Source organism: Clostridium sp. HMP27, from assembly GCF_000765165.1.
Taxonomy (GTDB): Bacteria; Bacillota; Clostridia; order Clostridiales; family Clostridiaceae; genus Clostridium_AK.
The window spans coordinates 1-57,671 of the sequence record NZ_JMFY01000035.1 but is presented as its reverse complement, the minus strand read 5'-3'; the positions used below and the strand labels follow the sequence as shown (position 1 = coordinate 57,671).

The 57,671-nt window shown below is 30.7% G+C and carries 47 protein-coding genes, 1 tRNA gene and 1 riboswitch (1 of these 49 running past the window's edge); of the genes, 31 read left to right on the top strand and 17 right to left on the bottom strand.

Going from position 1 to position 57,671, the window contains the following annotated elements; translation table 11 throughout:
• The 8 genes from ric to DP68_RS15470 all read left to right on the top strand — a co-directional run.
• Window positions 1-683: the 3' portion of an iron-sulfur cluster repair di-iron protein gene (ric, locus tag DP68_RS15505; RefSeq protein ID WP_035311131.1), read on the top strand. Its footprint begins 25 nt before the window's first position; only the last 683 of its 708 coding nucleotides appear in the window; its start codon lies beyond the left edge, outside the window; it ends in the stop codon at window positions 681-683.
• 37 nt (window positions 684-720) lie between these two features.
• Window positions 721-1,491, top strand: a complete 771-nt coding sequence (locus tag DP68_RS15500; protein WP_035311129.1) for a DUF438 domain-containing protein — start codon at window positions 721-723, stop codon at window positions 1,489-1,491.
• A gap of 225 nt (window positions 1,492-1,716) precedes the next feature.
• Window positions 1,717-2,022: a hypothetical protein gene (locus DP68_RS15495; RefSeq protein WP_035311128.1), complete on the top strand. Its 306-nt coding sequence runs from the start codon at window positions 1,717-1,719 to the stop codon at window positions 2,020-2,022.
• Window positions 2,023-2,069: 47 nt separating this feature from the next.
• Window positions 2,070-3,722, top strand: a complete 1,653-nt coding sequence (locus tag DP68_RS15490) for a sigma 54-interacting transcriptional regulator (RefSeq protein WP_035311126.1) — start codon at window positions 2,070-2,072, stop codon at window positions 3,720-3,722.
• Between the two features lie 359 nt (window positions 3,723-4,081).
• Entirely contained in the window at window positions 4,082-5,656 is a 1,575-nt protein-coding gene (locus DP68_RS15485) for a BCCT family transporter (RefSeq protein ID WP_035311124.1), read from the top strand.
• A 66-nt stretch (window positions 5,657-5,722) separates the two neighbouring features.
• Window positions 5,723-7,261 (top strand): aromatic amino acid ammonia-lyase, encoded by a 1,539-nt coding sequence (locus DP68_RS15480; RefSeq protein ID WP_035311121.1) that lies wholly within the window; start codon window positions 5,723-5,725, stop codon window positions 7,259-7,261.
• A gap of 2 nt (window positions 7,262-7,263) precedes the next feature.
• On the top strand, window positions 7,264-7,506 hold the full coding sequence (locus DP68_RS15475) for a hypothetical protein (RefSeq protein WP_035311163.1): 243 nt from the start codon (window positions 7,264-7,266) through the stop codon (window positions 7,504-7,506).
• 335 nt (window positions 7,507-7,841) lie between these two features.
• Window positions 7,842-9,170, top strand: a complete 1,329-nt coding sequence (locus DP68_RS15470) for an FAD-dependent oxidoreductase (RefSeq protein WP_035311118.1) — start codon at window positions 7,842-7,844, stop codon at window positions 9,168-9,170.
• A gap of 273 nt (window positions 9,171-9,443) precedes the next feature.
• Here DP68_RS15470 and DP68_RS15465 read toward each other — a convergent pair whose 3' ends face one another.
• The 4 genes from DP68_RS15465 to DP68_RS15450 form a co-directional block, all read right to left on the bottom strand.
• Window positions 9,444-10,637 (bottom strand): DUF2812 domain-containing protein, encoded by a 1,194-nt coding sequence (locus DP68_RS15465; protein WP_291549685.1) that lies wholly within the window; start codon window positions 10,635-10,637, stop codon window positions 9,444-9,446.
• 238 nt (window positions 10,638-10,875) lie between these two features.
• On the bottom strand, window positions 10,876-11,562 hold the full coding sequence (locus DP68_RS15460; RefSeq protein ID WP_052085844.1) for a hypothetical protein: 687 nt from the start codon (window positions 11,560-11,562) through the stop codon (window positions 10,876-10,878).
• A gap of 4 nt (window positions 11,563-11,566) precedes the next feature.
• Window positions 11,567-12,310 (bottom strand): DUF5058 family protein, encoded by a 744-nt coding sequence (locus DP68_RS15455; protein ID WP_035311116.1) that lies wholly within the window; start codon window positions 12,308-12,310, stop codon window positions 11,567-11,569.
• A 12-nt stretch (window positions 12,311-12,322) separates the two neighbouring features.
• Entirely contained in the window at window positions 12,323-13,588 is a 1,266-nt protein-coding gene (locus tag DP68_RS15450; RefSeq protein WP_035311115.1) for a Zn-dependent hydrolase, read from the bottom strand.
• A 329-nt stretch (window positions 13,589-13,917) separates the two neighbouring features.
• On the opposite strand from DP68_RS15450, the gene corA reads away from it, so the two are divergent.
• The 9 genes from corA (at window position 13,918) to lepB (ending at window position 23,645) form a co-directional block, all read left to right on the top strand.
• A complete protein-coding gene (corA, locus tag DP68_RS15445) occupies window positions 13,918-14,877 on the top strand; it encodes a magnesium/cobalt transporter CorA (protein ID WP_035311113.1) in 960 nt (319 codons plus the stop codon).
• A gap of 104 nt (window positions 14,878-14,981) precedes the next feature.
• Window positions 14,982-16,112, top strand: a complete 1,131-nt coding sequence (locus DP68_RS15440; RefSeq protein WP_035311112.1) for a class I SAM-dependent RNA methyltransferase — start codon at window positions 14,982-14,984, stop codon at window positions 16,110-16,112.
• A 274-nt stretch (window positions 16,113-16,386) separates the two neighbouring features.
• Window positions 16,387-16,470, top strand: a riboswitch (cyclic di-GMP riboswitch).
• Between the two features lie 70 nt (window positions 16,471-16,540).
• Complete coding sequence (locus DP68_RS15435) at window positions 16,541-17,818, top strand: histidine kinase (protein WP_035311110.1); 1,278 nt, start codon at window positions 16,541-16,543, stop codon at window positions 17,816-17,818.
• Window positions 17,815-18,435, top strand: a complete 621-nt coding sequence (locus tag DP68_RS15430; RefSeq protein ID WP_035311107.1) for a response regulator transcription factor — start codon at window positions 17,815-17,817, stop codon at window positions 18,433-18,435. The genes DP68_RS15435 and DP68_RS15430 overlap by 4 nt, the downstream gene beginning before the upstream one ends.
• 96 nt (window positions 18,436-18,531) lie before the next feature.
• Window positions 18,532-20,205 (top strand): flagellin, encoded by a 1,674-nt coding sequence (locus tag DP68_RS19045; RefSeq protein ID WP_052085843.1) that lies wholly within the window; start codon window positions 18,532-18,534, stop codon window positions 20,203-20,205.
• Between the two features lie 200 nt (window positions 20,206-20,405).
• A complete protein-coding gene (locus DP68_RS15420; protein WP_035311105.1) occupies window positions 20,406-21,164 on the top strand; it encodes a hypothetical protein in 759 nt (252 codons plus the stop codon).
• A gap of 21 nt (window positions 21,165-21,185) precedes the next feature.
• Window positions 21,186-21,974, top strand: coding sequence for a hypothetical protein (locus tag DP68_RS15415; protein ID WP_035311104.1), 789 nt, complete (start codon window positions 21,186-21,188; stop codon window positions 21,972-21,974).
• Window positions 21,975-22,053: 79 nt separating this feature from the next.
• Complete coding sequence (locus tag DP68_RS19040) at window positions 22,054-23,085, top strand: hypothetical protein (protein WP_052085842.1); 1,032 nt, start codon at window positions 22,054-22,056, stop codon at window positions 23,083-23,085.
• Between the two features lie 11 nt (window positions 23,086-23,096).
• Window positions 23,097-23,645 carry a signal peptidase I gene (gene lepB / locus DP68_RS15405; protein WP_035311100.1) on the top strand — a complete coding sequence of 183 codons (549 nt, stop codon included), beginning with the start codon at window positions 23,097-23,099 and terminating at the stop codon, window positions 23,643-23,645.
• Between the two features lie 148 nt (window positions 23,646-23,793).
• Here lepB and DP68_RS15400 read toward each other — a convergent pair whose 3' ends face one another.
• On the bottom strand, window positions 23,794-24,252 hold the full coding sequence (locus tag DP68_RS15400) for a ferritin-like domain-containing protein (protein WP_035311098.1): 459 nt from the start codon (window positions 24,250-24,252) through the stop codon (window positions 23,794-23,796).
• 106 nt (window positions 24,253-24,358) lie between these two features.
• Window positions 24,359-25,018 carry an SIMPL domain-containing protein gene (locus DP68_RS15395; protein WP_035311097.1) on the bottom strand — a complete coding sequence of 220 codons (660 nt, stop codon included), beginning with the start codon at window positions 25,016-25,018 and terminating at the stop codon, window positions 24,359-24,361.
• Between the two features lie 125 nt (window positions 25,019-25,143).
• Between DP68_RS15395 and DP68_RS15390 the strand changes: the two genes are divergently transcribed.
• Window positions 25,144-25,611, top strand: a complete 468-nt coding sequence (locus DP68_RS15390) for a staygreen family protein (protein ID WP_035311095.1) — start codon at window positions 25,144-25,146, stop codon at window positions 25,609-25,611.
• 118 nt (window positions 25,612-25,729) lie between these two features.
• Window positions 25,730-26,719 carry a diaminopimelate dehydrogenase gene (locus DP68_RS15385; RefSeq protein WP_363330963.1) on the top strand — a complete coding sequence of 330 codons (990 nt, stop codon included), beginning with the start codon at window positions 25,730-25,732 and terminating at the stop codon, window positions 26,717-26,719.
• Window positions 26,720-26,931: 212 nt separating this feature from the next.
• Here the strand turns inward: DP68_RS15385 and folK are convergent, their stop codons facing one another.
• The 3 genes from folK to DP68_RS15370 all read right to left on the bottom strand — a co-directional run bounded on the left by folK (window position 26,932) and on the right by DP68_RS15370 (window position 29,199).
• The gene (folK, locus tag DP68_RS15380; RefSeq protein ID WP_035311092.1) at window positions 26,932-27,780 is read right to left on the bottom strand and encodes a 2-amino-4-hydroxy-6-hydroxymethyldihydropteridine diphosphokinase; all 849 of its coding nucleotides are present in this window, start codon (window positions 27,778-27,780) and stop codon (window positions 26,932-26,934) included.
• Window positions 27,781-27,838: 58 nt separating this feature from the next.
• A complete protein-coding gene (gene folP / locus DP68_RS15375) occupies window positions 27,839-28,645 on the bottom strand; it encodes a dihydropteroate synthase (protein WP_035311157.1) in 807 nt (268 codons plus the stop codon).
• A gap of 65 nt (window positions 28,646-28,710) precedes the next feature.
• Window positions 28,711-29,199: an HD domain-containing protein gene (locus DP68_RS15370; RefSeq protein WP_291549713.1), complete on the bottom strand. Its 489-nt coding sequence runs from the start codon at window positions 29,197-29,199 to the stop codon at window positions 28,711-28,713.
• Window positions 29,200-29,361: 162 nt separating this feature from the next.
• Here DP68_RS15370 and DP68_RS15365 point away from each other — a divergent pair, with 162 nt between their 5' ends.
• The 6 genes from DP68_RS15365 to clpB all read left to right on the top strand — a co-directional run bounded on the left by DP68_RS15365 (window position 29,362) and on the right by clpB (window position 39,129).
• On the top strand, window positions 29,362-30,663 hold the full coding sequence (locus DP68_RS15365) for a folylpolyglutamate synthase/dihydrofolate synthase family protein (protein WP_035311087.1): 1,302 nt from the start codon (window positions 29,362-29,364) through the stop codon (window positions 30,661-30,663).
• A gap of 146 nt (window positions 30,664-30,809) precedes the next feature.
• A complete protein-coding gene (locus DP68_RS15360; protein WP_035311086.1) occupies window positions 30,810-33,005 on the top strand; it encodes a DNA topoisomerase III in 2,196 nt (731 codons plus the stop codon).
• Between the two features lie 143 nt (window positions 33,006-33,148).
• The gene (locus DP68_RS19755) at window positions 33,149-33,313 is read left to right on the top strand and encodes a YtxH domain-containing protein (protein WP_186431236.1); all 165 of its coding nucleotides are present in this window, start codon (window positions 33,149-33,151) and stop codon (window positions 33,311-33,313) included.
• Between the two features lie 177 nt (window positions 33,314-33,490).
• Window positions 33,491-34,795: a helix-turn-helix transcriptional regulator gene (locus DP68_RS15355; RefSeq protein WP_035311084.1), complete on the top strand. Its 1,305-nt coding sequence runs from the start codon at window positions 33,491-33,493 to the stop codon at window positions 34,793-34,795.
• Window positions 34,796-34,812: 17 nt separating this feature from the next.
• On the top strand, window positions 34,813-36,069 hold the full coding sequence (locus tag DP68_RS15350) for a helix-turn-helix transcriptional regulator (RefSeq protein WP_035311082.1): 1,257 nt from the start codon (window positions 34,813-34,815) through the stop codon (window positions 36,067-36,069).
• 453 nt (window positions 36,070-36,522) lie between these two features.
• Window positions 36,523-39,129, top strand: coding sequence for an ATP-dependent chaperone ClpB (clpB, locus tag DP68_RS15345; protein ID WP_035311080.1), 2,607 nt, complete (start codon window positions 36,523-36,525; stop codon window positions 39,127-39,129).
• Window positions 39,130-39,485: 356 nt separating this feature from the next.
• Here the strand turns inward: clpB and DP68_RS15340 are convergent, their stop codons facing one another.
• Both DP68_RS15340 and DP68_RS15335 read right to left on the bottom strand, forming a co-directional pair.
• Window positions 39,486-41,606, bottom strand: coding sequence for an ATP-dependent helicase (locus DP68_RS15340; RefSeq protein ID WP_052085841.1), 2,121 nt, complete (start codon window positions 41,604-41,606; stop codon window positions 39,486-39,488).
• Window positions 41,590-42,096 (bottom strand): aromatic acid exporter family protein, encoded by a 507-nt coding sequence (locus DP68_RS15335; protein ID WP_035311079.1) that lies wholly within the window; start codon window positions 42,094-42,096, stop codon window positions 41,590-41,592. Before DP68_RS15335 ends, DP68_RS15340 begins: the two co-directional genes overlap by 17 nt.
• Before the next feature lie 210 nt (window positions 42,097-42,306).
• Between DP68_RS15335 and DP68_RS15330 the strand changes: the two genes are divergently transcribed.
• Both DP68_RS15330 and galE read left to right on the top strand, forming a co-directional pair.
• Window positions 42,307-43,329, top strand: coding sequence for a hypothetical protein (locus DP68_RS15330; RefSeq protein ID WP_035311077.1), 1,023 nt, complete (start codon window positions 42,307-42,309; stop codon window positions 43,327-43,329).
• 19 nt (window positions 43,330-43,348) lie between these two features.
• Window positions 43,349-44,347: a UDP-glucose 4-epimerase GalE gene (gene galE, locus DP68_RS15325; protein ID WP_035311075.1), complete on the top strand. Its 999-nt coding sequence runs from the start codon at window positions 43,349-43,351 to the stop codon at window positions 44,345-44,347.
• A 249-nt stretch (window positions 44,348-44,596) separates the two neighbouring features.
• Here galE and DP68_RS15320 read toward each other — a convergent pair whose 3' ends face one another.
• The 4 genes from DP68_RS15320 to DP68_RS15305 all read right to left on the bottom strand — a co-directional run bounded on the left by DP68_RS15320 (window position 44,597) and on the right by DP68_RS15305 (window position 49,974).
• Window positions 44,597-46,339, bottom strand: a complete 1,743-nt coding sequence (locus tag DP68_RS15320) for a methyl-accepting chemotaxis protein (RefSeq protein WP_035311074.1) — start codon at window positions 46,337-46,339, stop codon at window positions 44,597-44,599.
• Between the two features lie 121 nt (window positions 46,340-46,460).
• Window positions 46,461-47,195, bottom strand: a complete 735-nt coding sequence (locus DP68_RS15315) for a type 1 glutamine amidotransferase (protein ID WP_035311072.1) — start codon at window positions 47,193-47,195, stop codon at window positions 46,461-46,463.
• A gap of 25 nt (window positions 47,196-47,220) precedes the next feature.
• Window positions 47,221-48,579: a Mur ligase family protein gene (locus DP68_RS15310; RefSeq protein WP_291549660.1), complete on the bottom strand. Its 1,359-nt coding sequence runs from the start codon at window positions 48,577-48,579 to the stop codon at window positions 47,221-47,223.
• A gap of 249 nt (window positions 48,580-48,828) precedes the next feature.
• Entirely contained in the window at window positions 48,829-49,974 is a 1,146-nt protein-coding gene (locus DP68_RS15305; RefSeq protein WP_291549657.1) for a CapA family protein, read from the bottom strand.
• Window positions 49,975-50,195: 221 nt separating this feature from the next.
• Here DP68_RS15305 and DP68_RS15300 point away from each other — a divergent pair, with 221 nt between their 5' ends.
• The 4 genes from DP68_RS15300 to DP68_RS15285 all read left to right on the top strand — a co-directional run bounded on the left by DP68_RS15300 (window position 50,196) and on the right by DP68_RS15285 (window position 55,847).
• The gene (locus DP68_RS15300) at window positions 50,196-51,908 is read left to right on the top strand and encodes a tetratricopeptide repeat protein (protein WP_052085839.1); all 1,713 of its coding nucleotides are present in this window, start codon (window positions 50,196-50,198) and stop codon (window positions 51,906-51,908) included.
• Window positions 51,909-52,090: 182 nt separating this feature from the next.
• The gene (gene pckA / locus DP68_RS15295) at window positions 52,091-53,644 is read left to right on the top strand and encodes a phosphoenolpyruvate carboxykinase (ATP) (RefSeq protein ID WP_035311067.1); all 1,554 of its coding nucleotides are present in this window, start codon (window positions 52,091-52,093) and stop codon (window positions 53,642-53,644) included.
• Between the two features lie 106 nt (window positions 53,645-53,750).
• Complete coding sequence (locus DP68_RS15290; RefSeq protein WP_052085838.1) at window positions 53,751-54,872, top strand: transglutaminase domain-containing protein; 1,122 nt, start codon at window positions 53,751-53,753, stop codon at window positions 54,870-54,872.
• 165 nt (window positions 54,873-55,037) lie between these two features.
• On the top strand, window positions 55,038-55,847 hold the full coding sequence (locus DP68_RS15285) for an undecaprenyl-diphosphate phosphatase (protein ID WP_035311059.1): 810 nt from the start codon (window positions 55,038-55,040) through the stop codon (window positions 55,845-55,847).
• Window positions 55,848-55,984: 137 nt separating this feature from the next.
• Here the strand turns inward: DP68_RS15285 and DP68_RS15280 are convergent, their stop codons facing one another.
• Together DP68_RS15280 and DP68_RS15275 are read right to left on the bottom strand one after the other, a co-directional pair.
• Complete coding sequence (locus DP68_RS15280; RefSeq protein ID WP_035311057.1) at window positions 55,985-56,377, bottom strand: hypothetical protein; 393 nt, start codon at window positions 56,375-56,377, stop codon at window positions 55,985-55,987.
• 374 nt (window positions 56,378-56,751) lie between these two features.
• Window positions 56,752-56,840: transfer RNA gene (locus DP68_RS15275), tRNA-Leu, on the bottom strand.
• Window positions 56,841-57,671 lie beyond the last annotated feature (831 nt).

The following is a 57,671-nucleotide window of genomic DNA, read 5'->3' as shown; positions in this document are numbered from 1 at the left end:
AAAAACTTGGAGAAATAGTTTCTATATTTCCAGGATCAGCGGAGATATTTCAAAAGTATAAAATAGATTATTGCTGTGGAGGGCATGATAGTTTAAAAGAAGCTTTAGATGACAAGGGACTTGCACATGAAAATATAGTAAAAGAACTTAATGATGAGTATGAAGAATTTAAAAACTCCAATACAAATTATAAAGATTGGAGAAATGAAGACCCTATAGTCTTAATGAAACACATACAGCATGTTCATCATGATTACACATATAAGACTCTTAGTGAAATAGATCCGCTTATGCGTAAAATATTAAAGGTTCATTTCAAGCATAATAGTGAAGAACTTTTAAAGGTTCACAAATTATTTGGTACATTGAAAATTGAATTAGAAGAGCATTTAATAAAGGAAGAGGAAAACTTATTCCCACTTATAGAGCAGTATGAAAAAGCTAAAGATGAGGAAACTCTAAAGGCAATACGTAAGTTTATAAAGGAAACAGAAGATGAACATGACACAGCTGGAGATATATTCAAGAAATTGGAAGAGATAACGAGAGACTTTAAAGCACCAGAAGGAGCATGTACTACTTTTCAATTAGTATACACAAAAATTGATGCTTTAGAAAAGGATATCTTTACTCACATTTATTTAGAAAATAGCGTGTTATTTAACATGTATATGGATAGATAATAGTTTTAATTAATAATTTGTAATGGGAGGTATTATAATGGATAATAAAAGAATAGATGAATTAACTAATATTTTAAGAAGGTTAAATGCTGAAGGCGTAACGGAAGATTTAAGGAAAGAAGCACTTGAAATAGTTTCAAATATAAATCCACTGGAATTATCTGTGGCAGAGCAAAAGCTCGTAGAAGAAGGTATGAATCCTCACGACTTAAGACATTTATGTGATATTCATATGGAAGTTTTAAAGGATGAATTAAATAAAATCAAAACTCAAATTGACACAGGCCATGTGCTTGATACTTTGATATCTGAACATGAAAAGTTGCTTGGATTTTTAACAGAACTTGAAGAGTTGAATTCTAAAATTCAAAAGATGGAAAAGTATGATTCAGCCAGAGAAGAATTTGCTCAATTAATTAAAGTAGCAGATAATATATTAGATGCGGAAAATCATCATCAAAGAGAAGAACAAGTATTATTTAAAGAGCTAGAGGACAGAAAAATAACAGGACCAACTAGAATTATGAGAATGGAACATGATGATTTAAGAGCAAGAAAAAAACAGTTAAAAAATGTAGCGAAGTTTGTATCTGGTCTTGATTTTAAAGTGTTTAAGGAAACTTTAGATGAAGTAGCAAAATATATAATATTTAATTTAAGAGATCATATATTTAAAGAAAATTATATACTATATCCTACAGCACTAGAGTCCTTAAGAGATAAAGATTTGTGGGAAGATATGAAAAAGAGATGCGATAAAATAGGCTATTGCGGATTTACACCAAAGGAGAAATTAGTTCTTAACTGATAAATTGAAATGGAAACTAAAATAAAATGCTAGGAGTGAAGGGAGTTTTGTTATACGAAGCTTCCGGACTTCTAGCTTGTTTTGGTTATACATAGCATTTTAAATCTTTTATATTTAAGCTACAATAGTATTATACAAAAAGTTATTGAAAAAGAAGGTACATATTTTCTATTATATTATGAAGAAAGAAACACTTTAATATATAAATGAAGGGTAGCGATAAAAATGGCAAAGAAAAGTGCTAGAAATAATGATTTATTATTTAATTCAAAAACCAAGACATCTCCTAAGATATATTCTTTATTAGTGGATCTAGTAAATGAAGATAGAGAAGAATTAGCAAAAATAGTACTAAAGGTTGACTACTTACTAGAATATGCAAGTACATCTATAAAGCAAAGGGATTTTGATGAAGCAAAAGAAGCTCTAGAGAAAGCCAATGACAGAATAAACAAGTTAATTCAGGAAGGAGTAAATACAGAACATCTAGAATATTTGTATGAAGGTATAGAAAAGAAAGTAAAAAAATAAAATTTAATATGAATGGTGGATAGTTATAGTCAAAGGGGCGATGGGTTATGTGTATAATTGATTTAATAATTAGAATTGATAAGGAACTTTACATAAAAGAAGTACATTCATTTGGGGAAGGTAAAGATTTATTTGATGAGCATATCTGTCATAGTTGGATAGGACAAAAGGTTGATTATATACTTAGGGCAAGTGTTGAGCCTAATGGTGGAATAGTAGAAATTAAAAGCAATTTTTTCACATATCAATGGGTAAGTGAACAATATGGAGCTTCTTTATATTTGAGTAGGCAAGGGATGCTTTTAGAACTTTATGAAGAAGCTATAAAACATGTAGCGGAAGGAGTTCAAATTTATAATAAGAATGGATATTTTCTCCATGCAAATCCGGCAAGTGAAGCTTTAGAATATTTTAAAAAGGATGATTTTAGAGGGAAACACTTAATGGATATATATGATTTAAAAGAAGAGTATAGCACTGTTTTAACAGTATTAAGAACCCAAAAGCCTGTGGTTAATAGATGTGATAGATTTAAAATAAGGACAGGTAAAGATTTGACTACTATTAATTCAGCTTATCCATTAAAAATAAATGGAGAATTATATGGTGCAGTGGTTTTTGAAAGTGATTTATCTGTGATAAAACAAATTAAAAATAGAACATTGGATTTAGAAACTTACGTAGAAAGTGACAAGCATAAAGATAGTGAAAAATTATATACCTTTGATAATATTATATATTCATCTAAGAATATGGAGGAAATGATCCACTTTGCAAAAAAGGTTTCTTTAACTGATTCAAGTATTTTAATTGTCGGAGCCACAGGAACGGGAAAGGAACTTGTAGCACAAAGCATACATTCCTTTAGTCCTAGAAGAAAAAAGCCTTTCATTGATGTCAATTGTAGTGCTGTGCCAAGTAATTTATTTGAAAGTATGTTTTTTGGAACAGAGAAAGGTGCATTTACAGGAAGTATTGCAAAGCAGGGATTTTTTGAGATGGCAAATGGAGGTACACTATTTTTAGATGAAGTGAATTCTATTAATCCGGAAATGCAAGCAAAGCTATTAAGAGTACTTCAAGAAAAGAGATTTCAAAGAATTGGGGGAAGTCAATACATTCGCTGTAATGTTAGAATAATTGCTGCAATAAATGAAGATCCTTTTAAACTTATAGAGCAAGAAAAAATGAGAAAGGATTTTTATTATAGAATTTCCACAATCAAAATCAACGTTCCGACTTTACAGGAAAGAAAAGAAGATATAGCCATTTTAGCTAAGTACTTTTTAAATAAATTATGTAGCGATTATAGTAGGAGAGAACTGAATCTTACAGAAAAGTTTATGAGTGCATTAGGTGAGTATGAATGGCCAGGCAATATAAGAGAGCTTCAAAATGTAATTGAGTATTCATTTAATAGAGTTTCGGAAAATGCACAACTATTAGATTTTGAACACTTACCAGATTACTTGCAATTTACAGAAACCATCACTCATAGGATAGCAAGCCAATACAATAAATCAGAGGTTAAACCTGAAAGCATAGGAACCTTGGAAGAGCAAATGGAGGAAGTTGAAAGGACAATTTTGATTAATACGTTAAATTTATATTCTAGAAATATTACACGAAGTGCAAAAGCTCTAGGAATGAGTAGGCAAAGTCTTCAATATAGAATTAAAAAGTTAAATATCCTTAATTAATAGTGCAAATTATTATTGCATAGGTGCCAAATTATTTGGCACCTGTTTTATTTGGAAAATAAATAAAATTCCAATTATTTTACATTTGGTGCAAAACTATTTTGCATCAAACGGTGATATAGTTAAGTTAAATTAACTAATGTTAAAAGCATGGTTACTAAGTGTTGAATAATAAAAACTGCTAATTAAGCACTGGTAACTGGGGGGTATACAATGGACATATGTAAATGGTTACTGAGCGCTGGTTATCAATTACAGCTATTGGCATAAATATTGCTATATTATTAAGTAAGAAGAATAAATAAATTACATACTATTCTTTTCAACAAAATAATAGAAAAACATAGGGGGGATATCAAATGACAGAAGGAACAACTGTGAAGGAAACGCGTAAGAGTCAAAATTTAAAAGGAGTAAGATCAGGAGTGTTTTGGCCATCATTTATTGTAGTTGGTGGTGCAGCAATACTTGGAGTAGTAAATAACAAAGCTTTAACTACTGTTGCAATGAATACATTTACATGGTCACTTAAATCTTTTGGATGGTTATATCAAATTATTTCAATTGTGGCATTGATTCTCGCAGCTGTAATTACCTTTTCTAAATTTGGAAAAATTCGTTTTGGTGGATCAGAGGCAAAACCTAAATTTCCATTTTTGACTTGGTTTGCTATGGCGTTAACTGGTGGTATTGCTACAGGCGTTGTTACTTATGGAGCTAATGAGCCAATAATTTATTTTGGAAACATTTATGGGGAGATGGCACAAACAGGAGTGGAACCGGGAACTCCAACAGCAGCTATTTTTGCTATGGCACGTTGTTTTTATAATTGGACTTTCATTCCTTATGCAATGTATTCATTATGTGGACTTGCAGTGGCGTATATGTATTTTAATAAAAAGAAATCATTATCTGTAACTGCAACATTAATACCTTTGTTTGGTGAAAAGATAACAAAAGGAATATGGGCAAATATAATAGATACCTTATCACTTTTAGCTATAGCCTTAGGACTTGCTTCTTCATTAGGTGCTGGACTTGCATTAGTAGGTTCGGGGATTGAAATGTCCTATGGAATTAAGCAAGGACCAATTTTATGGTTAGTACTATCCCTTACAATCACAGCTACATTTACAGTTGCTTCATCTTTAGGAATAGATAAGGGAATTAAATGGTTGGCAGATTTTAACTCTAAGATATTTTATATATTATTGGTATTTTTATTTGTAGTTGGACCTACATTGTATATATGTAGAACTTCCACAGCTGGGATGGCATATTGGTTACAAAACTTCTGGCAATGGGGACTTGACCCAATCGACATGGGTGGAGAAGCGCTCGTTATGTGGTGGACATTATATGACTGGGCTATATGGATTGCTTATGCACCTTTAATGGGAATATTCTTAGCTATGATATCTTATGGAAGAACAATACGTGAGTTTATGATAATTAACTGGATACTTCCTTCAGTTTTTGGACTTGTTTGGTTTGCAGTTTGGGGATCTACTGCACTTAATTGGCAACAAAGTGGAAGATTAGATTTAATAGGCACTATTAAAGATCATGGAGCAGTAGCAGGTCTTTGGGGTTTCCTTCGAGAATTGCCGTTAGGAGTTATACTTATACCAATTGTAATGTTAACTCTTGTCATTTCCTTTGCCACTGCAGCAGATGCTATGACGACAACTATTTCAGCTTTATGTACAAAGGAATCAAGGCATGATGTAGAGCCACCAATTTGGCAGAAAATATTATGGGGAGTTTCAATTGGTACAATTTCATTTTTCATGGTAGCTTATGGAGGCGGTGCACAGGGTGTAGATGGGGTAAAATACCTTGCAGCAGCTGGTGGATTTATGGTTTTATTCATATTTGTATTACAAATAATTTCAACAATTAAAATGTTCTTTATTGATAAGGTTGAAGAATAATTAGAAAAATAAACTGGGAGAAAAGGATGTTTAATAACGTCCTTTTCATATAAGGAGGCAGTAGGAATGTACGCTAAAGATATAGATAAGGTTGTTTTAGGAGATACAATTGGAATTGAAGAGTTTATTGCAGCTGCTAGATTTGGAGCAAAGGTAGAATTTTCAGAAGATTACTATAAGAAAGTCAGAAAATCAAGAAATCTTGTGGAGAAGTGGATTGAAGAAGGACGAGTAATGTATGGTATTACCACAGGATTTGGAGCACTTTGCACTCAAGTAATATCACCTGAGGAAACAGCAAGATTACAAAAAAATATAGTATTATCTCATTCTACATCTGTTGGAGAGCCCTTATCTATTGAGGAAGTTAGGGCAACAATGCTTATGGTACTTCAAAATGTTGGACAGGGATATACTGGGGCGAGAATTGAGACCATGGAAATGTATAGGGAGTTTTTAAATCGAGGACTAACCCCTTTTGCTCCAAAGGAAGGATCAGTAGGTTATTTATCACCAGAAGCACATATGGCGCTAGTACTTATCGGAGAAGGAAAGGCATATGTAAATGGAGAACTATTAGCAGGCAGAGAAGCATTAAAAAGAGTAGGACTAGAACCTATAGAACTATCTTCTAAGGAAGGGTTAGTACTAGTTTCTGGAACCACAAGTGTTACAGCAATTGGTGCACTAGCATTATATGATATGATAAAATCCTCAAAGAATGCCGACGTTATAGGATCTATGACTTTAGAAATTCTCAAAGGAACTACTAGAGCCTTTGATGAAAGATTAATGAGCGTTAGACCTCATGAAGATCAAAAAAATACTGCTGAAAATGTAAGAAGGATACTTGGTGATTCAGAAGTGGCAAAGCATTATGAAAATTACAGGCTTCAAGATGCTCTATCTTTAAGATGTATACCACAGCTACATGGAGCAGCAAAAAAAACATTGAAAGATGCTTTAAAAACTATAGAAATAGAAATGAACTCTTGTTGTGATAATCCAATAATATGGCCTGAAGGGGAGGATGGAGAAGCTATTTCAGGATGCAACCCAGATTCTTCTTATATAGGGCTTGAAATGGATTCAGCATGTATTGCAGCAACCATGATTGCAAAGATGTCTGAGAGAAGAAATAATAGACTTGTTGATGGAAGTCTTTCTGAATATCCTTGGTTTCTTATAAAGAACCCAGGACTTAATTCAGGACTTATGATACCTCAATATACTCAAGCTGGACTTTTAAATGACATGAAAATTTTATCTCATCCATCAAGTGTTGATGGTATACCTACCTGTGGAAATCAGGAAGATTACGTAGCAATGGGATATAATGCTTCTAAAAAAGCTAGACAAATTGTAGATAAACTTGAGTTTATTTTAGCAATAGAACTTTTATCAGTATTTCAGGCGCAGCAGTTTATGGAAGGTGAATTATCAACGGGCAGTGCATCTAAGGCAGTTTTAGATGAAATAGCCAAAACTGTACCTGTAATGGAAGAAGATATATATCTTTATCCTCATATTAATACTATAAGGGATTTAATACATTCAGGGAAAATAATTGAGTTGGTAGAAGAAAAGGTAGGAAAGCTGGTGTGAATATGAAAGCAAAAATTGATTTAAATAAGATATTTTTGGCGCCACCATCTACAATGTATGAACGAATTACGTTGTTTCTTATGTTAACTATTACATTTATAATATTTTTTAGTCCCTTAAAGTTTTCATCTATGCATCCTGTAGAAGCAGCAATTACAGCAGCTATTCCATCACTTTCGATTTCTTGGGGATGGATTATACTTTTAAGATCTATATTTAGAAAGAAAGATTTTATGAAAAAATAATCTATGTTAAAAGACCTTAATTCAAAATTTATTTGAATTAAGGTCTTTTATTTTTGTTTAATGAAAGCAGTATAATTATGATTACGATATACTGATGAAATTCCGATGAATAATATCTCCTTTTAAACAAATTATATAATTTAGATGAAAAAATTAAGAAATTAAAGCTAATAAATAAAAAACGATGAATCACAAGGATAATTACTTGTATTTAATAAAAATTATTGTTTGATTATATACCAAAATAGTATATAATCAAATCAACGAGTTTTGTGAAATTAAATTAATTAATGAAATATAAATAACATTTCTATAAATGAAGGGAGAAATAAATTATGAAAATAGCGGTTATAGGATGCACACATGCTGGCACAGCAGCAATTATAAATGCTGCAAAATTATATCCAGAGGCAAAAATTACAGTTTACGAAAAAAATGATAATATTTCATTTTTATCCTGTGGAATAGCATTATATATTGGGGGAGTAGTTAAAGACCCTCAAGGATTATTTTACTCTTCACCAGAACAATTAGCTGAGCTAGGTGTAGAGACAAAAATGAAACATGAAGTATTAGAAACTGATTTAGATCAAAAGAAAATAAAAGTACGTAGCTTAGACACAAATGAAGAATTTGAAGATACTTTTGATAAACTTATAATAACTTCAGGTTCATGGCCAATAGTTCCAAGAATTGAAGGAATCCATTTGGAAAATGTATTATTATCTAAAAACTTCTATCATTCAAATACAATAATTGAAAAATCCAAGGAAGTTAAAAATATAGTAGTTGTAGGAGCAGGATATATAGGAGTTGAACTGGTAGAAGCATTTGAGATGAATGGCAAGAGTGTAACTTTAATTGATGCTGAAGACCGTATATTAAGCAAATACTTAGATAAAGAATATACAGACATAGCAGAAAAAGCATTTACAGATAAGGGAGTAAAACTTGCTCTTGGGGAAACTGTGGTTAAGTTTGAAGGGGAAAGTGGAAAAGTATCAAAAGTAGTAACTAATAAGGGAGAATATGAAACAGATTTAGTTGTACTTTGTATAGGATTTAGACCAAATACTGAATTATTTAAGGGCCAATTAGATATGCTTGGTAATGGAGCAATTATAGTTGATGAATATATGAGAACAAGTAAAGAAGATGTATTTGCAGCAGGAGATAGCTGTGCAGTTATATATAACCCTACTGGAAAGCATGCATATATTCCTCTTGCAACAAATGCAGTACGTATGGGAACATTGGTTGCTAGAAACTTAGTAAAACCAACTACTAAATACATGGGAACTCAAGGTACTTCAGGAATTAAGATTTATGATTATAATATAGCATCCACAGGACTTACTGAAAATGCGGCAAAATCAGCGGGTATAGAAGTTAAGACTGTAACTGTAGAAGATAATTATCGTCCAGAATTCATGCCAACTTATGATACAGCAAAATTAAAAGTAGTTTATGAAAAGGACTCTAAAGTAATTTTAGGGGCACAAATAATATCAAAAGCAGATTTAACTCAAGCTATGAATACAATGTCTGTATGTATTCAAAATAAAATGACTATAGATGAGCTCGCATTTGTAGATTTCTTCTTTCAGCCACATTACAATAAGCCATGGAATTTACTAAACTTAGCAGGGTTAAGTGCTGAATAGAAGATAATTAATAGTTAAAATTGAATAGTTAATAGTTATAGTGAAAAGGGTACTGTCTCATAATGCATAAAAGATGCAATATGAGAAGTACCTTCATTGTTTTATAGTCAACTTATATTTAAAAACTTAACTATTTAGTTTAATTCTAGAAAGTATTAAATAAATTGATAATTCTATTGAAAAATGAATAGGAATACTAAAGCTTTCCGTGATACATAAAAGTTGCTGAACAATCAAAATTACAGGAAGTTATCAACATGCCAAGTAATAATATTAGTAAGAAAGCAGCAGCTCCATAACTTCTTCGTCATCCACATTGTAGGGAGCTGTACAAAGATAAACGACATTATTTCTTTGAAATAGGACGGTATTAGAGTTTTTTAAGCTATAATAAATAACACCATTAAGGTCATTATGTTGAAACTGTTGGCTATGCTCTAGTTGTGCCTGAGTAAATAAGTAGTTGAAGATTACTTTAGCTAGGCTAGTTGATTTCATTTCTGTACGATTTGTAAATATATCCAAATTTTGAAATTCTTCTGCATATAAAATGTTATTACCTAGAATAGAGTTATTTTCTCTGATAGCATTTATTGAACCTGGGACTGATATAAAATCTGAAAGATGTGCAACTGCTAAATTATTTGAGTGTGCTAATAGCTCTTTCTGTCGTGTTTGACTATCTGCCTTGCTGTTTTCTTGTAATCGATGAACAGATAGTGGAATAAGAATAAGTAATAAAAGTCCCATAATACAGATTAGGGGAATTAGACGTTTATTACTTTCGTGAGCAGTATTTGCTTGTTTTGATATAGCTATCAAAATAATAGATCCAATTATAATTACAATAATAGGAAGAATCAAATAACTAAGCATTGAACTGTAATGCGTTGCCTGCAACAAGATTGCTAGGAGGAGACTAATAAATAGCACCATATCATGGATTATATAGCGTTTGCAAATTTTTAAATTCGTCATGGGCCCTTTGGGTAGGGGTGCTGATAACAAAATTGCATTGATAAGATTATATAAGATTAAAAATACTACAAGCCCTGTTAGTACAATATAAATATCAGTTAGGAGTATGTTATACAATATTGCAGGAGTGAATATTGATTTAAAGAGTATTGTTAAAAGAAGTACTGCTAAAATAAGAGAGCCCATGAGACAGGTTTTCTGCGCTGAAACTGCAATATCATCTTCTAAATCTGGAATTTCTGCACTAGGATTGTCGGTGCAAAATATGTAGCATCCTCTACTTTTGCCTGCTGCATACCATCCATTTTCCATATATTTATTCAAGCGAAACTTTGGAAATTTTTTTAGATTCATGATAGAAGCCATAGGGTAAGGATCTACAATATAACGTAAATATTTATTATCTGTCCGCTCAAAACCAGCCAAGGTCCCTTTACACCAACGTAGCCGCCAACCATCCTCAAGCATTTTATTTAAGTAATGTTCCATACTATGATAGTCCTCTGGCCTAAAGGAAAACATTTTAATACAAGTTTGTTTCATAGTATCATCCTTTCTGATTAATTACCTCTTGAATACTTCTTGGGTTTGAACCAATGTATATCTTCATTTAAGATCTGAGGATATACGCTGATAGAAAAGTCGGGAGGCAGAATGCATTTCCACCACCCATAACTAGGTAAATATATTAAGTTTTATGGTTGAAGGCAAAGTTACATTTTTGCAGCTACTTGCTTGTTTTTTTAGATTGATACATAAAGTAGCCGATTACAAAACTTAACAAAATAGCACTAGGAAATTTAGCAACGCTGGGCAAAGGTGCCTTTTGCAAGATAACACAAAGAGCTAAAATTAAAGGTACAAATACTTTATTTTTCTTAAAGTACTGCGCAATAACGCCACCTAAGATTGCAGGCAGTGTATAGTCAAAGGCACTGATGATAAATGGTGGTAATACATTTAGAATTGCAACACCGGTAATGGCTGCTAATGTAACGAAAGCCAAGTTAACGAATACGGACATACCTATAGCAATAGTGCCAATTAGCTCGCCTCTTTTGGTACCAGCTTCGCATCCTGTAGCTACTTGAGCAGAAATCATAGCTGGCAGACGTACTGAAGGAATATTACCTGCCAAGTATCCAATGTAAATACCAGAAAGGCCCATTACAGGATAGAAACCTAAAGGCTCAACGAAATAAATAATCAGATAAGAGGACACAATTATTGCCCAACCTTGCCCGATTAAACTCCAAGATGGTCTAAAATCTAATGCCAACCAGAGGTATAATGCAGGTAAGAAAGTGAGCAGAGCAGCGATTAATGTAGTTATACGTCCACGTCTAATCATATTAACAGTATATTCTTCGTGGAACCTCTTATCAATATCAGAAGTATTTTGAATATTACTCATAGCATCAACCTCCCATCTGCACAACGAATTGTGCAATAAATATAGCAGCTAACATAGCAAGACCGAGGTTGTATTCTTTCAGTTTTGGTACCCTTTCCGAAATTTCAATTAAAATAGTCATTATAATAAAACCTGCGATTGCTGCAATAAATTTACCTGTACCACCAACCATTTGCCCTGCAAGGAACATGGAAACACAACCGATCATTACACAAAGACCAACGGCGTCAAACATATGGGCATCATGACGTTCTACGGCTATTTTAACTTTTTCCATTTTATGTGCAAACAAAAGGTTTACAATAAAGAAACCCCATGTATTCAGCGTGATAACCCAAACAGAACATGCAAAAGCGGTTATTCCATAATTCGGACCTCCTAGGTCTACACTCATTGCAGTTGCACCTGCAGTTGCACCCAACATTTCTGTTGTGATAGTACCTATAATAGAAAGACGTAGCCAAGCAAAAGGACCGCCCAAAATACTCATTAACGCAATCATTACAGTAAACATGGAGAGACCGGGGCCGATAGAACAAATTGCACCGGCACGCATTGCTTCTTTAGTATCTTGTTTTGTTAAACCTACAATAGGGCCTGCTTTGACAGCATCACGGATAAAGATATAAGCTTGGATACAAACCATAATAACTGTGGGAATCACCATTGCCCACATCATAGGAGTATTGGCGATATCAAGATAAGCCTTGTCTGTCATTGTGTCTGCCATTAACAAAAATGTATTCATAAATACACTCCTTTATTCAGTTTTGTCTGCCTTCAGAACTGCGTTTAACATTACACTAATGCCGTTTGTACACTGTTCAGGTGTAGAGTACTCCACTTCTGTATGTGACAAACCATCTTTGGATACAACGAAAATCATTGTGGTAGGAATCATATAAGATATATATTGTGCGTCATGCCCAGCACCAGAATTAATATGCATATGAGGAATATCAAGTTCCTCTACTGCTTCTTTTACATAATCAACTAGTTCTTTATCAAAGTATACGGTGTCACGGTTCCAACCTAAAACAACTTCACACTTGCAGCCCTGCCATTCTTTATCAGCAAGACCTAACAAGATATCACGTACTGCGTTTAATACATCAGCATTTTCGTGTCTTACATCTATGGAAAAATCGAAGAAATCAGGAATAACTGTATTTACACAAGGATGAATTACAACTTCTCCTGTTGTATAAACCAAATCTTCATGGCCTAATTTATCAATTTCTTTATGAAGATAACATAATGCTTCGGATGCAGCATGGAAAGCATCTCTTCTTTTTTTCATAGGGAAAGTACCAGCATGAGCAGCTTGTCCATAGAATTTTATCCTGTACAACATTTGACCTAATACGCAAGTTACAATACCAACGTCTTTTCCTGCATCTTCTAGGATAGGGCCCTGTTCAATATGAAGCTCAAACATAGCTTTATACTGGTCGGGGTTAATTCTATTAGCTTTATTACCTTTGTACTTAAAGGTTGATAATTTTTCACCAAAAGTTATCTCAGGGTTCAAAATAGATTTGGAAGCCATCATTTTATTGAATTCAAAGTTGTCTCTAAATCTTTCAGGCATGTAGTCGTGGCAAACGGTACCAGAGCTCATCATGCATGGAGGGAATTCAGAACCTTCTTCGTTTGTCCAGATCATAGCTGTTAACGGATGCTTATGAGGGATTTTCTGATTAACAACTGTTTCTAGAACTTCCATAGCGCCTATAACACCTAAAATACCGTCGTAGTTACCACCATTTTTAACGGAATCACAATGGGATCCCATTATGATTCTTTTTGTATTAGGATCTGAACCAGGGATTGTAGCATACATATTTGCCAAGTCATCTGTTTCAATGATTGCACCAATTGCTGTCATTCTTTTCACAAATTCATCTCTTGCCTGAATAGATTCAGGGGATAGAGAGTATCTTGTAATACCTCCATGACCTGCATCACCGAATTTGGCAAAGGTTTTAATCTTCTCTTCTACTTTGTTCACGTCACAATAAAACATATAAAATATCTCCTCCTCAATTTGTTGTATATATATTTATATAAGGAATTATTTAAAAATATGTTGAAGGTATGTATAAAGTTCAAATAATGTTAATTTTTCAAAAACCTTAAGTAAAGAAGGAGTATAAGTATTTAGGAAATCCAACTTTTATAGAATTATATGAAGTAATATGTTCAATATATACTTTGTTTACTACTTAAAAAAGTAAGTAAACGTTTATACTAATAATATGTATAGAAAATCCCATAAAGTATATAAAAAAGGTGAAGCAAATTTTAATTGACAACTACATGACTAAAATTAATAATTAATTTGGGGGTGTATACGTGATTCGTACTGCTGTTATAAAAGAAGATTTAAAATTATATGAAGATATTTCTATAAATGAATTAGAAGATGAAGAAATAAGTTGGTATTGGATTGATATAGAAAATCCTTCAGAGGATGAAGAAAAAGCTTTAGTGGATGTATTTGGCTTTCATAAGTTATCCATAGAGGATTCGTTACAAATTCACCATAGACCTAAGATGGATTACTATGATAACTATGCTTTCTTTATATTCAACGCATTAAATAATGAGACACTTTTGTCAGAAAATGTAGGAATATTTATATCAGAAAGATTTATTGTTAGCCTGCATAGGGAAAACTGCAACGAAATAGATGAGGCATGGAATAAGTTTGTATGTAGTAAAAATAGATGGAATAAGGGACCTGTTGACGTAGAATATTTAATATTAGATAAAATAGTTGATGAGTTTTTTCCTGCTATACAAGAAATTGAAGATAAATTAAGTATAATAGACAGTAATGAGGAAAAAAAATCTGCACATTGTCTTATAAATGAAATATTTTCAATTAGAAATGACCTATTAAAATTACGAAGACTTATAACTTCTATGAGAGATTTGCTATATAGAATGTTGAATTCAGAAAGACTGAGTTGGATAAGAGATCATAAGGTGTACTTTGGGGATATTTATGATCATTTGCTTAAGTTATCAGATATGATTGAAGAAAGTAGAGAAATTACTGCGGATATAAGAGATAATTATATATCTACTAACTCAAATAAAATGAATATAAATATGATGGTGCTTACAGTTATATCTACAATATTTATACCATTAACTTTCATTGTAGGTGTATATGGAATGAACTTTGAAAATATGCCTGAACTGAAATGGAGATATGGATATTTTATAGTATGGGGGATAATGATACTCATAGGCGTTTTTATGTTTTTATGGTTTAAACAAAAAGGATGGTTTGATATTGATAAGTAATTTAAAATTGACAATATATAATTGATAATACATAATCATAATGGGAAATCTAAGTAAAACCTATTTATTAAAATTGAAATTGCTAATTAAAGGTGGAGATATATATGTATAAACTAATTGCAACGTCTACTTTTGGACTTGAAAAGGTAGTAGCTGATGAATTAAAAGAATTAGGATATGATAATTTAACTATAGAAAATGGAAAAGTAACCTTTGAAGGGGACGAAATGGATATAGTGACCTGCAACATGTGGCTTAGAACTGCAGAGAGAGTTCTTATAAAAATGGCAGAATTTAAAGCGGAATCTTTTGAAGAGCTTTTTCAGGGAACTAAAGAAGTGGAGTGGGGAGACATAATACCTATAACAGGGTTTATGCATGTTACTGGTAAGTCGGTTAAATCTAAACTTTATAGTGTGCCTGACTGTCAATCTATTGTAAAAAAGGCTGTAGTTGAATCTATGAAAAGAAAATATAGAATGGACACATTTCCTGAAAGTGGAGCAGAGTATAAAATTGAAGTGGCAATACTTAAAGATATTGTTACATTAACTATAGATACATCAGGACCAGGATTACATAAAAGAGGATATAGAGAACTTGCAGGAGAAGCTCCTTTAAAGGAAACATTAGCAGCAGCATTAGTACTTTTAAGTAAATGGGAACCTTCAAGAGTGCTTGCAGATCCTCTTTGTGGTTCAGGAACTATAGCCATCGAAGCTGCAATGATTGGAAGAAATATAGCACCAGGACTTAATAGAAGCTTTGTATCAGAACAATGGGATATAATAGATCAGGGCTTATGGGATGATATAAGAAAGCATGCTAAAAATTCAATTAATAATAAGGAATTCAGAATACTTGCTTCTGATATAAATGGAAGATTATTGGCTACTGCAAGAGCAAATGCTATAAAAGCAGGAGTTGAGGAAAATATATTCTTTCAAAAGATGGATGTAAGAGATTTTAGTAGTAAGAAAAGATATGGCTTTATAGTAACAAATCCTCCTTACGGCGAGAGAATTGGGGAAGAGAAAGAAGTTGAAGAGCTATACAAGGTTATGGGAAAGGTTTTTACAGATTTAAATGATTGGTCATATTTTGTACTTACCTCTCACCCTAAATTTCAAGAGTTATTTGGTGAAAAATCAAATAAAAATAGAAAGCTTTATAATGGAAGAATTCAATGCTATTATTATCAGTACTTAGGAGCAGAGCCTGAGAAAAAAAGATAACTTTTGAAGATAAGCAATTATATTAATACTAATTTTATAAATATATAAGTTATAATCGTAAAAAAAGGTAGTATAAAACATAATGTTTTTATACTACCTTTTAATAATATAATTGTAAGATTTTTATCAACAATAGGTCAATATATTCTACAAGCTTGTAACAGTATTGTCACAAAAATGTAACATTCTTATAATAAATTTAATTTATTTGTCAAGGTATACAAAGAAATGACGGAAAAAGCTTATAGAGCTAAATGGAAAAAATGGTTATAATTAGGATATCGGGAGTGATGATATGCATTCTTTATTTGGGCACTTAGAATGCAAAGAGCTAGTAGTGCACCCTACCGACTGAGAAATCAGGCGGTTTTTTGCGTATTTAAAATAATGTTAAAAGCTTTAAACTGCTACAAGAGAGGGGCCAATAAATGATCCATGAAAAACGAATAGAACAAGTTAAAAGTGCTGGTAATTCTTTTTCGATAGACAGAAAAAAGCTATGGACAAGTTATGGAAGTAAATTTGTAAATAAATTAAACAAAATATTTTCTTTAAATTATATTAAAAGTATTGGATTAAGAAGTGAAATAGATACTATTAGATATATTATGGACTTGTATTTAATGGTTGAAGAATTTAAATGTAATGATAGTTTGAAAAATATAATTGAAGTTTTTGTTGATTATACAAGAATGATAACTAGGAGTAGCTTAAGTTTTTTCTGGTTAAAAAGTAATATCGAAGAAGATATCTTTATGGTAAATACAGAAAAACATAATTTGAAATTAAACCTAGAGATTAAAAGTAAAATGGAAAGTTTATATGCCAATCTAAAGGATATGGAAATTTTATTTGAAGTGAAAATTTGTAATGAAACTTATTTAATTTCTGTAGTTAAATCAGTATCTAAAATTTATGGAATTCTAGGAATTAAAAAAGATAGTTTTGTAAATAACTCTAGTGCTTATGAAAAGCAATTGAAATTTTTATCCGAATTAAGTACTAGAACTTTTGAAAGACTTAGAATAGAGAGAAGTTTAAATCACATAATGATTACAGAAGAACAAAATCGAATTGCAAATGAACTACATGATACTGTATCTCAGGAACTATTTAGTATGGTATGTGGTGTTCATAATGTAATCAATAATTTAGATAATATGACTGAAGAAGAAGTAAAGGAAAACTTAGAATTTGTTAAAAGTACAGCCAGATATTCCTTGGGCGAACTTAGAAATGCAATATATAAGTTAAGCTCAAAAAAGAAAAAGGAACAAAGCTTTCGGCTAGAAATTGGAGAGTATTTAAATTGTTTATCAAATTTAAATTGTGTAAAGACAAATCTTAAGATTAAAGGTGATGAGTATACTATACCATGTTATTTGAAGCAAGCTTTATATAGAATAGTATGTGAAGCATCAGGAAATGCAATTCGACATGGTAAATGTACTATCTTAAATATTGATTTAATAATTGAAAATGATTTAATTAAAGTTTCTATTATAGATAACGGCATAGGATTTAATTACATTAAGCTTGATACAGAAAAAAGCTTAGGGCTTGGAATTTACAATATGCAAAGTCTAACAAAAGGATTAAATGGTAAATTCCAAATAAATAGTAAATGGGATAAAGGGACGGCTATTAATATAATTATACCTAAGTTATATATTATATCTAATGATGAGGAGGAAGTTCTATTATGAAAGTAGTTGTTATAGATGACCACCCATTAGTAATAAAAGGTTTAAACACAATTTTAGCACTAGAGAAAGAAATAGAGGTAGTGGGTGAGGCATTTGATGTAAAAAATGGAGTAGAAATTATCAAAAGTACTAGGCCAGATATAGCTCTCATTGATTTAAGACTCGGAATAAGCTCAGGACTGGATATAATATCTAGGTTGGAGAGAGAAAAATGTAACTGTAAATTCGTAATTCTAACTACTTCAGCTAGTGAAGAGGATTTTAAGAATTGTAAAGAAGCAAATGTAGATGGCTATATTTTAAAAAATGCTCTTCCAGAAGAAATATGTTATGCAATAAAAATCATATACAAAGGTAGAAAGTATTATGACCCTGGAATACTTGAAAACATTATGAGTGCAGAAAATGAAATTGCTATAGATTGCCTAACCTTAAGAGAAAGGGATGTGCTTATATCTTTAGGAAAAGGACTTAGCAATAAAGAAATTGCTAAAAAACTTTATATAACAGAATACACTGTGAAAAAACATGTAAGCCAGGTTTTAAATAAGCTGGAGTTATCAGATAGAACCCAAGCAGCAATTTATGCAGTAAGCAGTGGAATAATAAAAAATTGAAATATGTCCGCCTATATTGGCGTTTTTTTCATAAGTGTAATTAAAATTTTTATATGATTTGCAAGTACTAAAAAATTTATGGCGAGGAGGGAGCTTTTGAGAATAAATAGTATAAGTACATTAAATATATATAATAACTTAAAAAAAATTACTATGCTAAAAGAAAATTCAATTCAAAAGATATCCTCGGGACTAGGAATAAACAAAGCGTCAGATGATACAGCAGGACTTGTCATGGCTAGTAAAATGAAGGCACAAATTAGAGGACTTCAACAAGCTATGCGAAATATTCAAGAGGGCATGTCCATGCTTCAAGTTATGGATGGTGCATTAAATGAATTAACAAGCTACCTTCAAAGGATGAGAGAACTTGCTATTCAAGCTTCTAATGGAACCTTATGTGATGACGATAGAAAAAAGATAGTTTTAGAAGTAGAACAAATTAAAAATGGAATAAATGATATAGCAAATAATACTGAGTTTAACACCATAAAGCTACTAAATAAGTCTAGAGACAGTGATATAGTGGCTATAAATATAAATAAATCGAATCCAGATATACTAATGACTAAGGCAGATTTTGATTATTCTAACACCTTAGTATTTGATGGAGCAGTAGATGCAGAAGGAAAGTTTCAGTTTAAAACCAAGGATGGTTATCCAGCAACAGCAGCAGATAATAATCAAATATTGGTGTATGGGGATGGGAGTACATCTATGCCTTTAGTCAGTATTGATGGAGCGGCTTTTGGACTAAGAGTTTTAGATATTGCTAATACCATAAGGGAAGGGGATACATATAAAACCGTATATAATGTTTCATTTAAGAAAGTTGAGATTACTCAATGCGTAAGAATTATTAAGGATAAATATGAAGTAAAGTATACAATTAAAAACAATGATTCAAAAGTTCATAATATAGGTTTGCAGTTTCATGTGGATACTCAACTTGGGAATGATGATGCGGCTCCTTTCATAGTAAATGGTGCTATATTGGAAAACGAAACTAAGTATACATGGGATATTCCAAATAGCTTTGTAGTATACAATCAAAATACTGGTTCTGGAGCTAATGCGGAGTTTCAAGCTACGGGTATTTTAAAAACCACAGGAGATTTTGCCATTATTGAAGAACCTTCTATGTTTGTAGTAGGAAATTATAGTAATACATGCAACTGGGATTACGCTCCGTCAAACTCATCTACAAAGATAACAGACAGTGGATATTCTGTTATGTGGAATTCAAGATCAGTATCTTCAGGAAGTTCCTTTGAAGTAAATACTTTTTTTGGTATGTCTGTTCCACCTACTTTAGAGTTTCCTGAGGATCCAGTGGAACCTCCACCTATAGAAAATTGTGGGACTTATAGTTTAAAAATTCAAGTTGGAGCAAATTTAAATGAGTTTTATATTATTAGATTATTTAATTCAACTATCGAAGGATTGAAACTTGATAAAGTAAATTTAAGTGCTATAGAAAGTGCAAAGGAATCCATTGATAAGATTCAGTATGTTTTAAATAACGTCTCTTCCAAAAAAGGAGAAATTGGAGCACATGAAAATGCCTTAAAGTATTTATGTAATAATCAAGAAAATTATCAGTGTAATTTAACTCTTTCTTATTCCAAAATACAAGATGCAGATATAGCGAGAGAAATTATGATCTTTACAAAGTATAGCATATTGGGAAAAGTAAATTTAGCTTTATCTAAGCAAGCTAAGGTTAATCCAGAATCAGCTTTAAAGTTATTAGTTCATATGAGCAATTAAGACCTGCCAAGGTCTTTTTATTTTGCACTTTTATTCTAAATGATAGTAACTATAAACTTTAGTTTAGTATCAAAGGAGGTATATATTATTACACTTAAGTATACCAAGAATTACACTAATGGCGGATGTAATTAAGGTGTTAAAATTGTTAAAATATTACTGTAGACGAGAGGGGGAGACACAAAAGGAGGTGTAAGGAAATGAAAAAGAAAAAAGTAATTATTACTTCGTTTGCTGTGGCTTTCTCAATGTCTGTGGGGACAGCCTGGGCTGCTAATAATTCAGGGGTTGCATTATCAAGTTGGTATAATAAAAAATTTAATGAATCTATAGAGCAATTAAATAAAAATGTAGTAGAACCAGAAGAAGAAAAGATAACAAATGATTTAAGTAACTTTACAGATAAACTTATAAAAAAATCAACGAGACGTATAAAAGAAGTTAAAGAAGATACAATCTTAAACTCTAGATCAAGTATATTACTTTACAATGATGATTATATTACTCAAATTAATTCCGCAGAAAACAAGATTAATAAACAAATGCCTAAGGATTTTAATAAATTTATAAGAGAAAAAAATTTACTAATTGATAAAGCAATAGATGATGAGACAAAAGACTACTTAACTGAGTTAAATAATGAACTTGATGAAGTTGTTGTTAATACAAGTAAAGTTATTGAAAGTTCGTCAAAAGACAATCAAGAACAGTTAAAAGATGCCATTGAAGATTCAAAAAAGGAAATACATGATGAAATAAAATTAAATGAACAAAATGCAGAAAATAAAGTTAAAGAAAACTTAGATAAAAAGATAGAAGAAGTGAGAAAAGATATAGAAAAAAACAGCCAAGAATATGCAGATGAAAAAATTAAATCCATTGAAGAAAAGTCAAACGAGCTTGAAAAAGAAGCTCAACAAGAAATGTTAAATATTATTTTAAATATAAGAAATAATTAAGAATTTAGGGAGGAACTTAAAATGATATCAAAAGAATTAAAGAACAAAGTAATAGCTGGAGTTGTATTTGCAAGTATATTAGGAGGAGCAGGAACAGTATTTGCTGACACAAATGCGGGAGGACAGTTACAATCATGGTACAATAAGCAATTTTCAACATCTTCAGCCCAAGTATGGAAAGATTTATCTATTTATGGAAACGGTAAAATTGGAGAATTGACCAGCTGGTTCAATGGTACTAAAAATACTTCAGTAACAAATGTTACTGATACAGGAACTAATGAAATCGCAAGAGCAAATAGAGAAATTGGTGCAGAATTAGATTTGCATATAAATGATATAAATAACAAAGTTAATCAGATAAAATCAAGTGCTCCAGGGCAATATGATACTACAGTAAGTCGATATAATAATACGATTAATGGATATGCAGATTCAGCACAGGCATATGCAAATGGAGATATAAAGAAAGCACTTGATAATCAAGGAACAAGTTCCTTCAATAAGGTTAATGAAGATGTAACTGCTACTAAAGATAATGCAATTAATGCTTTAACACAGAAAATTGTCGATGCAAAGAAGGAACTTAGTGACTTAATAAAAGCTGAAGAAACTGCTGCAACTAATGAAGTAAAAGCACATCTTGATGATCAAATTTCTGAGAAAAAACTTCAAATAAAAACAGATACTGATACTTTAGAAGCTGCTAAAAAGAAAGCAATTACAGATGAGGGAGCAAAAATTGAAGGAGAAGCAAAAACTGCATTAGATGCCTTAGCAGAAGGAATATTTGACGAAACTGCAAAATAATTTAACCATAAGTTATTTTCTATAATCCAAAACCCTCTCTTAGGGTTTTGGATTATAAAACATTAAGGGTGGTATGAGGATGAATAAGAGAGAGAAAAGATTACAAAAGGAAAAAAATCAAAGAAAGAAAAGAAGAGAGCAAAAGGCAGAAATGTTTAGAAAGAAGGTAGCTTTAGGAGCAGCAGCTCTTGGTGCAGCTTTTGTGATAAATTCTTCAGTTTCTTTTGCAGATGCAGATATAAATGGACTTCTTACAAGTTGGTACAATAAAAAGGCTGAAATTGCTCAAAAGGCCATATCAACTGCATTAGCAAGTGATTTAGAAGTTGAAAAGGATCATTTAAGGACAGGACTTCAAGATAAAATGGATGCTTCCTCAAGGGAGCTAGACAAGTATACCGAAAAGGAGATAAAAAATCGACAAAAAGAAATTGAAGAGCATGTTAACAAACTTATTAAGAACACTAATTTTTCAAATGAAGAGGATAAAAAGCAGGTAAGAGAAAAATTAATGATTATTTTGTCAGATGCCAAAGATGCAATGGATGAATTAAGAGAAGATTATGAAGCTCCAAGACTACAGTATGTTCCAGATGTAGTTGTAAAACCAGTGCCAAATCCTAAGCCAATAGAAAATCCAGTACCAACTATGCCAGAACAGCCAAAGGTGGATGAAAATAAAGATGAAAATAACAAGGAACAAGGTTCTGAAGATAACATAGATAACACTAAAACAGAGGGAGACAAGGTTGAAGACCCAAAACCTTCAGGAGACGATTCTTCTGTAAGTGAAGATAATAAGGAAAACTCTGATAACAAAGAGGTTAAAGAAGATAAAGATAGTAAAGAGAATAAGGATAATAAAGAAGATAACAAGGATAAAGATATAAAGGATAAAAAAGACAGCAAAGAAGCTAAAAATGACAAAGATAGTGAAATAGGTAATGTAAAAGAAGAAAAACCTAAGGATACTGATCAAGATAAGAGTAAAGAGTATAAAGAAGATAAATCAAACAATGGTAATAAAGATAACAAAGAACCTATGAATTCAAATTTCAATGAAAATCATAATGGTGGCAGTGAAGAGAAGACTAATGGTAATGACAAATAGGAGGATAAGCCATGGAAGTAACTAAAGCTGATAAAAAGGTATCAGAGAAAAGTTCTATTAAGGAATGGACTAAGTTTATTTTAAAACTTTTGATAGTTTATATTATAGTTAACAATTCTATAGGACTTACTAAGGTATCAGGAGTTTCTATGAGTCCTACATTAAGAGATGGAAGTCTTTTGCTAGTAAATAAGTTGTCAACACACATTAGTAAGCCAAAGCATGGTGATGTGATTGTTATTAATCTTCAAGACAAAGGATACAGCATTATAAAGAGAGTAATAGGTCTTCCTGGTGATACAGTAGTAATTAAAGATGGAGTTGTTTATGTAAACAACAGTCCTCTTCCAGAAATATATACCGATGGAAAATCAGATGATATGAAGGAAGTAAATGTAGAGGAAAATAAGATATTCTTTTTAGGAGATAACCGTACTCCAGGGGAAAGCTTAGATAGTAGAGATGAAGATATGGGAACATTGCCAATGTCCAGCATAGATGGTTATGCAGTAGTTTCTATATTACCAGCTTATAAAATTATGAAACCCTTAAAATTTTAGTATATATGAATTTTAAGAAACACCTCGTTTCAATAATTGGAATAGGGGTGTTTTTAGCAAGCAATAATTAAAGAAACATCCCAATTCATTGAATTGAGATGTTTTAATTTATAAATTATTATTTATAGGAAGTCATACTTAGAAAATTTTATTGTACATCATACCAACCTTTTGAGTTCATTGTCTTAAATAATGTTTCAGCATGACCTTGCTCTTCTTGCTGAATATGTTGAAGCTGTTGTCTTATATTAGTATCAACAGATTCTAATACAGCAGTATTGTATGAACTTGAAACATGCTTTTCAGTATATAATGCATCATTTAAAAGTTGTGCATCTGTAAATCCGAGATTTGATTGTACATTTGATGAATCTCCTTGAGGTTTAGTAAAGCTTTTAAATATATTTTGATTATTTACTCCGTTTTGAGATAATATTTGTTCAAGTGTAGTTGCATGTTGATGTTCTTTATTTGCTAAGTCTTGAAATACCTGTTTGATTTGTGGATCTGATGCCATAGAAGCATATTGTTCATATTTTCTTATACATAAGTACTCCGCATTTAAATTATCCTCTATTAAAGTTTTTTCCTTATTAGTAAGTGCCATTTTTAAAAACCCCTTTCAATTTATATTAATTTCAAAATTATTGTGCCCTTTTAAAAGAAATATATTATATAAAATTTGGGGCTTAAAGAAATAACTATGCAAAGTATTAATATTTATAATAAAAAAATGCTTCAATATTTGAGGTTATGGTGATCTGACCAGGAAGTATAGGGGTTGTAGCAGCGAGGACTTTGAAGTCTGCAACTTCCTGAACATTTTCAGTAGAACTTTGCTCGATAATTTTATATGGAGTTTTAAACATGTTCACTTTTAATGTGTTTTCCACTTGTCTTGCCTTATTTATAGCATTTATTATAGCAAGACTTAATGCTTTATTATAATATGGCGATGGATTTTCTACAGTAAATTTAATGTTGTCTACTCGATTAGCTCCCTTAGAGACTGCAGCATCTATAATTTGTCCTACCTTAGACAAATCTTTAATTGTAACTGATAAGATATTAGTAACTTTATATCCTCTAAATACTTGTTTTCCTTCTATATAATCATATTGGGGTTCAATATTGTAAGTAAGTGTACTAATGTCCTCTTTAGAAACGCCAAACTTAAGTAATTCGTTTATAATAGAAGTAACTTTGATAGCATTTTCTCTTTGTGCTTTTTCTAAATTCGTATCTTCTGTTACAACTCCTAAATTTACAATAGCTATATTAGGTTCTACTTTTATAGTTGAAGTTCCGTTGATTTTTAATGCACCTTTTTTAAAACTTTGTGCATTTGTAGAATAAAGGTCATAATTCATCATAAAACATATATCCTTTCTTTTAATATTATCTATGTTAGTATATTCAACAGTAACAGATTTTTTAACCTTCAATAATATAATATTAAGGGCTTATGTTTTGGCCTAATAATAAAGAAGGTGAAAGGATGGATAAGTTAAATCCTGAAAATTTAATTACTGAATTTGATGATGGAGTTATTAAGAATCAATCAATACTAGGAAGGCATTACACCTATACCCACTTAGATTCTGAAGAACAAATGCTTTTAAATGTAGGACTTACTTATGCTTATGATAAGATTACATCCGCAAGGGAGGAAATTCTTGTAAGATGGAGGAGGGTAGAGGGAAAGCTTCAGTTATATGCATATGTTTATGTAGATGGAAGATTTAATCCCAAAACTCCAGATGAGAGAAATGAATTTTTTACACGGGAACTTCCATTAGCCCTTCAAGCAATAATACATGGGGACAAGGAATTTTTTCAAGCTCATAATGAATTGTATGATGCACCAGTTTATATACATTTTGACTCTATAATTGAAAACGTTAATCGTATAGAATACTGGGGGATTGTTAAAGACTATAATCAGATTTATGAAGAACAGCTCTAAAGTTTTAGAGCTGTTTTCTGTGATAACTTTTAAAATTAAATAGGTAAAGTGATAAAAATATAAATTTATTTTACTAACTCAGCATAAATTTTAACATAAGAATTAAATTGGGGGTAACATTGTGGAGAAAATTAAAGTAGGTATTGTAGGTTATGGAAATATAGGAAAAGGTGTTGAATTTGCAATTGGAAAAAATTCTGATATGGAGCTTGAAGTGATATTTACGAGAAGGGATTCAAAAAGTATAGTACCTGGAAGTTCTAATACAAAGGTAGCTAGTATAAATGATGTTCAACATTACATAGATAAAATAGATGTGATGATTTTGTGTGGAGGTTCTGCAAAAGATCTTCCAAAACAGACCCCTAGATTTGCAGAAAATTTTAATACAGTAGATAGTTTTGATACCCATGCTAAAGTTTCAGAGTACTTTGATGAAGTGAATAAAAAGGCAATAGAAAATAACCACATAAGTATAGTATCAGTAGGATGGGATCCAGGACTATTTTCAATGAATAGGCTTTTAGCTGAATCGATACTTCCTAATGGACAATTTTATACATTTTGGGGACCTGGAGTAAGTCAAGGACATTCTAATGTTATTCGTAGTATAAAAGGGGTAAAGTATGGAATTGAGTATACTATTCCAACAAAAAATGCGTTAGAGAGGATACGCTTAGGAAGCGATATTGAACTTACAGATAGAGAAATGCATTTAAGACAGTGTTATGTAGTTGCAGAAGACGGAGAAGATTTATCTAGAATTGAGAGAGAAATTAAAGGTATACCAAATTATTTTTTAGACTATGATACAAGTGTTTATTTTATAGATGAAGAGGAATTTAAGAAAAATCATTCTAAAATGCCGCACGGAGGCTTTGTAATTCATAGAGGAAAGACAGGAAAGGATAGTACGAATCATACAATTGAATTTTCGTTGAAGCTTGAAAGTAATCCGGAATTTACAGCAAACGTGCTTGTAGCTTATGCAAGAGCAGCTGTTCGTATGAACAGAGAAGGATTAAAAGGGGCAAAAACGGTATTTGATGTGCCATTATCTTATTTATCATCAAAGGACTCTAAGGACATTAGAGAAGAGCTATTGTAAATTGAAAATAAATAACCTTCCTATTACAGATGACATTGATTTAAATTTCTATAAAAACTTAAAATAACTCTTTTTAATAGATGATTTTAAACTTATCAATAAAATTATCTTAAATATGTAATAGAAAGGTTCATTTATATCTATGTTTACTGTAAATAAGTATAAGTAAACAAGTAAGCTGAGACTTTAACAATTGTTATTATTTAAAATTACTATTTTAATATATCAATAATTTCATCGCCACTTTGTATTTTAATAGCTTCCTCTTCTAGTTCAATCATTCTTTTATTTAAAATTGGATGCATCATATAGGGAGCTATGTCGCTAAGAGGCTTTAGTACAAAAAGTCTCTCATGCATTCTAGGATGAGGTATGATTATCTCCTCTAAGGAGGTGATTATATCATCATAGAGGAGTACATCTAAATCAATAGTTCTAGGACCCCATCGTACAATTCTTTCCCTTCTTAGTTCTTTTTCAATTTTTAATAAAAACTCAATAAGTTCTTTTGGAGTGAGTAGAGTTTTTATCTCCACAGCACAATTTAGAAAATCATCCTGCTCTGTATATCCTACGGGTTTAGTAGTGTAAAAATTAGAGAGCTTTATTACCCGTGTAGTTTCAATATTCATGAATTCTATAGCTTCTTCAAGGTTTTGCTTCTTATTTCCAATGTTAGATCCTAAGCCAATAAAAGCATTATGCCAGGATCTTTCTATTTCCACTGCAGCATAGTCTAGAGGCTTTCCTATAGGTGCCCAAGGTTTTTTTAGAAGTATCTTTACTTTTTCAACAGGTTCATAATTTAACAATATATATTGAGCTAGCTGTTCAATACATGTTTCAATCAAGTCATATTTTGTTTTTGTAAATTCCTTCTCAACATTATGACATAGCTCTGCATAATTAACAGTTTTTGAAAGATCATCGCTTTTGCCAGCTTCTCTTAAATTAAGCCATAAATCTATAGATATTAAAAATCTCTGGCCCATATTTTTTTCTTCTATATTAACGCCGTGGTAGGCATAAACTTCAAGGTCTTTTATATACATTTTATCCATAAAATCATCTCCAATGCTAAAAAGTGAAACAACTAAAAGTGATGTTACTATCAAATATTTAAATTCTGACTATAGCATCTGTCATCATAATGGCACGTTTGTTTTCTAAAACATCATGTACTCTTACAAAATCACAGCCCTTCATGATACCAATAACGGTAGTTGCTACAGTTCCTTCAACTCTGTCTTTAGGTGGTAAATCTAATGTATTTCCTATCATTGATTTTCTTGAAGTAGCTAAAAGTACAGGAAAGCCAAGAGTAGTTAACTTCTCTAAATTATTCATCACAGCTAAATTTTGCTCATAGGTTTTAGCAAAGCCTATACCTGGGTCAATAATTATATTATGCGGCTTTACTCCAGCATCTAAAGCTATATCTATAGATTCCTGTAAGTCAGATAATACATCCGTCATCAAATCACTATAATTTTTATTATCCCTATTATGCATAAGGCAGCAGGGTACTTGAAGCTTTGCTGCAACCTTTGCCATAAGCGGGTCTTTCTTAAAGCCCCATACATCATTGATTAAGTCAGCACCTTCTTTAACTGCAGCCTCTGCAACCTTTGCCTTATATGTATCTATAGAAATTGGTATGTCAAAGTTTAGTTTTAATGCCTTTATTACTGGTAGTACTCTTTCAATTTCTTCTTCTTCAGATACAATAATATGACCAGGCCTTGTGGATTCCCCTCCAATATCAATGATATCAGCTCCTAGTGAAACCATCTCTTCTGCATGTTTCAATGCTCTATCAATGCTGTTAAAGCTTCCGCCATCAGAAAAAGAATCTGGTGTTACATTTAGTATCCCCATTATGTAGGTTTTTCTGCCAAGCTCAAACTCCTTGTTACCTATATTAATTACTCTACTCATAAATTAATTAAACTCCTTTCTAGATGAATACAATTTAAACAAAAAATTCCACATCAGTATTTAATATTATGATTTTTCTTTTCTTCTGACCAGTTACATTCCAAAGTTGCCTTACAGTTAAAACATGCCCTTGATAGCTTATCACTGCGACAAATTAAATAACTTAAGCTTTTTTCATCTGTAGAAATCTTTCTATGCATTAGTATAGCAGAAAGGATTTCTTTAATTTCATTTTGATTAAAGCCGCATACGCTAAGTATATCAGAGGCAAGTTCTGCGCTGGCTTTGTCATGGGGTATGCCTTTCTCATACTGCATCCATCTGCCGATGTCATGAAGAAGGGCGGTAGCATAAATTATATCTTTATTTATATTAAGACTTTTTTCTAAATTAATTATATGCGCTATTCTTGCCACATCAAGAAAGTGCTGTAAATCATGATGACAAAATTCTCTAGTCTGTTCTTTTTCTTCATTCTTAGCCAAGTAAATTTTGTAATTTTCATTTTGAAGTATAGCATTTATCTTGTCTGTCACATTAATTTCCCCCATCCTCAGGTTATTTAAGTTATTGTATATAAGTTTTTATATTTTAATTATTATAACATATATATTATGCTAATTTAAGTTGGGGAAAAGAGTAGTACATGTTAAAATATAATCATTAAGTCATACTAGAGGTTATCAAAAGATGGGGGTTATAAAATGAAATATAATGAAGTGATGAGCTATTATGAAAAGTTGAGTTACAACAAAATAAACTTAGGACTTGAAAGAATCTCTAAATTACTTAACGAATTAGGTAGCCCAGACAAGGGACAAAAATATATCCATATTGCTGGTACAAATGGCAAGGGCTCAATTGCAAATTATACATATAATGTATTAGTGGATGCAGGATACAAAGTAGGTATATATACATCGCCCTATTTACTCAAAATGAATGAAGCAATAAAAGCAGGTAGTGAATTTATAAGTGATGATGATTTTGCTCGCATAACTTCTCATGTAAAAAGCGTTATTGAATCAAGTGCTAGTTTGAATAAAGAAGGGTTAACTTGTTTTGAAATATTAACTACTGTTGCTTTTTTATACTTTTATGAAAGAAAGTGCGATTTTGTTATACTTGAAGTTGGATTAGGTGGTAGACTTGATGCAACAAATGTAATTGAGAAACCATTAGTTTCAGTGATTAGTAAAATTGGTTATGATCATGTTAATATTCTAGGAAATGAAATAGAAGATATAGCAAAAGAAAAGGCAGGAATAATAAAAGATAATAGCCTAGTGGTTTTATCACCACAAGATTTTCAGGCAGTTCCTGTTTTAATAAAGTCTTATTGTGACAAACATGATGCTAGCTTAAATTGCGTAAATAAGGAAGAAATATTTGTTCATGATAGTCAAAATAAACTGGAACAAATGTTTGATTATAAAAATATAAAAAATCTTAGAATAAAGCTTTTAGGTAAACATCAGGTAGATAATGCTGCAACTGCTATTGAGGTGGTTCTTGCTTTGAAAAAGTATGGATTTAATATAGATAATAGTAACTTAGTTAATGGACTTATTAACACAAGATGGCAGTGCAGACTTGAGTTAGTTAGTGCAAAACCAAAAATCTTTATAGATGGCGCTCACAATGTTGATGGAATCAATACTGTTGCTGAATTTTTCAAGACGAGTTTTAAAGGACAAAAGATTAAGTTTATATTTGGTGTTTTAAAGGATAAGAACTATAAGGAAATGCTAGATAAGATTGCATCTATATCGGAAAGTATACTTACAGTAAGTCCTAAAAACGAAAGGGCCTTGGATGCACAAACGTTATCTGAAGCTATTAAAGAGTATAATATTAAAACCAGGGCATGCAGTAGTGTAGAAGAAGCTATAGATCTAGTTTTATCAGAGTCTGTAGATAGCTCCATAATTTGTATATGTGGATCATTATATTATGTTGGTGAGGCAAGAAATTTAATCATGCAAGGTGATTTTAATATAAAGTAAAAAGGACTAATATGTTTAAAGTTAAACAAAAACAGCTCTAGAGATATAGAGCTATTTTGTTTTTTTGAGCTAATTCTTTTAATATCTTTATCATTGTGATATTATGAAAACCATAAAGTTAGGAATTAAGAAAAGGTGGTTAATATATGAATAAGATAGTTGTCTTAGCTGAAAAGCCTTCCGTAGGAAGAGATTTAGCTAGAGTTTTAAATTGCAATAAAAAAGGAAATGGATATATAGAAGGAGCAAAATATATAGTTACTTGGGCATTAGGGCATTTAGTTACTTTAGCTGATCCTGAAGCTTATGATGATAAATATAAGTCATGGAAAATTGAGGACTTACCAATGCTCCCTAAATACTTAAAGCTTGTAGTTATAAAGCAAACAGGTAAACAATTCAATATTGTTAAAGAACAGCTAAATAGAAAAGACGTGAGTGAAATTGTTATAGCTACAGATGCAGGGCGTGAAGGAGAATTGGTTGCTAGATGGATAATTGAAAAAGCTCATGTAAAAAAGCCTATAAAAAGGTTATGGATTTCTTCAGTTACAGATAAGGCAATCAAGGAAGGCTTCAATAAGTTAAGAGATGGTAGAGAATATGAAAGCTTATATGCTGCAGCAGAAGCACGTTCAGAAGCAGATTGGGTTGTAGGAATTAATGCCACTCGTGCGCTTACTTGTAAATATAATGCTCAGCTTTCTTGTGGAAGAGTTCAAACTCCAACCTTGGCTATGATTGGAAAAAGAGAAGAGGAAATTAGAAACTTTAAGCCTAAAACTTATTACAGCATAAATGCACAAGCAGGTACTTTAAAGCTTACGTGGCAGGATGGTAAAACCCATGATACAAAGACGTTTAATAAGGATTTTTCTGATAAGATTCTGCTATCTATCAAAGGAAAAGATGCAGAAATTATAGAAGTAAATAAGCGATTGAAAAAGAGCTTTGCCCCAGGACTTTATGATTTAACTGAACTTCAAAGGGATGCAAATAAAATATTTGGATACTCAGCAAAGGAAACATTATCTATTATGCAAAGGCTTTATGAAAATTATAAAGTACTTACTTATCCAAGAACGGATTCTAGATATATATCAGCAGATATAGTGGATACTTTAAAGGAAAGAGTTAAGGCATGTGGAGTAGGACCCTATTCAAAAGCAGCTTTAAATATACTTAAAAGTCCGATAAAAGCCAATAAATCTTTTGTAGATGATAGTAAGGTTTCAGATCATCATGCCATAATACCTACAGAAGAAAGAGCTACTTTATCTTTATTAAATGATAGTGAAAGAAAAATATATGATTTGGTTGTAAAAAGGTTTTTAAGTGTACTTTATCCTCCTTTTGAGTATGAAGAAACTTCAATAAAAGCTAAAATTGGAGAAGAAACTTTTACTGCAAAAGGTAAAATAGTTATTTTTCAGGGATGGAAAGAGATTTATGAAAATAACTTTTCAGGAAATGATGGTGAAGAAGATTCCTCAGAACAAATATTACCTAACTTAAGTAAGGGAGATGTTTTAAAAGTAATTAAAGCATCTCAAAATCAAGGGGAAACTAAGCCGCCAGCACCATTTAATGAAGGAAACCTATTATCTGCTATGGAAAATCCAGTAAAGTATATGAATACCAATGATAAGGAAATAGCCAAAACTCTTGGAGAAACTGGAGGACTTGGGACTGTAGCTACAAGAGCTGATATTATTGAAAAGTTATTTAATACATTTTTAATTGAAAAAAGAGGTAAGGATATATTTATAACTTCTAAGGGAAGACAGTTGCTAAATTTAGTCCCTGAGGAGTTAAAATCGCCTGAACTTACTGGACAGTGGGAGCAAAAGCTTAATTACATATCAAAAGGAAAGTTAAATAAAAATACATTCATAAATGAAATGAGAAGTTATGCTGATAAGGTTGTTGGTGAAATAAAAAACAGCGAAGAAAAATTTAGGCACGATAATGTTACAGGAAATAAATGCCCACAGTGTGGAAAGCCAATGCTAGAGGTTAATACTAAAAAGGGCAAAATGCTTGTTTGCCAAGATAGGGAATGTGGATATAGAAAAGGTGTTGCAAGAGTTACTAATGCAAGATGTCCAGAGTGTAAGAAAAAGCTTGAACTTCGTGGTGAAGGAGAAGGTCAAATATATGTATGTATAGGTGCTAATTGTAGCTTTAGAGAAAAAGCAAGTCAATTTAAAAAGAGATTTGATAAAGATGGTAAAGCAGATAAAAGAGAAGTAAATAATTATATGAAAAAATTAAAGAAAGAAGCAGATGAGCCAATTAACTCAGCATTAGCAGAGGCGCTTGCAAAGTTTAAGCTAGAGTAAATTAATATTAAAAAATAAATAAATTGGATAAATAGATTAAAGTATAACTTATTCTCATAATATACCTGTATTTATATAAGGATAAAAAAGCTTAAAATTACACAACATATTTATGTACTACTTTTTAAAAGAGGTGGATAGATATGAAGGGTAAAGTTATTACAGGAATGCTTTTAGGAGCAGCAGTTACAATGATGATGGTTCCAGAAATGGATAGAGGAACAAGGAAGAGACTTAAGAGAGCACAAAGAACAATGAGACATTCAGCAATGGATGCATATGACAGTATGATGAACTATATGCGATAAGAAATGGAGTGACTGTAAAAGTCACTCTATTTTTTTATAATGTTTCCTAAAATTTAATAATATTTAACAAAATTTAAATGTTTAGATAAAAAATATGTTATAATATATAGAGAATTTGTAAAATTATAAGTTATATTATATGTATTGTTGGAATTATCGGGAAAAGGAAGAGTGACTATGGAAATAATGTCTCTTGGTGAAAAAATAAAAAGAAGAAGAAAAGAATTAGATATGACTCTTAAGGATTTAGCAGGAGCTAGAATTACACCTGGACAAATAAGTCTTGTAGAGTCGGGAAAGTCAAATCCTAGTATGGATCTTTTAGAATACTTAGCTGAAGCTTTAAAAACTTCTGTAGAATATTTTATGGAATCAGAAGAAACACAAGCTGAAAAGATATGTACATATTTCGAGAATATAGCAGAATCCCACATATTAAGTGAAAATTTGATATCTGCGGAACGTTATGTAGAAAAAGCTCTTTATTATGCTGATAAATATGAATTAGAATATAGAAAGGCTAAAAACCTGTATTTAAGAGGTATAATATACATGATGAAAAAGGATATGGGATTAGCTCAGCAGTGCTTTCTTTCTGCAAATGGTATATTTATAAAAGAAAATAAATACGAGGAAATAGTAAAGACTTTTTTAAATTTAGGTAAAATAACTTTAGAACTTAAATCTTATTATTCCTCTTTTAGTTATTTTCAACAGGCTGAAAAGATATACCATGATAACAATATAGGAAATGATTTTTTACTTGCAGAGATATATTATTATATGGCATATACAAATTTTAAGCTTGAGAATATAGACAAGGCTATGGACTACTCATTTCTTGCAAAGGAAAAATTTAGGCAACTGAATAATAAGAAGGAATATGCCAATACTTTGCTTATGATAGCAGAAGAGTACAATAAAAAGGGAGATATAAATAATGCCATAAAGTATTCTAAAAAGACCTTGGCATTATTTAATGAAATAAATGATGATATATATGTAGCAGAAATTGAAAATAACCTTGGAAAACTTTTTTGTGAATTTGAAAATATTGAAGAGTCTTTTATACACTTAAATAAAGCTAAAGAACTCAGAAAGACTAATCAAGATAGTAGACTTACAGAAACGCTAATAAGTATTTGTGAAAATTACATTAAATTAAAAGATGTAGTAAATTCTAAAAAAGCCCTTGAGGAAATAATGGAAAGTATAAAAGATGGTGATCATAAGTCACTTGTAGAGTATTATATTTTGAAATATAGGGTGGATATGCTTCAGGGAGATATTAGAGAAGCTGAAAGTACTATTTTGACAGCGTTAAACTTTGTAAAGAATATGGATTATAAAAAAGAAACGGCAGAAATTGCTATTATGTTAGGAAAGTTTTATATAGATAGTGGTAGGGAAGGTGAAGCTGCACAATATTTAAATTGTGGAGTTGAGATATTTAAAGAGCTAGGTATATTAAAACAGTCTTAAGGAATAGGTGAATGGTTATGGAAATACTGTCTACGGGTGAAAAAATAAGAAGAGCAAGAATATATAAAGGATATACACTTAAATACATTTGTGGAGATAAAATATCAGTATCTAAAATGAGTTGTATTGAGAATGATAAAATTGCTCCAGAGGATTGGGTACTTGAATATTTAGCGGAAAAACTTGATTTGGATACGGAATATTTAAAAAATGATATAAAAAGTCAAATAAGAAAAAATATTAATGAACTTTTGAAAAAAAATATGAAACCGGATGAATATGAAAAGAGCTTAGAATATAATCTATCCTATGCTGAGGAATATAAGTATTTTGATATAGCATTTGATATAATGAGTATGTTATTTACATTTGACTTAGAAAGAAATAAGCTAAAGAAACTTCAGTTGCTTTTACCAAGATATTATGATATGTGCTTAAAGACCAGAGAAGATAAAAATTATTTGATATATTACATGGATTTAGCCAAGTATTTATATAAATCTGAGGAATATGGAGAAGCCGCAGGATATTATAATACAATCAAGAAATCAGCAGAAGAATCGGATAACCAGGAATTACTTGGAAAGGCCTTATTTAATGAATGTGATTGCTATATTAAGATAGAAGATTATGAAAAAGCTCATGAGGTAGCTGAGGAATTACCGGCCTTAATAAATTATTTTGAGGATGATTATAAAAAAGCAGGAGTTTATCACCTTTTAGCACTTTTGGAATTGAGACTTCAAGGAGAAAAGTTTACGAAATATGAAAAAAAGGCTCTTTCATTTTATGGAGAAAATCAAAGAGCTAAATGCAATGCTTTAAATGATTATGGTATCACTTTAATTAAAATCAATAAAAAAGATGATGGTATAAAATACATAACAAGAGCTTTGAAGGAGTATCCTAAGGATGATAGAATACAACTTGTAAGTTTTATGCTCATGTGCATAAGCGAACTTGTGGATAATAATGTTTTAGAAAAAGCAGAAAAAATTATAGATGAAACTATAAATTATTCTATAGCATTAGATAATGTAAGATTTATAGAAAAGGCATATCATTATAAAGCAGTGATTTTAGGAAGAAAGAAGGAATATACTTCTATGGAAATGTATATGAATCTTTCTTTAGACGCTCTTATGAGATTTGGTAATAAGAAGGAAGTTTACAGAAGATATCTTGAAATGGGAGAGATGTACTATAAGCTTAATAGTATATCAGATGCACTAAAATATTTTAATTTAGCTATAAATTTAGAAAAGAAAATATAAATATAGTCAATAGTGAATATTAAATTCTTATTTATCTAGAAAGTTGCCAAAAGGCAACTTTTTTTATTGTAGTAACAATTTGATAAAATATATATTCTACTGATATTTTAACATACTTAAAAAGATACAGCGGTAGGAGATAATTATAAAATAGGAAATAATAAATAATAAGTAGTAATAATGATTAAATTACTTTAAAAAATTCATTTATTAAACTATTCCTTTACATATTTATCTAAATCAAATAATTACTTAAAATATTAGACTTTGACTTTCTTTGACCTATAATATAATATATAACTATCATAAGACTTATGTTACGAAGCTGAATTTTAATATTGTAATATGTAAAAAATAAATATTATAGGTGGGGTGTTTAGTTATCAGTAATTATTATTAGTACTGATTTACTAATTACGAAAATATTTGTTACTAAAAAGGGAGTTGATTAGCGTGGATATTGAAAAATTAACTTTAAAGGTTCAACAATCTATAAATGAAGCACAACTTGTTGCAGTGAGACATAATCATCAGCAAATCGATATAATACATTTATTCTCAGCTTTGATTTCCCAAGATGATGGATTAATTCCAAATATCTTTGGGAAAATGGGAATAAATATAAGAATGCTTAATGATGAAACAAATAAAGAACTTAATAGCATGCCTAAGGTTTTAGGAGAAGGAGCAGGGAGTGGAGCTGTTTATCCAACTCGCAGATTTGAGGAAATTTTTATAAAAGCAGAAGATATTTCTAATAAGTTTAAGGATTCTTATATAAGTGTTGAGCATATTATGCTTTCCATAATGGACATAGATAGCAAAGGTAAAGTAGGAAATATATTAAATAAATTTGGAATAACTAAAGAAAATTTCTTAAATGTTTTGTCTGAAATTAGAGGAAATCAAAGAGTGGATACTCAGGACCCAGAAGGAACCTATGAAGCATTAGTCAAGTATGGAAGAAATCTGACTAATGATGCTAAGGTTCATAAGCTTGATCCAGTTATAGGAAGAGATGAAGAAATAAGAAGAGTTGTAAGAATACTTTCCAGGAGAACTAAAAACAATCCTGTATTAATTGGAGAACCAGGAGTTGGTAAAACAGCTATAGTAGAAGGTCTAGCTGAAAGAATAGTAAGAGGAGATGTACCTGAGGGGCTTAAAAATAAAATTATATTTTCACTTGATATGGGGGCACTTATTGCTGGTGCAAAGTATAGGGGTGAATTTGAAGAAAGACTTAAAGCTGTCCTTAAAGAAGTTCAAGGAAGTGAAGGAAAAATAATATTATTTATAGATGAAATTCATACCATAGTAGGAGCTGGTAAGAGTGAAGGAGCTATGGATGCTGGAAATCTTATAAAACCACTTCTAGCAAGAGGTGAACTTCATTGTATAGGAGCTACAACATTTGATGAATACAGAAAATACATTGAAAAAGATAAAGCACTTGAGAGAAGATTTCAGCCTGTAATTGTAGATGAACCAACGGTAGAAGACAGTATTTCAATACTTAGAGGTCTAAAAGAGAAGTTTGAAATACATCATGGAGTAAGAATACATGATTCAGCAATTGTGTCTGCAGCCAAGCTTTCTTCAAGGTATATTCAAGGTAGATATCTTCCAGATAAGGCAATTGATTTAATAGATGAAGCAGCAGCTATGATTAGATCAGAAATAGATAGTCTTCCAACAGAGCTTGATGTGATAAAAAGAAAAATATTTCAAATGGAAATAGAAAAGGAAGCGCTATCTAAAGAAGAGGATGTATATTCAAGGGAAAGACTTGAAGTTTTAGAAAAGGAACTCAGTAATTTAAAAGATAAAGATAAGGAAATGACCGCAAAATATGAAAAGGAAAAAAATCAAATAGTATCAGTTAGAAATCTTAAGGAAGAGCTTGATGATGCTCGAGGGAAGCTGGAAAAGGCTGAAAGGGAGTATGACCTAAATAAGGTAGCAGAACTGAAATATGGTGTTATTCCAATCATAGAAAAACAAATTGAAGAAAAGGAAAGTTTAATTAATGAAAATCAATCTGGTAATATGCTTAAAGAAGAGGTTACAGAACAGGAAGTTTCTGAAATAATCTCTAAGTGGACTGGAATACCTATATCTCGAATGCTTGAAGGAGAAAAAGAAAAGCTTTTAAGACTTGAAGAAGACCTTCATAATAGAGTGATAGGACAGGAAGAAGCAGTAACTGCAGTATCTAATGCAGTAATTAGAGCAAGAGCAGGAATGAAAGATCCAAAACGTCCTATTGGTTCATTTATATTTTTAGGGCCAACTGGAGTTGGTAAAACAGAACTTGCAAAAACCTTAGCGAGAACATTATTTGATAGTGAAGAAAATATAATTAGAATAGATATGTCTGAGTACATGGAAAAGCACACAGTATCTCGTCTTATAGGTGCGCCTCCAGGATATGTTGGCTATGAAGAAGGAGGACAGTTAACTGAAGCTGTTAGAAGAAAGCCTTATAGTGTAATACTGTTTGATGAAATTGAAAAAGCTCATGATGACGTATTTAATATATTCCTTCAAATATTAGATGATGGAAGGCTTACAGATAATAAAGGTAAAACCGTAGATTTTAAAAATTCAATAATAATTATGACTTCAAATATTGGAAGCAGCCATCTATTAGATAATACTGTTGAGGAAGGAATAGATAACAGTATAAGAAATAAAGTTTTAGGAGAACTTAAGTCAAGATTTAAGCCAGAATTTTTAAATAGATTAGATGATATTATAATGTTTAAGCCGCTATCTAATAATCAGATAACAAAAATAATTGATATATTCCTAGAAGATATAAGACACAGATTAAGCGATAGAAATATAGGATTAGAAATAACTGAAAAAGCAAAAGAGCTTATGGCTGAGGAGGGCTATGATCCTGTTTATGGAGCAAGACCTTTAAAGCGTTATATTGAAAACACCCTAGAAACAGCCATTGCTAAAAAGATTATAAGGGGAGAAATTTACGAAGGAACTACTGTAAAGGTAGATGTAAATGTAAATGGAGAAAGTTTAGTTGTGGGAAGAGCTTAGAGTTAGTCTCTAATCACTAATTCTGTATTTTAGCTAATAGTTAATACTGAATATTAATATTTATTGTTGAAATTCACTGAACTGAATTTCCTCCTTGGAACAGGTGTGAGTGATATTTTAAATGTTGAATATAGTATAGAATTTACATCGTAGAAAGCATTGAATAAGCTTTAAAGCGGCTTTGTTTATAAATTTAAAATACCGTATAAAGTCTTCTACTGTTTGAGCTATAGCGAGTTTAGAAGACTTAGGGATTTTAAATTTGTAAATATTAGCCGCTTTTAGCGAAATGAACCGCTTTCCTAGATGTAAATTCTATACGAACCATCCAACATTAGTTTAAAATGTCGCATTTTTTATTTGATCAGTCCATTTTTTAAGCAAATCTCAATGGATAAGTTTTTTGTTATGTTACTTGAAAATCTAATTTCCATATTTGGAGCTTTTAAATTTATAATTTCCCCCTCTCCAAATTGCTTATGGGTAATCTTTTTACCTATAGTTAAGGAGTCTAGAGCAATTTTAAATTCCTTATCCTGTTTCATTTTTTGAATTTCTTGATCTTTTTTTCGAGATTCCTCTAATTTTTTATTATTATACTTTTGAAAGAAATCAAAAAATGCTGAACTAGAACCTTTGGGATGAATTAAATATACCTGTTTTTTTCCACGGGTTACTGCAACATAGCAAAGACGCCTTTCCTCTTCAAGTTCAGTAAAATCATCATCTTCCACTGCCTTTTTTATGCTTGTTATAGTTGGGAATATATTCTTTATCATATCTATTATAAATACCGTATCCCATTCACAGCCTTTACTGCTATGAAAGGTGGCAAGAGTAACACCTTCTGTCACACACTTTGCTTTACGCATAGTTAATTCTAAATCATTTAGCTTTTTCTTAAATTCAGTTATGTTCTCAGTGTTACTAGTAAGTGCTTTTAGAGTTGTAAGTATTGTATTTATATTATCCATAGAATATTTAAAGTCTTTAGCGTATTTATTTAAATAATCTTTATATCCTAATTCATTTTCTATATATGAAAAAGCATCAAAGGTTTTTTTATTCTTTAAGATATCAAATTTTATATGAAAATCTATAAACCCTTTATCGGGATATTTTGTATTTAGTATTTGAAATATACTTGTTTTATTATCTATTTCAGAATAAAGCTTTTGAATATCTTGCTTGGTTAAATAAGTTCCCATCTTATAATATATATCTTTGAATATGTTGTAGTCAAAAGGCCGTTCAGAAAATTCTAAGAACCTTAGTATATCCTTTGTTATCCAGTGATTAAAAAAGTGAGGTACCACATCCTTAATATAAAAAGGAATGTTATTTTCATTAAATAAATCTACTAAGGGAAGGGCAGATATATTATTTCTAAAGAGCACAGCAGTATTTTTATAATCCCTTTCTTTTTTTAAGTGATTTATAATATATTGAGATTGCTCATCTATAGAGGTTAGGGTTATAAGCTTTATATTTGAGCCTTGAGTATTTTCTGTAATCATATTTTTACTATATCTGTCTTTATTTTGTTTAATAAATTCATTAGCAGCAGATACAATGCATTTAGTAGATCTAAAGTTCTGCTCTGCAAATACGATATCACCACTAGGATAATTTTTCTTGAAATTTAAAAGTACTTCAGGAAAAGCTGCTCTCCAAGAGTAGAGTACTTGATCATCATCTCCCAAAAGGCATAAGTTATTTAAAGGAGCTGCAAGAAGTTTTATAATTTCATACTGTACTTTACTAGTGTCTTGAGCTTCATCTACAAGTATATATTTATATTTACTTCTATATCTATTCAAAAGTTCAGTGTTTTTTTCAAGTATTACTAAACAATAAGTAAGCATATCATCAAAATCAAGATAATTATTTGCTACCATAATATCATGATAATTTTTATATACATCAAGGAAGTGAGGTATAGGGAATATGTCTTCAGCTTCCTTTAATAAATCTTTGTAACGAAGCATGGAATTTTTTATATAGCTTATATAGCTAGATAATTCTTCGAGCTTATCCTCACTTAAATGTTCATAATTATACTTTCTATAAAGATCTGTTAATATCATTCCTTTGTTTATATTAGAATTTCCCTCAATTAATATAAAATTTTTATTAATGAGCTTGCTGTAGTGCATAACTACAGAATAGGCAAAGGAATGAATTGTTGAGAAATGAACTTTATCTACAACTACATTACCAAATCTATCATAAAATTTTTTTCTCATGTCTTGAGCAGATGCTTTGCTGAAGGTTATTGCTAGTATGTTTTCAGAAAGAATATCATGACACAATATCATATTTGCAATTCTTGTAATGGCAGTTAAAGTTTTTCCAGCTCCAGGAACTGCAATAAAGGCTAAAGGGCCATTGATAGTGGTCACGGCTTCCATTTGAGAAGTGGTCAAATTTATATCTAAGGATTTAATAACTTCTAAAAATTTATCTTGGGATATCATTAAGTTTCTCCTGTTCCTTGCTATATCTTGTGAAAAAGTATTTGTTTATAAGTAATGCAATTATTATACCGATAAATGTATCAAGCATTCTATTTAATGCATAAAGGGTATAGGGAACATCCTTTAAATTTGTCATTATAGCTGAAATAACAATACAGCCTATAGAACAAGCTCCTCTACGTCCTATGGCATTACAAATAAATATAGTAAGCATTATTCCAATACCAGTAAGAAGTGCATGAAGTACAAAAAATGGAAAGGTTTCTTGGAGGAAGCATAAAAACATTCCTAAAAATCCGCCTATTGCCGTTCCGATCAGTCTATCAATGCCAGATTTGAAGGACTGGTCAACAGTGCTTTGAGTACATATTACTGCAGCAATGCAGGCATAAAAAGGATAAGGTCTGTGTATACCTTGAAATAATAATATACATAATACTACAGATAAAGAGGTTTTAATATTTCTAAGACCTATTTGCGTAGTTAACATTTTATCACCTCATATTACTGAATATAATTTATATCAAATATCCTTATAAAATTCACATATAAATTATATCATAAAATTAAATTGTAATAAGTTCAATGCAGAAAATTATGTAAATTAAGCAAAAGGGAAGGAATTAAATCAGTTGTGTAGAATTTAGAAGTATAAAGGTTTATGCCAAGATATAAGATAAAAATAAAAGGAGATAAATATATGTCTATTGAAAAATATAATAATGAAATGAAGCTTATTAGCAGTAAGTTAACCGGTAATAAAGAAAAAGACATAGAAATTCTTGAATCTTTAAAATGTGATTATATAGATCACGAATATGGTGATGAAATAATAGATGAGATAAATAGAATTATTGGAAGAATTTTATATAATGAAGAAGAAGAAGATTTTGATAACGCTTATGAAGGGGATATAAATAAAATAATGGAAGAGTTAAAGTTAGTGCAGAAATATATAAATGAAAATAATATTGAAAAAGCTGAAAAGATTATATTAGATTATTTGCCTATGCTTGATATATGTAGAGGAGACAAGATAAATTTATATATGGAATTTAGAAATCCATTAGAGGAAATTTATTATAAGTATAAGTTTGAAAATGATAAAATAATAAAAAAGCCAGTACTTCCTATAGCTTCAATACTTGAAAAATATGTTTATATATTAATTAAAAAGGGTGAGTTGGAAAAAGCATTAAAGTATATAGAGAAAGGTATAAAGTGTAATCCTCTTAATATGGCATTTGTATTTCAAAAGGCTTCTATACATGCTATGTTAAACAATGCAGAAGACATATTTGAAGTTATTAAAGATAGCTTAAAATTATGTTATATTCCAGAAGAGCTAGCACGCTCTTATAGAATGCTTGGAGGCTATTTTACAGAAAAAGGTTTGTGGAAAGAAGCCATATGTTGCTATTTATATAGTAACTTTTGGGAGGAAACAGAAATAGCAAATGGAGAACTTGATTATATAAGTGAAACAACAAATATAAATATTGATATAGAACATTATATCAATATAACACCTGAAGTATTTAAAAAACATGGTGTTTTATTCAAACCAGACTATACATGGATAGAAATTTCATATGGGATGGCAAGTGAATTTGAGAAATCAGGCAGAATTGATGATGCGATAGGTTATTACATGGTTTGCTATAATTTAACTAAAGATGAAGAGTTGAAAGAGAAGTTACAAAAACTTTTAAAACGAAATTAAGATTTAGGAGGAGTTTTAAATGGCAATATTGGTATGTGGGGGAGCAGGATACATAGGCAGTCACATGGTGGCATATCTTTTGGAAAAGGGGAAGGATGTAGTAGTTCTTGATAACTTACAAAAGGGACACAAAGAAGCGGTACCTTGTGGGAAATTTTACAAAGGGGATTTAAGAGACAGAGCAGTTTTAGATAAGGTGTTTACAGAAAATAATATAGAAGCTGTAATTGATTTTGCAGCAGATTCCCTAGTTGGCGAAAGTGTATCAGAACCTATTAAGTATTTTGAAAATAATGTAGGAGGCACATTAAGTCTTCTTGGTTCAATGAAGGATTATGGAGTAAAAAATATAGTATTTTCATCTACTGCAGCAACTTATGGGGAACCTGAAAATATTCCAATACTTGAAAATGATAAAACTTTTCCTACTAATCCTTATGGAGAATCAAAGCTTGCTGTGGAGAAAATATTAAAATGGTGTGATAATGCTTACGGTATAAAATATACTGCGTTAAGATATTTTAATGCAGCGGGGGCCCATGTAAGTGGTAAAATAGGAGAACATCACAATCCTGAAACACATTTAATACCAATAATACTTCAAGTGGCTCTAGGTCAAAGAGATAAAATAATGATTTTTGGAGATGATTATAAAACAGAAGATGGTACATGTATAAGAGATTACATACATGTGTATGACTTAGCATCAGCTCATCTTTTAGCATTAGAGAGATTAATGAATGGTGGAGAAAGTGCTGTATATAATTTAGGAAATGGTAAGGGCTTTTCAGTAAAAGAGGTAGTTGAAGTTGCAAGAAAGGTTACAGGAAAGGAAATTAAAGCTGAAGTAGCTCCTAGAAGATCAGGAGATCCAGCAGTACTTGTGGCATCTTCAGAAAAGGCAAAAAAAGAACTTGGCTGGAATCCTGAGTTTGATTCATTAGAAACTATATTAGAAACTGCATGGAATTGGCATAAAAATCATCCAAACGGATATGGATATAGTAAACAATCATAGCATGTGATTTGTATTGTAGAAAGCATTGAACAACATTAGAAGCTCTTTATTTATAACTTTAAAACATCACTAAGAATTTTATGCTATTCAAGTTGAATGAGTATTAGAGGGTTTAGATGATTTAAAGTTATGAATATTAGAGCTTCTTGTACAGTAACCAAGGTGAATAATCTATAGAAATCTATGATTTCTTCTTAGTATATCAAACGAACTAGATGTTTTATTAATTGTATAATTCAATATTGAATATTATCTAAAATTATTCAGTGTAGAGTTGAGGTGTTCAGACAAATCTTCAAGTTCTAAAGCAAGATTGTTTAACTTGCCTATATTTTGAGCAAATTCCTCCATGGTTGCAGAAGCTTCCTCTGTTAATGCCGAATTTTCCTCTGAGCTAGAAGATAAGTTTTCTATAACAGTAACCACATTATTTTTATTTTCATTGATCTCTTTTAGAGAGTTTCTGGTACTTTCAATTTTAATAATCAACTGATGTATATAAGTTGATATATCATTAAATATATTTTCAGTTCCACTAACACATTTTTTTTGAATTTCAATGATGTCATTTACTTCAATCATAGATGATACGGCATTATCCGATTTTTTTTGTATTTCATTAATAAGGTTGGTTATTTCTATTGTAGATGTACTTGTTTTTTCTGAAAGTTTTCTTATTTCATCTGCAACTACTGAAAAACCCCTGCCAGCTTCTCCTGCTCTAGCAGCTTCAATAGCGGCATTTAATGCAAGAAGATTGGTTTGCTCAGATATATTTTTAATTACATTTGTAATACTTCCTATATTTTCTGAACTAGCTGCTATTGAATTAATAATTTGTTCCATGTCTTTTATAACTGCATTATTTTTGTTATTTTTATCTATTAATTCAGTAATCGTAATAAGTCCTAATTCAACTTGGGAGTTAGTGGTATTTGATAATTTACCTATTTCATTTGTAAATTCTGAAATTAATTCAATTTCTGTAGCAAGTTTTGTAATTTTTTCAAACCCATTTTGAATTTCTTCTGTTTGCATCATACTACTACTAACTATTTCACTAACATTTTGCTTAATACCATTCATAGAATGAGCAGTTTCTTCTGATATATCTGCAAGGGATTTTGAACTGCTAAATACCGTAGCAGAGGAGTTCTTAATATCTTCTATTATGACTTGAATGTTTTTGATCATGTGGTTAAATGCAGTACTTAAAATTTTAGTTTCATCATTATTTTTTATTTCTAAATTACTTATATTAAGATTTCCAGATGCTATTTCGCTAGCAGTATTTGCAATTAATTTAATAGGAGTGGATATATGCTTTGCAAACATAAATACAAACACAGCACTTAAAGCTAATACAATAGCATATGTAATTAAAAGTATTTTTAAAATAACAGAAGCACCCTTATTAAAGTCATTCATATACGTACCAGAACTTATAACCCAATTCCAATTACGATCTGTTTCTTGATAGGTTATTTTTGAGGCGATTTTTTCAGAGCCAGGAAGTGTCCAGGAATATTCTAAAAATCCACCACCATTATTCCCAATTTTAATTTGCTCTTGAACGAAGAAAAACCCCTTTTTCTTATCCTTTACATCCCAAACGCTTTTGCCCTCTAGAGATGGGTGAACAGCTTCAACTCCATCTTGAGTGTAAGCTAAGAGATATCCATTTTCTCCTAAATCAATATTTTTGTTAATAGTTCTTGTACCATCTGAGTTCTTTTTTCCAAGCATGAATACTTTAACTTGTTCTTGGGCTTCTTCTAAGGTTAAGATACCCTTGTCAACATATTGTTGTTTTTCGCTTATTAATTGAATTACGCTTTTTACACTGTTTTTTAGAATTACTTTTCCTTGTTCATTTAGTTGATATTTTGCTACGTTAAAGCTAATTAAGCCTATGACTACACCGGGGATAAGAAGTACTATAGCCATCATTATAAGCTTAAATCTAACGGTGCCTAATTTACTTTGTTGCAATTACTATCACTCCCTTACTATTTATAGTCTGTAATTATTAAGGATTTTATATAGTATTATCGATGTGAATATACAAGTACTTAATATGTTTAAAGATAAAAAATAGCCCGCATATTGCGAGCTATTTTTTATAAAAGCTTTTAATAACTACATTTTTTGCCTTAAGTTCTAGAGTATCATCTATTGCATCTAGGCAAACATATTTGAAATTATTACATTTGTTATCAAGGGCCTTATTTATAAGAAGATCAGCAAGTTCAGGATTTTTAGATAATAAAGAACCGTGAAAATATGTACAATAGGTATTTTTATATATACAGCCTTCATATCCATCCTCGCCATTATTCCCATAGCCTTTAATTACTTTTCCTAAAGGTTTTAAATCTCCTATATAAGTTCTTCCAGAGTGATTTTCAAAACCGACATAGGTCTGATTTAATTCCTCATTTAATATTATGGTGTTTCCTATGAATCTAGTGCCTCCACCTTCTGTATATAAATCTAATATTCCGAGACCATCGAGTTTTTCTCCATCAGGAGTTGTATAGTATTTGCCAAGAAGCTGATATCCACCACAAATAGCAAGTAGCACTTTTCCGGATTCTACATATTCTGTTAGTGCTTCTTTTTTAGTATTTTTTAAATCATCCGCAACTATGGATTGCTCGTAATCTTGACCTCCACCAAAGAATACTATGTCATATTTAGAGGCATCAAATTCATCGTTAAGAGAAATATTGTCTATATTGACTTTAATACCTCTTTTTTCTGCACGATATTTAAGGATAAGTATATTCCCAATATCGCCATAAACATTTAAAAGATCAGGGTAGAGATGGCATATATTAAGTTCCATTTTTTCACCTTCTTTTTTATTTAACTTACCAAAGTTTTTCTATATATTTTTTATTGAAAAGATATTTCCTAAATTCAAGCATAGCAGTGTAAGTAGCAAGTACGTATACTGTATTTGTACTAGTATTTTTAATACCCTCTAAAAGTGAGTCGAGACTTTCGTAAGTTTGAAAGGCGTCTTCTTTAAGACCAGCTACTTTAAGTCTTACTGCCATGTCATAAAGCCTAGCCCCTCCAACTAGTACATCTTTTATATTAAGAGAAGATAATTTTTCAAAGCCTACGTCCCATATCCAAGATACATCACGTCCATCGGCGTAGTTATCATTTAAGAGAGCTACAAGGCTTATTTCCCTTTTATCAAGGAATATGGTATTTATAGCTTGGTCGCAGCCTGCAGGATTTTTAACAAGAACTATTTTAACTTCTTTTCCGTCTATATTTAAGGATTCTTGTCTCCCGAAGCTACTCTTTTGACTCTTCAGCGAATTTACAATAATTTTCTTTTCAATTCCAAGCTCTCTTGCAATAGAGAAAGCACAAAGAGCATTGTATATATTGTATGTACCAGATTGATTTATGAAGAGATCTGTTCCACTTATACTCACATAGGAACCCTCAGGAGTTTGTTCGTGAATTTTATCTACAAAATATGTAAGATGAGGCCTCTTATATCCACAGTTTTCACAATAAAAATCTCCTAAATGATTATAAGTTAGAAAATTGTACTGATAAGGATGCTTGCAGTTTTTGCAAAACTTTGCATCTGCATTTATATCTATAGTTTTATTATCATCTATTGAAGTATTAAACCCGTAATAAACTGTTGCATTGTGGACTTCTAAATCTCCAAGTAAGGATTCGTCACCATTTAGTATAAGCTTAGATAAAGGAGCTTTTTCTAGTCCCTCCACTATTTTTTTTAATGTAGTATAAACTTCGCCATATCTATCTAATTGATCTCTAAATAAATTTGTAATTGTTATTATTTCAGGAGTAATATATTCAGTAACTAATTTTACATTAGCTTCATCTGTTTCAATTACAGCATATTTTTCCCCGTATGAATGACCGAATTTGTAATGTTCTATAAAAGAAGCAACTATTCCAGGAAGCATATTAGCTCCAGTGCTATTGGAAATGACTTTCTTTCCACTATCCTTAAGCATGGAATATATCATATTTGTAGTTGTAGTTTTCCCATTTGTCCCTGTAACAAGTATTACTTTGTAGTCTCTTGCTACAGTTTTTAATATATTATTATCGACTTTTAATGCAACTTTTCCTGGGAAATTAGTTCCACCTTTTAAAAAGGTTTTTGATAATTTAAGTACTATTTTGGAGATTATTATACTTAAACCAGTTTTTATGTTAATTTTAAACACATCCTTTGCTGTAGAATTGGTTATCCCGTAGAAGAATATTATTTACTTACAATTACTAATTATAATACAAATTATATCTTTTGGCGATATTTTTAAACATGAGGTATGATATTTTAGGGTAAAGTTTTTGCATTTAGGAAAGCTATTCATTTCGCTAAAAACGGCTAATATTTATAAATTCAAAATAAGAAATGGATAAAACTTGTATTAGAAAGTTTTATCCATTTCTTATTATTAGTGCTTTATAAGCTATTTTATAATTTTAAACTCATCGGATATACTAAATCCAAAACTTTGAGATATGTTATTTAACTTGTTAAGTATCCTTGTTTTTTCGCTACCTTGAGCTGGTGTAGGACAGTAATCATTTATATAGTTTACAGAAGAAATACTGCAAGGAATAGCCTTTACTTCATAGGACTGAGGAGACCCATTTATCAAATTATATTTTACTTGCAGTATAAATGTATCTTTATCCTTAGGATTAAAGTTGCCTCCAAAGCAGAAATTGCCAAGACTATAAGCTATTATTTTTCCCTTATATTGTTCTATACCTTGAACAACATGAGGATGATGACCTATTATTAAATCTGCTCCATTATCAATTGCCGTGTGAGCAATAAGTGTTTGACTTTCCACCGGATAATACATATTTTCAGCACCCCAGTGAAAATTTATTATTACAATACGGCCTTCATCTTTAAAGGATTGTATATCACTCTTAAGTTTTTTAAAGAAAGTTTCATCAGCGTAAAATCCTGTATAGCCAAGAAATCCAAATTTTCCACCATTTATATCCTTTGTGTATTTATACCCTTCCCCAAAGAAGCCGACATCATTGCTTTTTAATGTGTTTACAGTGTCATTAAAGCCTTCCTTATTGTAATCATATATATGATTGTTTGAAATGTTTACTGCCTCAACAGAACCTAATGTAAGTGATTTTGCGTATTCCGGATCTGCTTTAAAGTTAAATTGTTTTGCTTTTCTGGAGTTAGAATTAGTAAAGGTAGTTTCTAGATTAACTACACTTAAATCATCATTTTTAAATATAGGGAGTACGTTTTTAAAAAAATAAGAATAATCATTGCCGTTTTTTTGTAGCACTGCAGGAAGACTATTTGCAAACCCAAAGTTTGCGTCATGACCAATTGTAGAGTCCCCTGCAAAGCTTAATAGGACATTAGTTTTAACATCCTGCTTAGGTTCATTATCTTTAGGTTTATTATTTTCTTCCTTAGAAGTATTTTGTGGCTTTCTAGTTTCGGTAGGTTTAACAGCAGTTTTTTCATTAGTAACAGAGTAATATAATATGTAGGAAATGATTCCACTCATGATTAATAATCCAATTATCAAAAATCCTATAAATACTCCTTTTTTATGAGAGCTTTTCATATTCATCCTCCTTAATAATAAATGGTATATACTTTAATATATACTGAAAATTGACAAAATACAATTAAATCCTGTGGATTTATTAACTTAATTCTGTTAAAATCATATGTGGTATGCATGATTTGTAGAAATTTGTGATTTCATTACAAACCAACCATCTCAATTTTAGTGAGATATTCGTATTTAATACGTATATAGTTTATTTAAAAGGAGGAAATTTTATGAGTAATACTAATGAAACACCGAATAACCCAGAAAATAAGAGTATGGTTTCTTTGAAAGAATCTATAAAGAAAAACTATAAAATTTTAGGGATTATACTAGGTGTAGTGATCATCTTTGGTGGAATGTTTACATATAAGAGTTTACAAAATAAAACACATAATATAGCAAACAATAAAGGGGAACAATATTTTTATGCAGCTGATTTTGATAATGCTGTAAAGGAATATGAAGCTTATTTTAATAAGGATAAAAATCCACTTTGGAAAGCTAAAATTGCTCAAGTGTACTCCATAAAAGGAGATAAGGAAAATTCAGCTAAGTATTTAGAAGAAGCAAAAAGTGTAGACAAGTTAGATTCAGAAACCATAAATATTATAACATTCACAGAATATATGAATGATGATTACGAATTAGCACTAGAAGATGGAGAAAGGGGACTCGAAAGTTTTCCCAAGGATAAGCAATTAAATAAGACAATGTTTGCAGTTTATATGGCAAATAAAAATATAGATAATGCTAAAAGGCTTTTAGAAACCTACCCTATAGATGAAAATTCACCCTATGATATAGCAGAAAAGAGCAGAATGCTTATGCTCTTAGGGGAAAAAGAAAAGGCATTTCAAGAGCTTAAAAAAGCCTGGGATAAAGATAAGGATGAATTTAAAGTTTATGACGTATTATCCCAAATTGCATTATACGATAAAAATAGTCTGCTCGAAGATATAGATAATCTAATTAGCGAAAATCCTAATGAGCCGGCATATAAGATGTGGATGGCAAAATTATATTCAGCCAATAAAGAAACTGCTTTAGATGCAGAAAATATGATCAAGGAAATTGAAGGCCAGGACATAGGAAAGCTTGAGAAGCAAGTTATACTGTCTTCAATATATAGCAATACTGGGAAAATTGAGGAAGCCGATAAAATCATAGAAGATGTACTAAAAAACTATAAAAAGGATTATAGAGCATATCATATTGCTTCCTGGCACTTCCTAGAGAAAAAGGATTTGAAAAAGGCTGAAGAATATGCTAAGGAATCTATGTATTTAAATCCAAGTTATCCAGATAACTATGCATTCTTAATGCCTGAAATATTAAAGCAAAAAAATAAGAGCATAGAAGGAGAACCATATTTCAGAACTGCAATGCTTATGGAGCCTTATAATTACAATATAATGTTAAACATAGCAGATTACTATTGGGAAACTACAGATAGTAATAAGAAAGCATTAGAATACTTTGAACTTGCAGAAATAGTAAGACCTAATGATCCTGAAATAAAGTACAATATAACCCTTATATATGTTGCAAATAAGCAAGATGGAGAGGCGGTACAGGTACTTAGACAAGCTATAAAATTAGATGATGAAAATCCAAAATACCACAGAACTTTAGGAACTATATATTTCTTAAATGGACGTGATAAGCTTGCTATAGAAGAAACAAGACTTGCTTTTGAAGCAGATAATAAAGATATATTAACATTAAATAATGCAGGATGCTATTATGTAATGACAGCATCAAATATCCAAAGAGGAGTTTATAACCTAAAAGAAGCCTATGATGGAATTAAAGATGATACTGATGAATATACTAGAAGAACTATAAAAGAAAATTACCAAAAGGCTAAAGAATTACTTGAACAATATAAGAAAGCAAAAGGAAACTCAAAGCTTCAGGTACCTGAGCTTATAATGTTTTATTAAAAATTGGGGTTTTATTTGTAAAGACATCCCTACTAAGTAGTACAGTTAAAAACACTGTTATATAAACTACTTAGTAGGGATGTTTTTGTGATTTATTTACATACTTGCTTCTAATAGTTAGTCAAATAATATCATGTATTCATATAATATATGAATACAAATTCTAGGGGGATGAAGAAGTTATGGTTAAATTTGAGAAATTTAAAAAGGCTTATAGAAACTTACCTGTATCTGCATTAGTAGAAATTGCTATAAAAAATAGAGAAGGTGTACTTGCAGAAAATGGAGCATTAGTTGTAAACACAGGAAAATATACTGGAAGATCTCCGGAGGATAGATTTATAGTAAAGGAACAAACTACAGAAAAGGAAATTAACTGGGGAAAGGTAAACAAACCTGTATCAGAAGAGGTATTTTATAATTTATATAATAAGGTAATAAAACATTTAATAGAAAAAGATGTGTATGTATTTGAAGGTTTTGTGGGCTCGATGAAAGAATATGCCTTAAAAACAAGAATTATATGTGAATATGCATATGAATGTTTATTTGTAAATCAATTGTTTGTGAATGCTTCAAAAGATCAACTTGAGGATTTTATCCCAGAATTTACGGTTATAGCTGCGCCGGATTTTAAAGCACAAGGAAAGGTAGATGGAGTAAATTCTGAAGCCTTTGTAATAATAAATTTTAAGGAAAAAGTTGTTCTTATTGGTGGAACTAAATATGCAGGAGAAATAAAAAAATCAATGTTTACAGTTATGAACTTTTTACTGGCAAGTAAAGGAGTATTTCCTATGCACGCATCAGTTAATATGAACGATAATGGGGATACAGCTTTATTTTTTGGCCTTTCGGGTACGGGAAAAACAACTTTATCTGCGGATGCAGATAGAAAACTAATAGGTGATGATGAACATGGATGGTGTGAAGAAGGAGTATTTAACTTTGAAGGTGGATGTTATGCAAAGACGATAAAATTATCGCGTAATAAGGAAAGAGAAATTTATAACGCCATAAGATTTGGAAGTATTCTTGAAAATGTAGTTTTAAAGGAAGATAAGGTTCCTGATTATGACGATGATAGTTTAACTGAAAATACAAGGGCAGCTTACCCTATAGAGTATATAGAAAATGCAGAGTTAAGTGGCAGGGGAAATATCCCTAAAAATATTATATTTTTAACTGCAGATGCTTTTGGAGTAATACCTCCTGTATCGAAACTTACTAGAGAACAAGCAATGTATCATTTTATGTCTGGATATACTAGTAAAATTCCAGGTACCGAAAGAGGCATTATGGAACCTACAGCTACTTTTTCTACATGTTTTGGGGAGCCATTTATGCCTATGAATCCTAAGGTTTATGCAGAGCTTCTTGGAGAAAAAATAGACAAATATGGAGCCTATGTATATTTGGTAAACACGGGATGGATTGCAGGAGGATATAATAAGGGAGGAAGAATACCATTAGAGTATACTAGATCTATAATAAAAGCAATACTTGATGGAGAATTAGAAAATTCACAGTTTATAGAACATCCAATATTTAAAACTATGATACCTACAAGCTGCAGAGATGTTCCACAAGATATATTAAATCCTGAAAATACTTGGGAAAATAAAGATATATATAAAAGCATAGCTATAAAACTTGCAAATATGTTTGCAGAAAATTTTAAAAGATTTAAGGATGTATCTAATGATATCTTAAGTGCTACTCCCAATACACGATAAAAGTAGTAAATACTAAATAATAGCTTAATGTAGAGAGTTGGTTTTAAGCCAACTTTCGCCCTAAGTTATCATCTATTATTTAATAAAAGGTAAGTTGGTGGTTTTATTGAGAAAAAATAAATTTTTAGCATTTGTTATAATATTAATTTCAGTATCATTTATTGCGTGTAGTTCGAATAATCAGGGTAAAAAGGAAGAAAGTGAAAAGGGAGTCTTTGTAGAGAAATGGGATAATTTTTATGAAGGTTCCAATATTAAATTTTATTATGAAAATCCAGAGGAATCTAATCTTCAGCTTTTAAAGGATAAGTACAAGTTGAGTGAAGTAGTAAAGAATGGAAGAGATGATTTTGAAAAATCGTTAAATTTAATGAAATGGATAAATACTAAGATGAAATATAGTAAAGGAAGTATTAGCACAAAAGAAGATGCTTTAAGTATATTAAAGGAAGCAACGGCAGCAAATGCAACTTTTTCTGATAAGGATTTTGCTATTGTATATAGCCAAGCGGCTTCGTCATTAGGAATATATGCAAGACGTGGAGAGTATAGAATAAAGAATAGTCAGCAAGATGGAAAGGATTCCTATTATAAAGTTTGTGAGGTTTGGAGTGATAAACATAGTAAGTGGATAATGCTTGATGTAGTAAATAATTGTTATATAGAATATAAAGGAAAGCCTTTAAGTGCTACAGAAGTGCTAAATATGGGTATGGATAACATAAAGGTTACTGGAATAAAGGATTTGGAGAAGTATGTTAAAAAGCTCAAAGCATACTTATATTCCTACACCATAGAAATTGACAATAACATATATGGCTCAGCAAAGAGTAATTCTTTTATAAGTTATAGTAAAAGTTTAGATATGCCTGAAGTGAGAATAGAAGGGGGACTTATAAGACCAACTATTTTTGTCAAAAAGGATACACTATTTAATAGGTCGCCAAGAATTGAGTATAAAAATGACAATAGCGATAAGCTGGGGAGTTTGATAATTCAAAAGAAAAATGCTACTGAAGGAGAAAAGGAAGAAGAGCTTGCTATAAATGTTGCAGCATTTAAAAATAGTGGGAATATTAAAGATTATTTTATAAGTGTGGACAATAAACCTTGGGAAAAAATAAGTATGTTTAAAACTATATCTATGAAAGAAGGAAAAACAAATATAAGGCTTTCAGAAGATGGCAAGAAAGCAATAAAAGAAATAATACTTCAGTATAAAAAATAATGAATTTTAATAAAGGTAAAATAAATTAATATAAAAATACAGTATTGGTAATTTACAATGCTGTATTTTTGTCTTTTATACCTGATAGAAAGGTAGTATAATAATAAAGTGCTGAACATAAGAGTATATGGGAAAACTTAAAATTTTGAGAGTGAGTGTGATTATATGTTACTTATAATTCAAGCCATTATAATGGCAATTGTAGAAGGTCTTACTGAGTTTATTCCAGTATCTTCCACAGGGCATTTAATATTAGCAGGAAAGTTAATTGGATTTACTGGTGAATTTGCAAATTTATTTTCAGTAGTTATTCAATTGGGTGCGATTTTAGCTATTGTAGTTTTATATTGGAATAAGCTTTGGAATAGTGTAAAGAATATATTTGCACCAGATAGGCGAGGACTTAAGTTTTGGACAAATATAATTGTTGCAGCTATTCCTGGAGTTATACTAGGATTTTTATTTGATGATATGATAGAAGCAAAGCTTTTTTATACATTTCCAGTTTCAATAGCCTTAGTGGTAGGTGGTATACTTATGATAGTTATGGAGAATAAGTATAGAAGAGGAAAGAAAATTAATGATGTGGATCAAATAACTGTAAGACAAGCCTTTATGGTAGGAGTATTTCAATGTCTTGCTCTTTGGCCAGGTATGTCAAGGTCAGCTTCAACTATAATTGGTGGATGGATTGCAGGACTTTCAACTGTAGCAGCAGCAGAATTCTCATTTTTCTTGGCAATACCAATGATGGTAGGAGCTTCAGGTTTAAGTCTTATAAAAGGCGGTATGGCTATGAGCAGTATAGAAGTAGTTGCTTTAACAATAGGATTCATAGCTTCCTTTATAGTAGCTTTAGTAGTAGTGGAAAAGTTTCTAAAGTTCCTTCAGAAGAAACCTATGAGAATATTTGCAGTGTATAGAATTTTTATAGGAATAATACTTTTAATACTTTCAGCTATAGGAATTATGTAATAACAATTAATAATATTATAGAAAAATCCACAGTTTGTGGATTTTTTCATTTTATATGAGGATTATATAAAAAAAGAAGTTTGCATGTACAAACTTCTTTTTTGTATACATATTAATAATTAAACTTTAGGTATAAATTACAAGGTAGCGAGATACAATTCTTCGGGTTTGTTTGAAATAACATCTAAGGTAGTTACTACTGGAAGGTCTATTTCCTTTGCATAAAAGACTTTGCTTTTAACACCTCTTATAAATGCATCTGTAATGTCAGGATATTCAGAGGAAAAGTCCATTCTTACAACTTCATAAGGGAAAAATTCATCATTATTATCTGCACAATCTACATAAAAATCGGAAAAACTAAAAGGCCTTTTAGAAGTATCGTAATTTTTTGTGTAGTTATATACTAAATTAGATAATCTACAATCTCCATCTAATATACAATTGCATATAAATGAATCTAAATACAATTTATAATTAGCTGGTAGAGGTTCATTTGAATTTTTTTCGAAAATTACTATTGTTTTCATAGTTATAACCTCCCTTATAGTTTATAAATAAAAAATAAACCTACAATTTACATTAATTATACTACAACTTTATAGAATGTTAAATGAAAATTTCAAAAATTTAAAATAATATAAGCAAAAGTATATGTGATACTTTGTAAACATAAGTAAAGTAATTATAGTTTAGTTATATGTTAAGTAAAATATACATTACTTTATGATTAAGAATATAGAGAAAGTTTGAAAATTAAAAAGGAAAAGATCAAGAGATACTTTGCTAACAGCAGAATAGGAATAGTATTTTATAAGGAAGATAATTATAAATTAGGGAGAGTATATATAATGCAAAAGATATGCACAGATAAAAAAAAGAGATTTGAAAATCAAATCTCTTTTGGTGCCGAAGACCGGAATCGAACCGGTACGGGCTGTTAGGCCCGCAGGATTTTAAGTCCTGTGCGTCTGCCAGTTCCGCCACTTCGGCATAAATATAAAGTTAAAGGGTTGTTCATCGAACAAGTTTATTATATTATGATATTTAAAATAAGTCAACAAAAAAATATAAAAAAATTATAAAAAGATGTAAAAATATATAGTTATGAGAATAATTCAAACGAATTATAGGAGATTATTAAATCAAAAGAGGTAGTATATAGAAAGTAATCAGACTGCAGTGACAGCTCATATCCAATATAGAACATAAGAATTGATAAAATGTGCTTTAATATGAAGGAGGGAGTTGAACTAGCAATTTAATATGCTAACCTTGAAGAAAATATGTACTTACTGCAGAAGTAGAAGTATATAACCAAACAGTTTTTAGTAAAGTTCTTTTGGAGTAGTTACTATTGTTAAAAAGCTTAATATATTCATCATACTTTTTATAGGTATAATAGAAGAGGGAGCAGAAAGTTTATATGAATATGAGGGTGTATATATTGTAGGAATATTACCAGGAATAGTATCCTTAAAAGAAGCTTTTAAAGATGAGATTAAAAATATAGAACAGAATAAGTGAAAATATAACAACAATTTAAGGCTATATTAATAGAAATAAACGTATTTTGTATACACTTACTCTGGTGTATCTATATACGGAAAATATAGCAAATTGATAAAATGATTAAATTTAACAAGCTAATTTCATTTAATAATAAATATATCATAGGATTAGATTTGATCCTATGATAAAATAACACATGTCGTCACAAGAGATGACAAAATAGTCAATAAAAACTTAAAAAAAGTTGTTGACACATTAAAATAAAAATGATAATATATAAAAAGTCGCTTGAAGCGACAGGGTCTTTGAAAA

Excerpts from the sequence above, each read along its gene's own strand:
- DP68_RS15355 (WP_035311084.1), top strand. The coding sequence starts at position 33,491 with ATGGAAATAATGTCTCTTGGTGAAAAAATAAAAAGAAGAAGAAAAGAA.
- DP68_RS15500 (WP_035311129.1), top strand. The coding sequence starts at position 721 with ATGGATAATAAAAGAATAGATGAATTAACTAATATTTTAAGAAGGTTA.
- DP68_RS15365 (WP_035311087.1), top strand. The coding sequence starts at position 29,362 with ATGAAATATAATGAAGTGATGAGCTATTATGAAAAGTTGAGTTACAAC.
- DP68_RS15475 (WP_035311163.1), top strand. The coding sequence starts at position 7,264 with ATGAAAGCAAAAATTGATTTAAATAAGATATTTTTGGCGCCACCATCT.
- DP68_RS15390 (WP_035311095.1), top strand. The coding sequence starts at position 25,144 with ATGGATAAGTTAAATCCTGAAAATTTAATTACTGAATTTGATGATGGA.
- DP68_RS15470 (WP_035311118.1), top strand. The coding sequence starts at position 7,842 with ATGAAAATAGCGGTTATAGGATGCACACATGCTGGCACAGCAGCAATT.
- lepB (WP_035311100.1), top strand. The coding sequence starts at position 23,097 with ATGGAAGTAACTAAAGCTGATAAAAAGGTATCAGAGAAAAGTTCTATT.
- DP68_RS15450 (WP_035311115.1), bottom strand. The coding sequence starts at position 13,588 with ATGTTTTATTGTGACGTGAACAAAGTAGAAGAGAAGATTAAAACCTTT.
- DP68_RS15440 (WP_035311112.1), top strand. The coding sequence starts at position 14,982 with ATGTATAAACTAATTGCAACGTCTACTTTTGGACTTGAAAAGGTAGTA.
- DP68_RS15285 (WP_035311059.1), top strand. The coding sequence starts at position 55,038 with ATGTTACTTATAATTCAAGCCATTATAATGGCAATTGTAGAAGGTCTT.
- DP68_RS15435 (WP_035311110.1), top strand. The coding sequence starts at position 16,541 with ATGATCCATGAAAAACGAATAGAACAAGTTAAAAGTGCTGGTAATTCT.
- pckA (WP_035311067.1), top strand. The coding sequence starts at position 52,091 with ATGGTTAAATTTGAGAAATTTAAAAAGGCTTATAGAAACTTACCTGTA.
- folK (WP_035311092.1), bottom strand. The coding sequence starts at position 27,780 with ATGGATAAAATGTATATAAAAGACCTTGAAGTTTATGCCTACCACGGC.
- DP68_RS15350 (WP_035311082.1), top strand. The coding sequence starts at position 34,813 with ATGGAAATACTGTCTACGGGTGAAAAAATAAGAAGAGCAAGAATATAT.
- DP68_RS15480 (WP_035311121.1), top strand. The coding sequence starts at position 5,723 with ATGTACGCTAAAGATATAGATAAGGTTGTTTTAGGAGATACAATTGGA.
- DP68_RS15430 (WP_035311107.1), top strand. The coding sequence starts at position 17,815 with ATGAAAGTAGTTGTTATAGATGACCACCCATTAGTAATAAAAGGTTTA.
- DP68_RS19040 (WP_052085842.1), top strand. The coding sequence starts at position 22,054 with ATGAATAAGAGAGAGAAAAGATTACAAAAGGAAAAAAATCAAAGAAAG.
- DP68_RS15465 (WP_291549685.1), bottom strand. The coding sequence starts at position 10,637 with ATGGAACATTACTTAAATAAAATGCTTGAGGATGGTTGGCGGCTACGT.
- DP68_RS15485 (WP_035311124.1), top strand. The coding sequence starts at position 4,082 with ATGACAGAAGGAACAACTGTGAAGGAAACGCGTAAGAGTCAAAATTTA.
- galE (WP_035311075.1), top strand. The coding sequence starts at position 43,349 with ATGGCAATATTGGTATGTGGGGGAGCAGGATACATAGGCAGTCACATG.
- DP68_RS15330 (WP_035311077.1), top strand. The coding sequence starts at position 42,307 with ATGTCTATTGAAAAATATAATAATGAAATGAAGCTTATTAGCAGTAAG.
- DP68_RS15415 (WP_035311104.1), top strand. The coding sequence starts at position 21,186 with ATGATATCAAAAGAATTAAAGAACAAAGTAATAGCTGGAGTTGTATTT.
- DP68_RS15340 (WP_052085841.1), bottom strand. The coding sequence starts at position 41,606 with ATGATATCCCAAGATAAATTTTTAGAAGTTATTAAATCCTTAGATATA.
- DP68_RS15495 (WP_035311128.1), top strand. The coding sequence starts at position 1,717 with ATGGCAAAGAAAAGTGCTAGAAATAATGATTTATTATTTAATTCAAAA.
- DP68_RS15335 (WP_035311079.1), bottom strand. The coding sequence starts at position 42,096 with ATGTTAACTACGCAAATAGGTCTTAGAAATATTAAAACCTCTTTATCT.
- DP68_RS15460 (WP_052085844.1), bottom strand. The coding sequence starts at position 11,562 with ATGAGTAATATTCAAAATACTTCTGATATTGATAAGAGGTTCCACGAA.
- DP68_RS15420 (WP_035311105.1), top strand. The coding sequence starts at position 20,406 with ATGAAAAAGAAAAAAGTAATTATTACTTCGTTTGCTGTGGCTTTCTCA.
- DP68_RS15315 (WP_035311072.1), bottom strand. The coding sequence starts at position 47,195 with ATGGAACTTAATATATGCCATCTCTACCCTGATCTTTTAAATGTTTAT.
- DP68_RS15400 (WP_035311098.1), bottom strand. The coding sequence starts at position 24,252 with ATGGCACTTACTAATAAGGAAAAAACTTTAATAGAGGATAATTTAAAT.
- DP68_RS15305 (WP_291549657.1), bottom strand. The coding sequence starts at position 49,974 with ATGAAAAGCTCTCATAAAAAAGGAGTATTTATAGGATTTTTGATAATT.
- DP68_RS15360 (WP_035311086.1), top strand. The coding sequence starts at position 30,810 with ATGAATAAGATAGTTGTCTTAGCTGAAAAGCCTTCCGTAGGAAGAGAT.
- DP68_RS15455 (WP_035311116.1), bottom strand. The coding sequence starts at position 12,310 with ATGAATACATTTTTGTTAATGGCAGACACAATGACAGACAAGGCTTAT.
- DP68_RS15300 (WP_052085839.1), top strand. The coding sequence starts at position 50,196 with ATGAGTAATACTAATGAAACACCGAATAACCCAGAAAATAAGAGTATG.
- DP68_RS19755 (WP_186431236.1), top strand. The coding sequence starts at position 33,149 with ATGAAGGGTAAAGTTATTACAGGAATGCTTTTAGGAGCAGCAGTTACA.
- DP68_RS15395 (WP_035311097.1), bottom strand. The coding sequence starts at position 25,018 with ATGATGAATTATGACCTTTATTCTACAAATGCACAAAGTTTTAAAAAA.
- DP68_RS15490 (WP_035311126.1), top strand. The coding sequence starts at position 2,070 with ATGTGTATAATTGATTTAATAATTAGAATTGATAAGGAACTTTACATA.
- DP68_RS15280 (WP_035311057.1), bottom strand. The coding sequence starts at position 56,377 with ATGAAAACAATAGTAATTTTCGAAAAAAATTCAAATGAACCTCTACCA.